General features: G+C 64.6%; 55 protein-coding genes and 1 pseudogene (2 of these 56 running past the window's edge). 30 read left to right on the plus strand and 26 right to left on the minus strand.

Features of this window, described 5'->3' with window-relative positions:
- From ABIB95_RS39640 to ABIB95_RS39665, 6 genes are all read left to right on the plus strand, one after another.
- Positions 1-227, plus strand: partial view of a DUF1285 domain-containing protein gene (locus ABIB95_RS39640; RefSeq protein ID WP_208085092.1) — the 3' portion only. 385 nt of this gene lie to the left of the window's left edge; 227 of the gene's 612 nt are visible here — the last part of the coding sequence; the start codon falls outside the window, past its left edge; its stop codon occupies positions 225-227.
- Positions 224-895 carry a CoA pyrophosphatase gene (locus ABIB95_RS39645; RefSeq protein ID WP_354248072.1) on the plus strand — a complete coding sequence of 224 codons (672 nt, stop codon included), beginning with the start codon at positions 224-226 and terminating at the stop codon, positions 893-895. Before ABIB95_RS39640 ends, ABIB95_RS39645 begins: the two co-directional genes overlap by 4 nt.
- The gene (locus ABIB95_RS39650) at positions 892-1,155 is read left to right on the plus strand and encodes a DUF6111 family protein (protein WP_028148642.1); all 264 of its coding nucleotides are present in this window, start codon (positions 892-894) and stop codon (positions 1,153-1,155) included. Before ABIB95_RS39645 ends, ABIB95_RS39650 begins: the two co-directional genes overlap by 4 nt.
- A gap of 10 nt (positions 1,156-1,165) precedes the next feature.
- Positions 1,166-2,422, plus strand: a complete 1,257-nt coding sequence (locus tag ABIB95_RS39655) for a CCA tRNA nucleotidyltransferase (RefSeq protein ID WP_085402508.1) — start codon at positions 1,166-1,168, stop codon at positions 2,420-2,422.
- Entirely contained in the window at positions 2,419-3,189 is a 771-nt protein-coding gene (locus ABIB95_RS39660) for a sulfite exporter TauE/SafE family protein (protein ID WP_135216919.1), read from the plus strand. Before ABIB95_RS39655 ends, ABIB95_RS39660 begins: the two co-directional genes overlap by 4 nt.
- A 307-nt stretch (positions 3,190-3,496) precedes the next feature.
- The gene (locus ABIB95_RS39665; protein WP_354248075.1) at positions 3,497-5,686 is read left to right on the plus strand and encodes a PQQ-dependent dehydrogenase, methanol/ethanol family; all 2,190 of its coding nucleotides are present in this window, start codon (positions 3,497-3,499) and stop codon (positions 5,684-5,686) included.
- Between the two features lie 52 nt (positions 5,687-5,738).
- Here the strand turns inward: ABIB95_RS39665 and ABIB95_RS39670 are convergent, their stop codons facing one another.
- Positions 5,739-6,746 (minus strand): class I SAM-dependent methyltransferase, encoded by a 1,008-nt coding sequence (locus ABIB95_RS39670; RefSeq protein WP_354248077.1) that lies wholly within the window; start codon positions 6,744-6,746, stop codon positions 5,739-5,741.
- Between the two features lie 231 nt (positions 6,747-6,977).
- On the opposite strand from ABIB95_RS39670, the gene ABIB95_RS39675 reads away from it, so the two are divergent.
- The 3 genes from ABIB95_RS39675 to ABIB95_RS39685 all read left to right on the plus strand — a co-directional run bounded on the left by ABIB95_RS39675 (position 6,978) and on the right by ABIB95_RS39685 (position 9,087).
- Positions 6,978-7,358: a nuclear transport factor 2 family protein gene (locus tag ABIB95_RS39675; RefSeq protein ID WP_085402511.1), complete on the plus strand. Its 381-nt coding sequence runs from the start codon at positions 6,978-6,980 to the stop codon at positions 7,356-7,358.
- Positions 7,359-7,371: 13 nt separating this feature from the next.
- A complete protein-coding gene (locus ABIB95_RS39680) occupies positions 7,372-8,301 on the plus strand; it encodes an NAD(P)-dependent alcohol dehydrogenase (RefSeq protein WP_354248079.1) in 930 nt (309 codons plus the stop codon).
- Positions 8,302-8,388: 87 nt separating this feature from the next.
- The gene (locus ABIB95_RS39685; protein ID WP_085402513.1) at positions 8,389-9,087 is read left to right on the plus strand and encodes a helix-turn-helix transcriptional regulator; all 699 of its coding nucleotides are present in this window, start codon (positions 8,389-8,391) and stop codon (positions 9,085-9,087) included.
- A 139-nt stretch (positions 9,088-9,226) separates the two neighbouring features.
- Here ABIB95_RS39685 and ABIB95_RS39690 read toward each other — a convergent pair whose 3' ends face one another.
- The gene (locus ABIB95_RS39690; RefSeq protein ID WP_135216923.1) at positions 9,227-9,553 is read right to left on the minus strand and encodes a hypothetical protein; all 327 of its coding nucleotides are present in this window, start codon (positions 9,551-9,553) and stop codon (positions 9,227-9,229) included.
- A gap of 98 nt (positions 9,554-9,651) precedes the next feature.
- Between ABIB95_RS39690 and ABIB95_RS39695 the strand changes: the two genes are divergently transcribed.
- The 4 genes from ABIB95_RS39695 to ABIB95_RS39710 all read left to right on the plus strand — a co-directional run bounded on the left by ABIB95_RS39695 (position 9,652) and on the right by ABIB95_RS39710 (position 14,127).
- Positions 9,652-10,587, plus strand: a complete 936-nt coding sequence (locus ABIB95_RS39695; RefSeq protein WP_135216926.1) for a LysR family transcriptional regulator — start codon at positions 9,652-9,654, stop codon at positions 10,585-10,587.
- Between the two features lie 299 nt (positions 10,588-10,886).
- Positions 10,887-12,353, plus strand: a complete 1,467-nt coding sequence (locus ABIB95_RS39700) for an amidase family protein (RefSeq protein WP_354248081.1) — start codon at positions 10,887-10,889, stop codon at positions 12,351-12,353.
- A gap of 146 nt (positions 12,354-12,499) precedes the next feature.
- Entirely contained in the window at positions 12,500-13,081 is a 582-nt protein-coding gene (locus ABIB95_RS39705; protein ID WP_135216709.1) for a TetR/AcrR family transcriptional regulator, read from the plus strand.
- A 218-nt stretch (positions 13,082-13,299) separates the two neighbouring features.
- Complete coding sequence (locus ABIB95_RS39710; protein WP_135216710.1) at positions 13,300-14,127, plus strand: outer membrane protein; 828 nt, start codon at positions 13,300-13,302, stop codon at positions 14,125-14,127.
- Between the two features lie 76 nt (positions 14,128-14,203).
- On the opposite strand, the gene ABIB95_RS39715 is transcribed toward ABIB95_RS39710, so the two are convergent.
- From ABIB95_RS39715 to ABIB95_RS39740, 6 genes are all read right to left on the minus strand, one after another.
- The gene (locus ABIB95_RS39715; RefSeq protein ID WP_028153663.1) at positions 14,204-14,410 is read right to left on the minus strand and encodes a YodC family protein; all 207 of its coding nucleotides are present in this window, start codon (positions 14,408-14,410) and stop codon (positions 14,204-14,206) included.
- A 329-nt stretch (positions 14,411-14,739) separates the two neighbouring features.
- Entirely contained in the window at positions 14,740-15,489 is a 750-nt protein-coding gene (locus ABIB95_RS39720) for an HAD family hydrolase (RefSeq protein WP_354248084.1), read from the minus strand.
- Positions 15,480-16,367: an oxygen-dependent coproporphyrinogen oxidase gene (gene hemF, locus ABIB95_RS39725; protein WP_354248086.1), complete on the minus strand. Its 888-nt coding sequence runs from the start codon at positions 16,365-16,367 to the stop codon at positions 15,480-15,482. Before hemF ends, ABIB95_RS39720 begins: the two co-directional genes overlap by 10 nt.
- Before the next feature lie 115 nt (positions 16,368-16,482).
- Positions 16,483-16,848, minus strand: a complete 366-nt coding sequence (locus tag ABIB95_RS39730; protein WP_028153666.1) for a 6-pyruvoyl trahydropterin synthase family protein — start codon at positions 16,846-16,848, stop codon at positions 16,483-16,485.
- 17 nt (positions 16,849-16,865) lie between these two features.
- Positions 16,866-17,501, minus strand: a complete 636-nt coding sequence (gene queE / locus ABIB95_RS39735; RefSeq protein ID WP_354248088.1) for a 7-carboxy-7-deazaguanine synthase — start codon at positions 17,499-17,501, stop codon at positions 16,866-16,868.
- 18 nt (positions 17,502-17,519) lie between these two features.
- Positions 17,520-17,978: a tRNA (cytidine(34)-2'-O)-methyltransferase gene (locus tag ABIB95_RS39740; protein WP_354248090.1), complete on the minus strand. Its 459-nt coding sequence runs from the start codon at positions 17,976-17,978 to the stop codon at positions 17,520-17,522.
- A gap of 278 nt (positions 17,979-18,256) precedes the next feature.
- Between ABIB95_RS39740 and petA the strand changes: the two genes are divergently transcribed.
- From petA to ABIB95_RS39765, 5 genes are all read left to right on the plus strand, one after another.
- Positions 18,257-18,787, plus strand: a complete 531-nt coding sequence (gene petA / locus ABIB95_RS39745) for a ubiquinol-cytochrome c reductase iron-sulfur subunit (protein WP_063985148.1) — start codon at positions 18,257-18,259, stop codon at positions 18,785-18,787.
- Positions 18,788-18,849: 62 nt separating this feature from the next.
- Complete coding sequence (gene fbcH / locus ABIB95_RS39750) at positions 18,850-20,913, plus strand: cytochrome b/c1 (RefSeq protein ID WP_354248092.1); 2,064 nt, start codon at positions 18,850-18,852, stop codon at positions 20,911-20,913.
- A 273-nt stretch (positions 20,914-21,186) separates the two neighbouring features.
- Complete coding sequence (locus ABIB95_RS39755) at positions 21,187-21,861, plus strand: dienelactone hydrolase family protein (protein WP_071916173.1); 675 nt, start codon at positions 21,187-21,189, stop codon at positions 21,859-21,861.
- Positions 21,862-22,089: 228 nt separating this feature from the next.
- The gene (locus tag ABIB95_RS39760) at positions 22,090-24,255 is read left to right on the plus strand and encodes an anthranilate synthase component I (RefSeq protein ID WP_354248094.1); all 2,166 of its coding nucleotides are present in this window, start codon (positions 22,090-22,092) and stop codon (positions 24,253-24,255) included.
- Positions 24,256-24,264: 9 nt separating this feature from the next.
- Entirely contained in the window at positions 24,265-24,804 is a 540-nt protein-coding gene (locus ABIB95_RS39765) for an adenine phosphoribosyltransferase (protein ID WP_038943444.1), read from the plus strand.
- A 24-nt stretch (positions 24,805-24,828) separates the two neighbouring features.
- Here ABIB95_RS39765 and ABIB95_RS39770 read toward each other — a convergent pair whose 3' ends face one another.
- The 9 genes from ABIB95_RS39770 to ABIB95_RS39810 all read right to left on the minus strand — a co-directional run bounded on the left by ABIB95_RS39770 (position 24,829) and on the right by ABIB95_RS39810 (position 34,966).
- Positions 24,829-25,161 (minus strand): GIY-YIG nuclease family protein, encoded by a 333-nt coding sequence (locus ABIB95_RS39770; RefSeq protein ID WP_354248096.1) that lies wholly within the window; start codon positions 25,159-25,161, stop codon positions 24,829-24,831.
- 92 nt (positions 25,162-25,253) lie between these two features.
- Positions 25,254-25,922, minus strand: a complete 669-nt coding sequence (locus ABIB95_RS39775) for a hypothetical protein (RefSeq protein WP_063985143.1) — start codon at positions 25,920-25,922, stop codon at positions 25,254-25,256.
- A 60-nt stretch (positions 25,923-25,982) separates the two neighbouring features.
- Positions 25,983-26,735, minus strand: a complete 753-nt coding sequence (locus ABIB95_RS39780) for a P-loop NTPase family protein (protein WP_085402523.1) — start codon at positions 26,733-26,735, stop codon at positions 25,983-25,985.
- Positions 26,736-26,929: 194 nt separating this feature from the next.
- Positions 26,930-28,132, minus strand: a complete 1,203-nt coding sequence (locus ABIB95_RS39785) for a M48 family metalloprotease (RefSeq protein WP_354248098.1) — start codon at positions 28,130-28,132, stop codon at positions 26,930-26,932.
- 32 nt (positions 28,133-28,164) lie between these two features.
- Positions 28,165-28,725 carry a LemA family protein gene (locus tag ABIB95_RS39790; RefSeq protein WP_354248100.1) on the minus strand — a complete coding sequence of 187 codons (561 nt, stop codon included), beginning with the start codon at positions 28,723-28,725 and terminating at the stop codon, positions 28,165-28,167.
- A gap of 137 nt (positions 28,726-28,862) precedes the next feature.
- Complete coding sequence (locus ABIB95_RS39795; RefSeq protein WP_354248102.1) at positions 28,863-29,840, minus strand: small ribosomal subunit Rsm22 family protein; 978 nt, start codon at positions 29,838-29,840, stop codon at positions 28,863-28,865.
- 154 nt (positions 29,841-29,994) lie between these two features.
- On the minus strand, positions 29,995-33,459 hold the full coding sequence (smc, locus tag ABIB95_RS39800) for a chromosome segregation protein SMC (protein WP_354248104.1): 3,465 nt from the start codon (positions 33,457-33,459) through the stop codon (positions 29,995-29,997).
- A 218-nt stretch (positions 33,460-33,677) separates the two neighbouring features.
- A complete protein-coding gene (locus tag ABIB95_RS39805) occupies positions 33,678-34,334 on the minus strand; it encodes a DsbA family protein (RefSeq protein WP_354248106.1) in 657 nt (218 codons plus the stop codon).
- Positions 34,335-34,474: 140 nt separating this feature from the next.
- A complete protein-coding gene (locus ABIB95_RS39810) occupies positions 34,475-34,966 on the minus strand; it encodes a DUF721 domain-containing protein (RefSeq protein WP_028150718.1) in 492 nt (163 codons plus the stop codon).
- A gap of 149 nt (positions 34,967-35,115) precedes the next feature.
- On the opposite strand from ABIB95_RS39810, the gene mutY reads away from it, so the two are divergent.
- Positions 35,116-36,234, plus strand: coding sequence for an A/G-specific adenine glycosylase (gene mutY / locus ABIB95_RS39815; RefSeq protein ID WP_354248154.1), 1,119 nt, complete (start codon positions 35,116-35,118; stop codon positions 36,232-36,234).
- 52 nt (positions 36,235-36,286) lie between these two features.
- Complete coding sequence (locus ABIB95_RS39820; protein WP_247314328.1) at positions 36,287-36,709, plus strand: PaaI family thioesterase; 423 nt, start codon at positions 36,287-36,289, stop codon at positions 36,707-36,709.
- Between the two features lie 270 nt (positions 36,710-36,979).
- Here the strand turns inward: ABIB95_RS39820 and ABIB95_RS39825 are convergent.
- Positions 36,980-38,252: pseudogene (locus ABIB95_RS39825) on the minus strand (flavin-dependent oxidoreductase).
- A gap of 141 nt (positions 38,253-38,393) precedes the next feature.
- On the opposite strand from ABIB95_RS39825, the gene ABIB95_RS39830 reads away from it, so the two are divergent.
- A complete protein-coding gene (locus ABIB95_RS39830; protein WP_071917660.1) occupies positions 38,394-39,014 on the plus strand; it encodes a glutathione S-transferase family protein in 621 nt (206 codons plus the stop codon).
- 93 nt (positions 39,015-39,107) lie between these two features.
- On the opposite strand, the gene ABIB95_RS39835 is transcribed toward ABIB95_RS39830, so the two are convergent.
- Entirely contained in the window at positions 39,108-40,031 is a 924-nt protein-coding gene (locus ABIB95_RS39835; RefSeq protein WP_247314324.1) for a LysR family transcriptional regulator, read from the minus strand.
- Between the two features lie 91 nt (positions 40,032-40,122).
- Here ABIB95_RS39835 and ABIB95_RS39840 point away from each other — a divergent pair, with 91 nt between their 5' ends.
- From ABIB95_RS39840 to ABIB95_RS39860, 5 genes are all read left to right on the plus strand, one after another.
- Complete coding sequence (locus tag ABIB95_RS39840; protein WP_247314322.1) at positions 40,123-40,566, plus strand: nuclear transport factor 2 family protein; 444 nt, start codon at positions 40,123-40,125, stop codon at positions 40,564-40,566.
- Between the two features lie 53 nt (positions 40,567-40,619).
- Positions 40,620-40,787 (plus strand): DUF1127 domain-containing protein, encoded by a 168-nt coding sequence (locus tag ABIB95_RS39845; RefSeq protein ID WP_247314320.1) that lies wholly within the window; start codon positions 40,620-40,622, stop codon positions 40,785-40,787.
- Positions 40,788-40,919: 132 nt separating this feature from the next.
- A complete protein-coding gene (locus ABIB95_RS39850; RefSeq protein ID WP_354121001.1) occupies positions 40,920-41,504 on the plus strand; it encodes a biliverdin-producing heme oxygenase in 585 nt (194 codons plus the stop codon).
- Positions 41,501-44,047, plus strand: a complete 2,547-nt coding sequence (locus tag ABIB95_RS39855; RefSeq protein WP_354248111.1) for an HWE histidine kinase domain-containing protein — start codon at positions 41,501-41,503, stop codon at positions 44,045-44,047. Before ABIB95_RS39850 ends, ABIB95_RS39855 begins: the two co-directional genes overlap by 4 nt.
- 270 nt (positions 44,048-44,317) lie before the next feature.
- Positions 44,318-46,327 carry a HAMP domain-containing methyl-accepting chemotaxis protein gene (locus tag ABIB95_RS39860; protein WP_354248113.1) on the plus strand — a complete coding sequence of 670 codons (2,010 nt, stop codon included), beginning with the start codon at positions 44,318-44,320 and terminating at the stop codon, positions 46,325-46,327.
- Positions 46,328-46,395: 68 nt separating this feature from the next.
- Here ABIB95_RS39860 and ABIB95_RS39865 read toward each other — a convergent pair whose 3' ends face one another.
- Entirely contained in the window at positions 46,396-47,082 is a 687-nt protein-coding gene (locus tag ABIB95_RS39865) for a glutathione S-transferase family protein (RefSeq protein ID WP_354248115.1), read from the minus strand.
- Positions 47,083-47,243: 161 nt separating this feature from the next.
- Complete coding sequence (locus ABIB95_RS39870; RefSeq protein WP_354248117.1) at positions 47,244-48,119, minus strand: LysR family transcriptional regulator; 876 nt, start codon at positions 48,117-48,119, stop codon at positions 47,244-47,246.
- Positions 48,120-48,222: 103 nt separating this feature from the next.
- Here ABIB95_RS39870 and ABIB95_RS39875 point away from each other — a divergent pair, with 103 nt between their 5' ends.
- Positions 48,223-49,113: an SDR family NAD(P)-dependent oxidoreductase gene (locus ABIB95_RS39875; protein WP_354248119.1), complete on the plus strand. Its 891-nt coding sequence runs from the start codon at positions 48,223-48,225 to the stop codon at positions 49,111-49,113.
- Positions 49,114-49,129: 16 nt separating this feature from the next.
- Here ABIB95_RS39875 and ABIB95_RS39880 read toward each other — a convergent pair whose 3' ends face one another.
- Together ABIB95_RS39880 and ABIB95_RS39885 are read right to left on the minus strand one after the other, a co-directional pair.
- Complete coding sequence (locus ABIB95_RS39880) at positions 49,130-49,456, minus strand: hypothetical protein (RefSeq protein WP_071916154.1); 327 nt, start codon at positions 49,454-49,456, stop codon at positions 49,130-49,132.
- 174 nt (positions 49,457-49,630) lie between these two features.
- Entirely contained in the window at positions 49,631-50,761 is a 1,131-nt protein-coding gene (locus ABIB95_RS39885) for a site-specific DNA-methyltransferase (RefSeq protein WP_354248122.1), read from the minus strand.
- 401 nt (positions 50,762-51,162) lie between these two features.
- On the opposite strand from ABIB95_RS39885, the gene ypfJ reads away from it, so the two are divergent.
- Positions 51,163-52,098, plus strand: coding sequence for a KPN_02809 family neutral zinc metallopeptidase (gene ypfJ / locus ABIB95_RS39890; protein ID WP_063985124.1), 936 nt, complete (start codon positions 51,163-51,165; stop codon positions 52,096-52,098).
- A 156-nt stretch (positions 52,099-52,254) separates the two neighbouring features.
- Positions 52,255-52,818, plus strand: coding sequence for a molybdenum cofactor biosynthesis protein B (moaB, locus tag ABIB95_RS39895; protein ID WP_354248124.1), 564 nt, complete (start codon positions 52,255-52,257; stop codon positions 52,816-52,818).
- A gap of 235 nt (positions 52,819-53,053) precedes the next feature.
- On the opposite strand, the gene ABIB95_RS39900 is transcribed toward moaB, so the two are convergent.
- From ABIB95_RS39900 to ABIB95_RS39910, 3 genes are all read right to left on the minus strand, one after another.
- A complete protein-coding gene (locus tag ABIB95_RS39900; RefSeq protein WP_354248126.1) occupies positions 53,054-53,179 on the minus strand; it encodes a hypothetical protein in 126 nt (41 codons plus the stop codon).
- Positions 53,179-54,156 (minus strand): bifunctional helix-turn-helix transcriptional regulator/GNAT family N-acetyltransferase, encoded by a 978-nt coding sequence (locus tag ABIB95_RS39905; protein ID WP_166350243.1) that lies wholly within the window; start codon positions 54,154-54,156, stop codon positions 53,179-53,181. The genes ABIB95_RS39900 and ABIB95_RS39905 overlap by 1 nt, the downstream gene beginning before the upstream one ends.
- 66 nt (positions 54,157-54,222) lie before the next feature.
- The gene (locus tag ABIB95_RS39910; RefSeq protein WP_354248128.1) at positions 54,223-54,798 is read right to left on the minus strand and encodes a glycosyltransferase family protein; all 576 of its coding nucleotides are present in this window, start codon (positions 54,796-54,798) and stop codon (positions 54,223-54,225) included.
- Positions 54,799-55,133: 335 nt separating this feature from the next.
- Between ABIB95_RS39910 and ABIB95_RS39915 the strand changes: the two genes are divergently transcribed.
- Positions 55,134-55,580, plus strand: the 5' portion of a protein-coding gene (locus ABIB95_RS39915; protein WP_085402542.1) for an RMD1 family protein. Its footprint extends 393 nt past the window's final position; 447 of the gene's 840 nt are visible here — the first part of the coding sequence; it begins with the start codon at positions 55,134-55,136; its stop codon lies beyond the right edge, outside the window.

The raw sequence follows: 55,580 nt of genomic DNA on the forward strand, positions 1-55,580 counted from the left end.
GCGATGCCGCGCACCGGCTGCGCTTCGAGCAGGCCAGGGAGGGCGGGCTGACGCCATACCTGCATGTCCGCGCCGATCTCTGGGCCAAGGTCACCCGCGCGCTCTACTACGATCTGGTTGACATGGGTGAGGAGCGGATGGTCGATGGCCAGCCGATGTTCGGCGTCGAGTCGGCCGGCGAATTCTTCGCCATGGCCGACGCGGAGCAGGTGAGGGCCGCACTTTGAACAAGCCTATCCTGAAGAGCGGTCCGGTCGTGATCGGCGCGGCCGATTTCTTCGCCCGATCCCGGGCGAGGCTCGGCTTTGACGTGCCGCCCGCCCTCTACGATCCGAACATCATCCCCGCCTCGGGCGATCCCGGCACCGACAAGATGCTCGAGATCGTCGCGCGCGAGCAGCCAGTGCGGCCGGCTGCGGTCCTGATCGCCGTGGTCGACCGTCCCGAGCCGACCATCCTGCTGACGCAGCGCTCGGCGCATCTCAACGACCATGCCGGCCAGATCGCCTTCCCCGGCGGCAAGATCGACGCGATCGACGCCTCGCCGCTCGATGCGGCTTTGCGCGAGGCCGAGGAGGAGGTCGGCCTGTCCAGAGACTTCGTCGAGCCGATCGGCTACCTCGATCTCTATGGCACCGCTTTCGGCTTCCGCATCCTGCCCACGGTCGCCAAGGTGCGGCCCGGCTTCGAGCTCGCCATCAACCATTCGGAGGTTGATGATGCCTTCGAGGTACCGCTATCCTTCCTGATGAACCCGGTGAACCACCAGGTGCACAGCAAGGAATTCCGCGGCATGGAGCGGTTTTACTACGCGATGCCGTTCGCGGAACGCTACATCTGGGGTGCGACGGCCGGAATGTTGCGTGTGCTGTATGAGCGGATCTACTCATCATGATCCGGCCGATTCTGACCGAGATCGGAATCTTCCTCATCCCCTTTGCCGTCTATGCGCTGTTCCTGGCCGCCACCCGCTCCGGCCTGTTCGCGCGATCGTCCTGGCCGGTCACCGTCGTCGCGCGACTGGTCCTGGCCGCGCTCGTGCTTGTCATCGCGGGGCTGATCGGCTTCGCGCATTTCTCCGGCGCCGCACCGGATTCGACCTACGTTCCCGCCCATATCGAGAACGGCAGGCTCGTGCCGGGCGTGGAAAAATAGGGGCTGGACCATGAGCGCAGAGCCGTTACTCGCCAATGCGCCCTGGCTGACCTCCGGCGGGACGGCGCGCGTCCTGACGCTGCTCAACGGCAACGGCGAGGAAGCGCGCGTGGTCGGCGGCGCCGTGCGCAATGCGTTGCTCGGTCTCGTGCCCGGCGACATCGACATCGCGACCACGGCGCGGCCCGACGAGGTGATGCGGCGCGCCAAGGCTGCCGGCATCAAGAGCGTGCCGACCGGCATCGACCACGGCACCATCACGCTGGTCATCGACGGCACGCCTTACGAAGTCACGACGCTGCGCGAGGACACCGAGACCTTCGGCCGCAAGGCCAAGGTCGCGTTCGGCCGCGACTGGGTGAAGGACGCCGAGCGCCGCGACTTCACCATGAATGGACTTTCGGCCGATGCGATGGGCGTCGTTTACGACTATGTCGGCGGGATCGCGGATGCGGCCGCGCGGCGCGTGCGCTTCATCGGCGACCCCGACCAGCGCATCGCCGAGGATTTCCTGCGCATCCTGCGCTTCTTCCGCATCCACGCCGCCTTCGGGGCCGGCGAGCCCGACCGCGACGGCTATCTCGCCTGCATCCGCGGCCGCGCGGGTCTTGCGAGCCTGTCGGCCGAGCGGGTGCGCATGGAGATGCTGAAGCTGTTGGTCGCTCACGGTGCCTCTGACGCTGCGGTCGCGATGGCGGATGGCGGGTTGCTGCAAGCGCTGAGCGGAGGCGTCGTCTATACCGGGCCGCTGTCGGCCATGATCGCGATCGAGGGCGAGCTTGGCTTGCCGGCAAGCAGCACGCGGCGGCTCGCCGCGCTGACGGTCGCCGTGACCGAAGATGCCAAGCGCGTCGCCACGCGCTTGCGGCTCTCCAATGTAGAAAGCAAGGCGCTGGATTCGATGGGGCATCGCTGGTGGCGCTTCGCCACCAAGGACGAGGCCAATGCGCGACGGTTGCTCTACCGGCTCGGCGCGGAGCGCTATCACGATCGCGTGTTGCTCGGCTGGGCGCGGGCCGGCGGCGACGTCGGATCGTCGCGCTGGCGCGCGCTCGCCGAGTTGCCGCAGCGCTGGATTGCGCCGAAATTTCCGCTTCGCGCCGCCGACTTCATCGCCCGCGGCATGGCCGAAGGACCCGCGCTCGGGCATGTGCTGACGCTTGCCGAGGACGCTTGGCTTGCGGCGGATTTTCCCCTAGAGGAAGCCGCGCTCGCTTCCATCGCCGATCAAGCAGCGGCACGCGTCAGCCGCGATGAGAGAACGTGACCATCGTCTCAGGCTTCGCCGACATCTCGATCCTTCAGCTCCTGCTGGTCGCGTTGATGGCGTTGTTTGCTTCGATCATCGGTGGTCTCGCCGGCTACGGCACCGGCGCCCTGATGCCGCTGGTGCTGGTGCCGCTGGTCGGCGCCGAGCCCGTGGTGCCGATCATCGCGATCTCCGCGATCTTCACCAATTCGAGCCGCGCGCTCGCCTATCTGCGCTATGCCGATCGCCGCCGCGCGCTGATCGTGCTCGCCTGCGCGGCGCTGACGACCGCGCTCGGGGCCTACGGCTACACGCGGCTGACCAATGCGGGCGCCGCGCTCGTGATCGGCTCCATGCTGATCCTGAGCGTGCCCCTGCGCCGCGTGCTCCGCCGCCGCCAGGTCAGGATCGGCGACACCGGCCTTGCGGCCGGCTCGGTCGGCTATGGCGTGCTGGTCGGCGGCACCTCCGGCTCCGGCGTGATCCTGCTCTCGCTGCTGATGGCCGCAGGTCTCGAAGGCGCCGCCGTGATCGCGACCGACGCGATGATCTCGCTCGGCACCGGCCTCATCAAGATCTCGGTGTTCGGGCTGGCCGGCGCCGTCACCGCACAGGTGCTCGCCTTCGCGCTGCTGATCGGCGCGATTGCGATCCCCGGCGCGTTTCTGGCAAAGGCCTTCGTCGAGCGGATGCCGGTGCATATCCACACCGCAATCCTGGATGTGGCGGTGATCGCCGGCGGGCTGGTGATGATCTCGGCGGCGGCAAGGTCGCTGATCGCATAGATGACTCCGGTCCGATTGGCGTTCGCGATGTCCTTTCAAGGACGGACATTCCGTCCCGATGCTCGCACGCCGCCAAATGCTAGTCGAAACGCCCGATCCCGACTGCCGAGGGTTGAAAGATTTCCGCCGATGACGGCCGTGGGCCGGTGGGCCAAGCAGGACGCTTTCTTACAACTGCAATCGGGCATGTCAGGACTGAAATGCTTCAGTAGCACCGTCGAGGCAGGTTTGAGACTTCATATCAACGGAAGCGGGCGCAGGCATGCGCGCGCATCGTGGTCTCGACATGCACGGAGGAAGGTGAGGCATGGGACGATCCAACACAGAGTGCCAATGGCCTGAAAAAAAGTCGCGCAATCGGTCCAGGATTCAGATTGCCTTCCGGGAGATCAGTGCCGTTCTTGTTCTTTTTCCTGCTCTCCTGGGTCTTTCCCTCCCTTCCAGTGCATGGGCGCAGACCGGGACCGACGCGAAGCCGGACCGCATCAAGGCGAATATCTCGAGAGTCGACAGCGCCTTCATTGAAGCCAATACGAAGAGATCCAGGGATTGGCCGACCGTCGGCCTCGACTACGCCGAAACGCGGTTCAGCAAGCTCAATCAGATCAACACTGACAACGTCAGGGATATCGGGCTCGTCTGGAGTTACAATCTGGAATCATCGCGCGGGATCGAGGCAACGCCTCTCGTCGTCGACGGCATCATGTATCAGTCGGCACCCTGGAACGTGGTCCATGCCATTGACGCGCGGACCGGGACAAAAATCTGGTCGTTCGATCCGGGTGTTGACCGGTCGAAGACCTATCGCGGGTGCTGCGACGCTGTCAGCCGTGGCCTCGCACTCTACAAGGGCAAGGTCTTCGAAGCCGCCTATGACGGGCGCCTGATCGCGCTCGATGCCGCGACCGGAGCCAAGCTCTGGGAAACGGACACGCTGATCGATCACGAGCATTCCTACACGATCACCGGCGCGCCGCGGGTCTTCAACGGCAAGGTCGTGATCGGCCAGAGCGGTGCCGAGTATGGTGTGCGCGGCTATGTCACGGCGTACGACAGCGAGACGGGCAAGCAACTCTGGCGCTGGTTCACCGTGCCCGGCGATCCATCGAAGCCATTTGAAGACGCTTCGATGGAAGCCGCGGCGAAGACCTGGGATCCAGCCGGGAAGTATTGGATCAACGGCGGCGGTGGCGCGCCATGGGACTCGATCACGTTCGATCCCGATCTGAACATGGTCTATGTCGGCACTGGCAACGGCGGTCCCTGGAATCGCAAGCTTCGCAGTCCGTCGGGTGGCGACAATCTCTATCTGGGCTCGATCGTCGCGCTCAACGCCGACACGGGCCGGTATATCTGGCACTATCAGGAGACGCCCGGCGACAATTGGGACTATACATCGACCCAGCCGATGATCCTGGCCGACATCAAGATCGACGATGTGCCGCGCAAGGTGATCCTGCACGCGCCGAAAAACGGCTTCTTCTTCGTCATCGATCGCACCAACGGCAAGTTCATCTCGGCGAAGAATTTTGTCGATGTGAATTGGGCGACGGGATACGACGCCAACGGACGGCCGATCGAGCTGCCGGCGGCGCGCGACGCAGATCAATACGAGTCGATTCCGGGACCGGACGGGGCTCACAATTGGCAGCCGATGTCGTTCAATCCGCTGACCGGCCTCGTCTACCTTCCGGCGCAGCACATCCCGGTCAATCTGTCGCCGGAAAAGTCGTTCGTGCAGAATGCTGCTGCGCCGGGCAAGCTCGGCGGCTTGCTGGGCGGGAATATCGGTTTCGTTTTCAACCCTCCGAAGTCGGCCCCATTCGGACGTCTGCTCGCCTGGGATCCGGTGCATCAAAAGGAGGTCTGGCGCGTCGAGCACGTGTCGCCGTGGAACGGCGGGACGCTGACCACCGCCGGCAACCTGGTTTTCCAGGGGACGGCGGATGGCCGCTTCGTCGCTTATGATGCGGCAAACGGAACCAAGCTGTGGGAAATGCCGACCGGCACCGGCGCGGTGGCGGCCGCCGCAACCTACACGGTCGACGACAGGCAATACATCTCGATTGCTGTCGGCTGGGGCGGCTCCTACGGCCTGACGCACCGCGCGACCGAGTACCAGAACCCGGGAACGATCTACACATACGCACTCGGCGGCACGGCGAAGCTGCCAGCGTTCGTCAAATATCAGACCGAAGGTCTGCTGCAGGGCGTGAAGTACGATCCGAAGGACATCAGGGAAGGTGGCGAGATCTATGTCGCGGCAGCCTGCGTCGCCTGCCACGGCGTGCCTGGCGTCGGCCGCGGCGGCAACATCATCAATCTCGGCTACGCCAGCGCCGAAGAGATCACCAATCTGAGGCATATCCTCTTCCACGGTCCATTCCGCGACCAGGGCATGCCGGATTTCAGCGGCAAGTTGACGGAAGGGGACGTCGGGAAACTCCAGGCCTTCATACAGGGAACTGTTGACGCCATCAGACCGAAGAGCAGGTGATGAGCCAGCAGACGCTGCGGCAGCGAGCGGCCCGTTCGACCGTGGCCGCCCGTCACGCGCCTTTGTCGATCTTCACCCAGAGCGCACTGCCGAGCGTCGATGAGTTCCTGGCCGCGTAGGCCCATGCCGGCAAGCGTAATGGTGCAAGCGCAAGTGCGATCACGGCCTGCCCAATCCGCTGCGCTTTGCTTCGCGGCAGGCCGCGCACGAACTCACTGACGCTGCCCGGTTTCTCTGCCCTGCGCAAAAAGCTGTCCACGATGTCTTCCCTGAGGAACTTCAGGAGGTTGAATGGCTCCCGCTCGCAAATGCTCAATTGCAGGCCGTGTCGTCGACATACCGCGTCAAACGCGTCCTTCGTCCAGCGGCCAATGTGGTTCGGCGGCATGTCGATGAGCGATCCGTGGCCCTCCATGTAGTGCGTTCGGATATCATTCGGCACGGCGATGAAGACAGAGCCTTGCGCCTTGAGAAGGTATTTCAATCGCGCGAAGACGTCATCCACCCGGTCCATGTGCTCGAACACCTGAAACATGAAGATGATGTCGAAGGCCTCCTTCATCGGAGTGAAGCCATCCTCCCGAAGGTCGAGCGAAAAGGTCTTGTAGCCTTTCGATCGCAAGGCCTGTTGCGCTGCTTCGTTGTAATCGACCGCGTAAATATCGGACGCGCGAAAGAGTTTGTCCTTGATGTGATCGAGAAAATAGCCAAACCCGGCCCCGACATCGATCGCCGTTTTTCCGGCAGTGCCGAGGCCGTTCAGCTCCTCGATCGTCCTCTCATACTCCCATTTCATGGTTGGATAGGAAGGGTGCGGCGCGGCCAGGTTATAAAACTCGGCGCCACCCGCGACGAACGGATCTGCAAACCCGAATCCGCAATCCGCGCATTTGCGGATATCGCAGGTGTCGCGGCCCCAGAGCAGCGACAGGTGGCTTATTAACTTTCGAGAGCGATCCGGATACTGGCGCGGACTGACGAAGGATCGAGAGGCCTGATCTGCGGTCACTTCAAACAGTTTGGCAGTTGATCCACTGCCGCATGCTGGACAGGTGCTCATCTCTCCTGACCTCATTCAGGTCTTTCGGTGGAAAGTGGTTGCGACCAATTGTCTCGTCATCATTCAAATGAAGGTTGGCGGAGCGCGAGGTCCGGGGCAGTGGACAGGATAGGGGAGGCAGGCCGCTCGCGGCGCGAAGGCGCCTTCGGCTGCGCCGATTTCCTACTGCCAGAATCTGTCACTGGCCTGCGCTAGGTCTTCTTTCAGGGCATTTTTACTGAAAGGAAGACGATGAAAACCCAGAGCAACGGCCAGGCGCTGCAGATCGCCAAGACCTACATCGAGGCCATCGCCAGCAGGAGCGTGGATACGATTACTTCCGTGTCGGCGGACGACGTTGTTTGCACGTCGCCACGCGGGCGGATCGCCGGCATGCAGAAGTTTCGCGAATTCCACGAGGGTTTCGCCCGCATGATCAAGAAGGTCACGGTTCTCGCCGTCTACGGCGACGATGATCAGGCTGTCGTCGTTTACAGCGCGGACACCCATCCGGTTGCCAACGCCGTCGTCGCGGAACTCCTCAAGGTGAAGAACGGCAAGATCGCGTCGACCGAAGTGATCTACGACGCGACTCCGTTCGCCGCCTACACGGCGACCGTCCAACCGCACTAAGGCACGATCGACCATGAAACGGATTCAATATTACAGCTACGGCGGCCCTGAAACGATGAAGCTCGAAGCCTTCGAGCTGAAGGCTCCGGGGACCGGCGAAGTCGCGGTCAAGGTCAAGTTCGCCGCCATCAATCCCATCGATTGGAAGGTGCGCAATGGCTATCTCAAAATGGTGACGGGGAAGAAATTTCCGCGCGCCATGGGCAGCGATTTTTCCGGCGTCGTGACCGCTGTCGGCGCTGGTGTCACGCGCTTCAAAATTGGCGATCCCGTATTCGGCATGTCGCAGATAAAGGATGGTGGCGCGCTTGGCGAAGCCGTCATCGCTCCCCAAACCTTCGTCGCCAGGAGGCCGGATTCAGTCTCGTTCGAGGACGCGGCTTGCCTGGCTACGCCGGGGGTCACCGCATGGAACGGCCTCGTGGACAAGGCTGCCCTGAAATCCGGCGGCCAGGTGTTCATCAACGGCTGCACCGGCGCTGTCGGCGAGGCCACGGTGCAGCTCGCAAAGATGTTCGGGGCGACCGTCGCGGGGACATGCAGTGCGCAGGCGATGCAGCGAGCCCGTGACTTGGACGTCCTGCCTCTCTTCGATTATCGGGCCACCGATCTGTCGAAGATCCGTGAACGCTTCGACGTAGTGTATGACTCGGCGGGAACGATGGCAGTTGCCGCCGGGGTTGGCCTGCTTCGCGAAGGGGGCGTGTATCTCGATATCAATCCAGCGCCAATCAAGTTCATCCGTGCGATCTTCAACCGGAAACTCAAGCCGATCGTCTGCACCGCGCGGGCTGATATCCTTGACGGCCTTGCCGTCGCTTCGGCGAATGGAAAGCTGCGCTTGCCAGTTGCTGAGACCGTGCGTCTGAACGATGCGATCCCGCTCATCGCTGCGCTTGAAGCCGGGCACAAGCTCGCCGGAAAGGCTCTGGTAGCGATGTAAATGCCGTCTGGGCCAGTAAAGCCCCGCCGCCCGTGGCCCGCGATGCCTACTGCCATTTTTTGGCAGGAGTCGTGCTAGACTTGGTCTATGTCGAAGAGCCAACGATTATTCGACCTCATGCAGATCTTGCGGCGGCACCGCACCCCGGTGTCGGGCAACGACCTTGCGGCTGAGGCGGGTGTGTCGTTGCGAACGATTTATCGCGACATCGCCGACTTGCAGGGCTTGGGCGCACAAATCGACGGTGAGCCTGGCTTTGGCTATGTCTTGCAACCCGGCTTCCTCCTTCCTCCCCTGATGTTCTCGGAACAGGAAATCCAAGCCTTGGCGCTGGGCGCCCAATGGGTATCTCGCCAGACCGATGACGAGTTCGCGCTGGCGGCGCGTGACGCGCTCGCTAAAATTGGCGCGGTCCTTCCCTCGGAGCTGCAACACAAGCTGGACGACAGTGCCTTTCACGTAGGGCGCAGGCCGAAGCAACCCGAAGCCGTCGACCTTCGCGTCGTGCGGCAAGCCATGCGCGACCAACACAAGCTTTCCATTGTGTATCGCGACCCGCAAGGCGCGAAGACCACGCGGATCATCTGGCCAATTGGCGTCGGCTTTTTCGATTCCCGGCGCATCATTGCCGGCTGGTGCGAAATGAGGAAAGACTTCCGCTCATTCCGGGCGGATCGGATAGAAAAGATCAAGCTCAGGACGGAACGCTATCCCGGTCGCCGGCGCGATCTCGTCAAGCAATGGCGGGCTCAAGTCGACGCGGAACGTCGCAAGACTCTCGGCTGATCTCACCACCGGGTCCGACGCCGATGCTGGCGAGCTATCACCTGCTGGTGCGCTTCACCATCGCCGGCGTAAGGGCCGCCTGACGCCTTCCGGGGTTAGAGCGGGCGCCGAAAATTACCGCGCCCGCTAGGCTCGAACCTTAGTTCGTGACGGGCGCCGCCTTGCGGACCAACACTTCGTTGCCCGCCCGGCTGATTTCAAGCGCACGTGGCTGCTGGGACGTTGAGAGAACAACGCTTTGGCCTGGCGCAAGAACAGAGACTACGCGGATTGGCGTTCCCGTCTCGCCCTGAGCAAGGGTCGTCACGACATGGAACCCATCGCGCTCAACGGTGTAGTAGGCGACGCCGGACACCCCGCCGAGATCGATGCTCTTTGCCTGAATTGGCCTGAGGCTATCTGCATGAGCGGTTCCAAAGGTGGCTAAGGCTAGTGTGGCGGCCAAAAGGCCACTGCGGATTGACATGTTGATCTCCTTTAGCTGGGCGGTGGGCCACGCCCTCCGTTCCCTTGCCACATAAGATGGACGGCCTATGCTCATTGATCAAACAGATTGGATCGATGATGGGTATCGATGCCGTCAATCTAAGCCATCTCGACCTAAACCTACTGGTTCACCTCGATGCCTTGCTTCGCGAACGTAGCGTCACGCGAGCTGCGGGCCGCGTGGGCATTGGTCAGTCGGCGATGAGCCACAATCTCGCCCGCCTGCGTGACCTGTTCGGCGACGAGCTTCTGACGCGCGGGCCCGACGGCTTGCGCCTCACTCCTCGTGCAGTGATGCTGGTAGAGCCGGTGCGGGCTACGCTGTCTCAAATCCAAACGATTGTCTCACGCGACGACGCATTCGATCCAGCGACGGCAGAGCGGACCTTCAGGTTCGGACTCCCAGACAGCATGGAAATCCTGGTCCTTCCCGCTCTCCTCGCACGCCTGCGCAAGGTTGCGCCTGGCGTCCATCTGCGCCTCTACAACATCGACTCGTCGAGACTTCTGGATGATCTCGATGCCGACGAACTGGACCTCGCTATTGGCTATGACGTCTTTCCTCAGGGCCAGATCCACCACAAGCGGCGTCTGCTGTTCAACGAGAGCTATCTGTGCATGTTCAACGCGGAGATAACGGGCATCACCGACGCCCAAATCTCGCTCGAAGATTATGTGCGGTTACCTCATGTTCTCACGAGCCTGCGGCCGGGCCGGACTGTGCGCGGCGTGGTAGACGACGCCCTTGAGAAACTGGGATTGCGGCGGACGGTTGTCCTGACCACGCCTCGCTTCCTCACTGTCCCTGCCTTGGTGGCACGCGCACCTGTCGTCGTGACAATGCACGCGCGGCTGGCTCGGTTGTTCGCCACAGAACTCAAGCTTAGCCTGAGCCAGCCTCCGGTGGATTTGCAGGACGTAGCTGTTTCACTGCTCTGGCACGCTTCCTACGATCACGATCCATCTCATGCGTGGCTGCGTCAGATCTTGGTGGAATTGGTCTCCGAGCTTTGAGCTGGCCGCTACCCGGCGTGGAGCGGTGCCGACTCCACAGGCCGCATGTCGCCGTTTAGCCCCTTAGCAGACGTTCCAGCGCTCTGGGTCGATGCCGGCTTGTGACCCAAAGCAGAAATCGCCGTTGAAACCAATCATTGCCCGCAATCCATCGGCACCTCACGCTCATGTGTCCCCGGCGAGGCCACCAATTCTATTGAATTACGATCGTAATTTAATATTGTGACCGTAATGGCATCGAGCTGAGCCGCTGTTGGGCGGCGGCCGGGTGCCGCCAAACAGCTCCTAGCGAGGATTTCATGGACGACACGACCACGGCCTCACGCCACGTCGCATCGCGACAAACCACAGATGTCGACTCGCTTGGGCTCGCAACCGCTGCAGCAGCGATTCGCAACGGCGACATCACCTCGGAGGCCTACACCGCGGCGCTCTTACAGCGCGCCCGAGCGCTTGCCGAGCTGAACGCCTTCATCACTATCGACGAGGCCGGGGTGCTCGCGGCCGCGAGGGCCGCAGACAAATCGCGTGCGGCCGGATCGGCGGCCCCGCTCCTTGGCGTGCCGCTTGGGGTGAAGGACAGTTATTTGACGAAAGGGCTACCTACCAGCCTGGGCGTCGAAGGCCTCGCTCACTTCGTGCCGCGCGAAGATGCCGACGCTGTCCGGGCCATTAAGGGGGCAGGCGCCTTGGTCTTCGGCAAGAACAACCTCGTCGAGATGTCATACGGCTTGACTGGTCACAACGCACGTTATGGCCAGGTGAAGAATCCGCACGCACGAGATCGCGTGTCGGGCGGCTCCTCGAGCGGCTCCGCCGCATCCGTGGCCGCCGGCATCGTTCCCGCGTCCTTGGGCGGTGACACCGTTGGGTCCATCCGGGTACCCGCATCGTTCTGTGGGGTCGTGGGCTTCAAGCCAACCACTGGACGTTGGCCACGCGACGGCGTTGCGCCGATCTCCCATACGCTCGATACGACGGGCGTGTTCGCCCGAAACGTCGAGGACTGCATTTTGGTGGATCAGGTCGTGACCGGTGAACAAGCTGCGGAGTTCTCCAACGGCGGCTACGACCTGAAGGGAGTCCGGCTGGCCTTCGCGCCGCGACAGTTCCTGGATCTGGTGGACTCAGAAGTCGAGACCCGCTTCCGCGAGGTGGTTCGGCGCTTGCAGGACGCCGGCGCCGAGATCGTTGAAGTAGATCTTGGCGACGATTTCAATTCCCTCGTCCAAACCGCAACATGGGGCATCTTCGCTCATGAGACGATGGGCGAAATTTCGGAATTTCTTCGCCGCCATGACATTCCGACCACGTTCGAGGCCATTTATGAGGGCCTTAAGCCCCAACTTCGGCAGGCGTGGGGGCACATCGTGCTGCCGGGTGGCGCAGGTGCTACCTCGGCAGAGGCCTATCAGACTGCGCTCGACGTGAGCCGGCCGGAAATCCAGCGCCGACTCAACACGGTGTTCGTCTCTCATGGGGCGCTGGTCATTCTGCAACCGACCACGCCCTGCACGGCGCCTTTGATCGAGGAGCAGGCGACCGTCCATATCGGGGGGCAGGAAGTTAGCTACCTCGCTTTGGCGAACCACACCGTGTCGGCAAGCAGCGTGGGGTTGCCCGGTGTCAGCCTTCCTGTTGGCTTGTCTCGCGCGGGGCTGCCGATTGGGCTTGAGCTGGATGCCCCCTTAGGGAGCGACCGAGGGCTTCTAAACCTTGCCCGCGGCATCGAGGGCATCTTGGGCGCAGAGTCGAGTGCGATCTAACGTCGTGATCGACCAGCATCCGTTTTCAGTCGGTTTGGCCGCGATGATGTCGATCCAGTGGCCTAGCAACTTGATCGCGACCTCCAAGCTTTGCTGGAAGCGGCCGCAGCGTAAGGGCCGCGGGATATTGGAGGAGAGGAGAGAAGATGCGCTTCGAGAAAGGTCATAAGGCGGCGACGCGACGGCACATCATCGATGTGGCGTCGAAGTGCATGCGCCGGAACGGCATCTCCGCCACCGGGATCGCCGGGATCATGGACGAGGCCGGCCTGACCAAAGGCGCATTCTCTCCGCACTTCGAATCCAAAGATGCGCTCGTTCGCGAGGCGCTGGCGAGCGCGCTCGACGACCAGCAACATCGCCTCGATGAGGATCAGCGGAGCGGCCCGGACCTTGAGGGCGCGATCCGGAGATACCTGAACCGTGCTCACCTCGAAGACCCGACGGGCGGATGCCCCTCGGCGGCGTTGCTCCCCGAAATCGCCCGACAGCCCCTGTCCACAAGGAAAGATTACGAGAAGGGGCTGCGAAGCTACGTTGCGACATTGGCCGCACTGCTTCCTGACGCAGATGCATCAGCGAGCCGCCGCCGCGCGACCGCCATCTTCGGCCTCATGGTGGGCACCCTTCAGTTCGCGCGGGCCGTGCCCAACGCTGCGCAGGCGGAGCAGATCCTGGAAGGCGGCGTTGAGGCCGCCTTGCACTTGGCACGAGCTCCCTCTCGCTAGATTAGGAAGCCGGGAGAGGCAGTCCCTCGAGGTCCGCTTCACCAAACAGAGCAGGCACCGCGTCGCATTGTCCGCCGCGAGCAGCGAAGGGCGTCGCCGGCTCCGAGCGCAACGATTGGGCGATCTGATTCGCGCATTCAATCGCGCTTTGATGCTGCTTTGGTTTTGCTTCATATGATTGGCAGGCCGCCAGGGCGGCTCAATAAGGGGGTTTTGAAATGAGGAAGTTTGCACTTGCATTGCTGTCGGCAGTCGCTCTCGGCCCGATCACGGCCCAGGCTGCGGATCTGGCGCCGGTCCGTATGTCGTCGAAGGCTCCCGCTCAGGTGGGCAACTGGACGGGATTCTATATCGGCGGCAACGTTGGTTATGGCTGGGGCAGCTACGGTGCGTCGAACGCCACCGGGACAATCGTGAACTCGAATGGCGGTTCGGGCATCTATGGCTTCAACCCCGTATCCGGCAACGGCAATGGGGTCACCGCCGGTATCCAGGCCGGCTACAACTGGCAGATCGAGCAGACTGTGCTCGGCATCGAGGCTGATTGGCAGTATCTCAATTCAAAGGCCAGCACCGGCAACTCGGCTATTGCTGTTCCCGTCTTCATCGGCGGCAATTTCAGCGGCAGCACGTCCGTCAGCACCGATTGGTATGCGACCTTCCGTGGCCGAGTGGGTTATGCGTTTGGGCCGGCGTTGCTCTACGCGACCGGCGGTATTGCGTTGGCCGATACCAAGGTCAGTGCGAACGCTACGGGCAGTATCGTCACTGCCCTCTTCCCGCCAACCCTGGGACCGCTGGGCTCCATGAGCGCTTCTGACAGCGCCGTCCTGATCGGCTACGCGGTTGGCGGCGGTTTCGAATATGCTCTGGGGGCAGGGTGGTCGGTCAAGGGCGAGTATCTGCACATGGGTTTCGGCACGAAAGGCTACAACTTGACCGGCTCGCTTCAATCGCCGGCCGGGTTGACGGGCGTCATCGCGACTCACGTCGATATCAAGCCGAGCTTCGACATCGCCCGCGTTGGTGTGAACTATCGCTTCTGATCAGCGGATCTGAAGACGTGAAGAAAGGGAGACTTCAGGTCTCCCTTTCTCGCAATCGCAGGCCGCTTAGGCGTGCCTACTCGTCATCCTCGTCTTCGTCCTCATCCTCGTCGTGATCTTCCACTTCCAGGCGGTCGAGCGCGGCCAGCGGCAGTGTCTCGCGGAACAGATCGCCTTCCGAGCCCATCCAGAGGCAGAGGATGTCGTCGCCTTTCACCTCTGCGACGGTCAGCGGCTGGCCGCCGGATTTCAGCATCACGACGTCGCCGGTTTTCAGTTCCATGGATGGTCCTTTCGGGGTTGATCGACGAGAGGGGAGGCTAGCAAGCCGTCATGACAGGCCGATCACGGGCTATGGGACCCGTGAATTTGCTGCGGCTTGCACAGACTGCCGAAACGTCGATGGCAGAGGTTCGAGTGGGGGATCGCTCGAGGTCACCAGGGGCTATTCCGTCCCAGGCGCGGCGATGATGGCATCATGCGCCTGTTTTGCCCGACGCGTCAAATGATTTCGTAAAATCAGCAATGCATTGCGTTTGCGGCAAGCTGTTGAAATTGCAGCAGTCGGCTACTGTGCATGGGGTTGTTTTCGATGTTTTGTTTTCGCCTGGGTTACGGCTGGTCCGGCACGAGATCGGTCAGCGAGCGGATGATGCGGTCGGGCTTGACGGGCGAGCCTTCGGGCAGGCCGTCGCCATGCACGTCGATCCAGATCGAGTAGATGCCGAGGCGCTGCGGCGTCACGACTTCCCATTCCAGATTGTCGCCGATCATCCAGGTGTCTTTCGCGGTGACGCCGAGCGCCTCCATCGCGTGCAGATAGGCGCGCTCCTCGGGCTTGCCGAAACCGTGCTCGCCCTCGATCTGGATGTGATCGAAGCGATGCGTGAGCTCGAAGCGCTCGACCTTGGCGCGCTGCATGTCGGCGGCGCCGTTGGTGACCAGCGCGAGTTTGACGCCGCGTGCCTTGAACGCGTCGATCGCATCATGCGCACCGGGGAACACGAAGATCGCTTCTTCGCGATAGGTCGTGAAGCGGTTGGCGAGGCGATCGGCGAGATCGTCGGAGAGGGCGCGGTGGCCGTCGGCGGCGAGCGCGGCGAAGCCGCCCCGCACCGTGAGCCGCCGTGCCTCGCCAAGCTTCATCCGCCAAGCGGCTTCCGCATTCGCCCAGAAGTTTCGTGCGAAGGCCAAAACTGCGGTCGCGACCTGCTGCGGCGGCAGCGGCGTGAGCTCGTCGGCAAATTCTTCTGCGATCGTATTCCAGGCGATCTCGGGCCGGCCGTAGGCCGACAGGATGGTGTCGTCCATGTCGATCAGCATGGCGCGCGGCAGCGGAGGCATCGCGGTGCTCATGGCCATTTCACCTCCGGCGGCAGCGACGACAGGATGGAGTCCACGTTGCCGCCGGTCTTGAGCCCGAAGATGGTGCCGCGGTCGTAGAGCAGGTTGAATTCGACATAGCGTCCGCGCCGGATCAATTGCTCCTCGCGATCCTCCGCGGTCCAGGCGCTCGCGAAATTGCGCCTGACGATGTCGGGGTAGACTTTCTGGAAGGCGCGGCCGACATCCTGCGTGAAAGCGAGGTCGGCGTCCCAGTCGCCGCTGTCGTGCCAGTCGTAGAAGATGCCGCCGATGCCGCGCGCCTCTTTGCGGTGCGGCAGGTAGAAATACTCGTCGCACCACTTCTTGTACTTGTCGTAGTCGGCAACGCCGTTCGGGCCCGTGCAGGCCTCTTTCATCGCGGCGTGGAAGGCGAGCGTGTCGGGATCGTCCTGGGTGCGCCGGCGGTCGAGCACCGGCGTGAGATCGGCCCCGCCGCCGAACCAGGCTTTTGTGGTGACGACGAAGCGGGTGTTCATGTGCACGGCGGGCACGTGCGGATTGCGCAGATGCGCGATCAGCGAGATGCCGGAGGCCCAGAACTTGGGGTCGTCTGCCGCGCCCGGGATCTGGGCGCGAAACTCGGGCGCGAATTCGCCGTGCACCGTCGAGCAGTGCACGCCGACCTTCTCGAACAGGCGGCCGGACATCATCGACATCACGCCGCCGCCGCCGGGCGCGCCGGTATGATCGGTGCGCTGCCAGGGCGTGCGTTTGAAGCGGCCGGCCGCGCCCGGATAAAGGCTTTCCGGCGCGTCATCCTCCAGCCGCTCGAAGCTCGTGCAGATGTCGTCGCGCAAAGCTTCGAACCAGGCGCGAGCGCGCGTCTTGCGGTCTTCGATTGTCGAGATGTCCATGTCCAATTCCAAAACCGGTCTCGTAGGGTTGGCAAAGGCGCTCTTGCGCCGTGCCCACCATCTTCATTGTCGTCCTGAATGGTGGGCACGCTGCGCTTTGCCCACCCTACGAATTTCACCCCTGCGGACCGTAATAGGTGCAGCTCTCGTTGCAACTGTCGCGGTGGATGCTGACGCGGGTGAGCTTGCCGATATGCTGGAGCCGCTCCCAGACGAAGCGCGAGAGGTTTTCCAGCGTCGGTGTGCCCAGCGCCTCGATCTTGTTGAGGTATTTGTGGTCCAGCGTGAGCCGCACGTCCTCGATGGCGCGCTGGACGAGGCCGAGATCGACCACCATGCCGGTCGCAGGGTCCGGCGTGCCGCGCAACGTCACCTCGGCGCGGAAGGAGTGGCCGTGGATCTCCTCGCTCGCGGCGCCAAATGTCGTTCCCGACAATGAGTGCGCCGCCTCGAAGCGGAACGATTTCGTCAATTCCCACATCTGTTCGAAAACCAATCCTATCTGATGCCGAGCGATTTATGCGTCTGCACGCTCAGCCGCCATTGCGGATGGCGCAGGCAATAGTCGATCGCACGCACGGTGTTTTGGGCAACCTCGGGTCCGTCCATCGGCTGCAGCGAGAAGCGCTCGAAGGCGAGGCCCTCGAAGGTCTCGGGCGCGGCGAGGACCTGCGGATAGACCAGCTTCAGCTCGTGGCCGCGGCGCTGGACGAGCTCGCTGCCGCCCTTGGGGCTGACGCAGATCCAGTCGAGCCCCTCAGGCGCTGCAATCGTGCCGTTGGTCTCGACACCGATCTCGAAGCCGCGGGCGTGGAGGGCGTCGATCAGGGCGGCATCGACCTGGAGCAGCGGCTCGCCGCCGGTGAGCACCACGTAACGGTTGCTGTCGGCGGCAGCCGTCCATTGCGCGGCGATGGTGTCGGCGAGTTCCGCGGCCGAGGCATAGCGGCCGCCGAGCGTGCCGTCGGTGCCGACGAAATCGGTGTCGCAGAATTTGCAGGTCGCGGCCTCGCGGTCGGCCTCGCGGCCGCTCCAGAGGTTGCAGCCGGCAAAACGGCAGAACACGGACGCGCGCCCGGCATGGGCGCCTTCGCCTTGCAGGGTCAGGAAGATTTCCTTGACCGCGTAACTCAATGGTCTCTCCTCAACATCTCAAACTTGCGGGTTCCGGAGCTGCCGCAGCGCCTCGCCTGCGGCCATCGCCGCGGTCATGGCGACATTGAGCGACCGCAGCCCCGCCGTGATCGGGATCACCAGCCGCGCATCCGCAGCCTCGACCACCGCGTCGGTGACGCCGGCGCTCTCGCGCCCGAATAGCAGGATGTCCGCCATCTGGTAATGAAAATCGCGGTAATCGGTGGCGGCCTTGGTGGTGAACAGCAGCAGGCGGTAGCCCTGTGTCGCACGCCAGTCCTCGAATTTCGACCAGGAGTCGTGGCGGGTCACGCTGACATGATCGAGGTAGTCCATTCCCGCCCGGCGGAACAAGCGGTCAGAGAACGGGAAGCCCGCCGGCTCGATGATGTGGGCGGCCATGCCCAGGCAGGCACAGAGCCTGAGAATCGTGCCGGTGTTCTGGGCGATGTCGGGTTGAAAAAGCGCGATCTGCATGGGCTGTATCGGGGTCGGTGCGGGCCGGAAATGTCTCAATAAAACATCGCTGGCTGCGGAATTCGTGCATTGCACGCCCCCACGCCGTTAGCGGGCTTGCGCTCGCCCGGCAAGGGTGCCAATAGAACGATTCTGGACTGCTGTTTTCGCCTTGTTTCGGCGGGGACAAGTGAAGTTCTGCCGCCGCGGGGGGCCGCGGGCGCCGGCACACTGTTTTGGGGACCTTGGGGGCTCCCGGAACGGTTCCGTCGGCAGCATAAGAAGAAAGGGTTGGAATCGTGACGACAGCGTCTTCGGCGGACCATCCGACACGCCGTGATTTCTTATTCGTTGCAACGGGGGCAGCTGCAGCAGTAGGGGGCGCAGCTGCGCTCTGGCCCTTCATCTCTCAAATGAATCCTGACGCGTCGACCATCGCCGCTGGTGCGCCGATCGAGGTCGATCTCAGCCCGGTCGCCGAGGGGCAGGACATCAAGGTGTTCTGGCGCGGCAAGCCGATCTACGTCAGCCACCGCACCAAGAAGCAGATCGACGAGGCGCGCGCCGTCAACGTGGCGAGCCTGCCCGATCCGCAGTCCGACGAGGCCCGGGTCAAGCCGGGCCACGAGCAGTGGCTGGTCGTGATCGGCATCTGCACCCATCTCGGCTGCATCCCGATCGCTCATGAGGGCAATTACGACGGGTTCTTCTGCCCCTGCCATGGTTCGCAGTACGATTCGTCCGGCCGCATCCGCCAGGGGCCCGCGCCCGCGAACCTGCCGGTGCCGCCGTACCAGTTCGTTTCCGACACCAAAATCCAGATCGGCTGAGCTTCGGGCCTTCGCCCGAAGCTTCGCGCCGTCTCGTCGTTATATTTCCTCAGGATCGCATCATGAGCGGACCATCCGACTACCAGCCGAGCAATCCGGCCCTGCAATGGATCGAGCGACGTCTGCCGATCATCGGTCTCGTCCATTCCTCCTTCGTCGTCTATCCCACCCCGCGCAACCTGAACTACTGGTGGACCTTCGGCGCCATCCTCTCCTTCATGCTGGGGATGCAGATCCTGACCGGCGTGGTCCTGGCGATGCATTACACGCCGCACGCCGATCTCGCCTTCAAGTCGGTCGAGCTGATCGTCCGTGACGTCAATTACGGCTGGCTGCTGCGCAACATGCATGCCTGCGGCGCGTCGATGTTCTTCTTCGCGGTCTACGTCCACATGCTGCGCGGCCTCTATTACGGCTCCTACAAGGAGCCGCGCGAGGTGCTGTGGATCCTCGGCGTCATCATCTACCTCCTGATGATGGCGACCGGCTTCATGGGCTACGTGCTGCCGTGGGGCCAGATGAGCTTCTGGGGCGCCACCGTCATCACCAATCTGTTCTCCGCCATTCCCTATGTCGGCGAGAGCATCGTGACGCTGTTGTGGGGCGGCTATTCGGTCGGCAATCCGACGCTGAACCGCTTCTTCTCGCTGCACTATCTGCTGCCGTTCCTTATCGCTGGCGTCGTCGTGCTCCACGTCTGGGCGCTGCATGTCGCCGGCCAGAACAATCCTGACGGCGTCGAGCCGAAGACGGAAAAGGACACGGTGCCGTTCACGCCGCATGCGACCATCAAGGACGGGTTCGGTGTCGCCTGCTTCCTGCTGCTCTACGCCTGGTTCATCTTCTACATGCCGAACTATCTCGGCGACGCCGACAACTACATCCCGGCGAACCCGGGCGTGACGCCGCCGCACATCGTGCCGGAATGGTATTACCTGCCGTTCTACGCGATCCTGCGTTCGATCCCGAACAAGCTCGCGGGCGTGATCGGGATGTTCTCGGCGATCATCATCCTGTGCTTCCTGCCCTGGCTCGATGCCGCCAAGACCAGGTCGTCGAAGTACCGCCCGCTGGCCAAGCAGTTCTTCTGGATCTTCGTCGCGGTCTGCATCCTGCTCGGCTATCTCGGCGCGCAGCCGCCGGAAGGCATCTACGTGATCGCCGGCCGGGTCCTGACGGTCTGCTACTTCGCCTATTTCCTGATCGTGCTGCCGCTGCTCTCGCGCATCGAGACGCCGCGGCCGGTGCCGAACTCGATCTCGGAGGCGATCCTGGCCAAGGGCGGCAAGGCGGTGGCCTCGGTCGCCATCGCGCTCGTTGCCGCCGGCGCGCTGTTCCTCGGCAGCCTTCAGGACGCTCGCGCCTCCGAAGGCAGCGACAGACCGCCGGGCAACAAATGGTCGTTCGCCGGCCCTTTCGGTAAGTACGACCGCGGCGCGCTCCAGCGCGGCCTGCAGGTCTACAAGGAGGTCTGCTCGAGCTGCCATGGCCTGTCCTACATCGCCTTCCGCAACCTCGCGGAAGCCGGCGGCCCCGGCTATTCGGTGGCGCAGGCAGCGGCGTTTGCGTCCGACTACAAGGTCAAGGACGGCCCGAACGATGCGGGTGACATGTTCGAGCGCCCGGGCCGGCCGGCGGACTATTTCCCCTCGCCATTCCCGAACGAGCAGGCGGCCCGCGCGGCGAACGGCGGTGCGGCACCGCCCGATTTGTCGCTGATCACCAAGGCGCGCTCCTACGGCCGCGGCTTCCCCTGGTTCATCTTCGACTTCTTCACCCAGTACCAGGAGCAGGGCCCGGACTATGTCGCGGCGGTGCTCCAGGGCTTTGAGGACAAGGTGCCGGAGGGCGTCACCATCCCGGAGGGCTCCTACTACAACAAGTACTTCCCGGGCCACGCGATCAAGATGCCGAAGCCGCTGAGCGACGGCCAGGTAACCTATGGCGACGGCTCGCCGACCACGGTCGCGCAATATTCCAAGGACGTCACCACGTTCCTGATGTGGACCGCCGAACCTCACATGGAAGCGCGCAAGCGTCTGGGCTTCCAGGTGTTCGTGTTCCTGATCATCTTCGCGGGCCTGATGTACTTCACGAAGAAAAAGGTCTGGGCCGACTCCCACTGAGCGGCGCGCGATCGGAAATGAAGAAGCCCCCGCGAGGGGGCTTTTTTGTTGCCCGTGTCCCGGACGCGCTGCAGCGTGCAACGCTGCTGCGCAGAGCCTGGACCCAGCATGCTTGTGGCTGGGCCCCCGGATCAGCAACGCACCACGCCGCGAAGGGCGGCGCGCTGCATTGCATCCGGGGCACGAGAGTGTGTTGTTTGGCGCGATTGCCTATCGCCCTCACACCCGCCAAAATACTTTCAACCGCTCCCCAGAAACTCATCGGAGGACACCATGGGAACCACCATCACCTTCAAGCGCCCGGACGGCAAGGACGCCTCAGGCTATCTCGCCAACGCCGCGCGCGGCAACGCGCCGGGCGTGGTCGTGATCCAGGAGTGGTGGGGCCTGTCGGACCAGATCAAGGGCCTGTGCGACCGCTTTGCGCTCGCCGGCTTCGATGCGCTGGCGCCTGATCTCTACAAGGGCAAGGTGGTGCCGTATCACGACACGGACGCCGCCGGTAAAGAGATGAACTCGCTCGATTTCATGGACGCCACCACGCAGACCGTGCGCGGCGCCACGCAATATTTGTCGCGCAACGGCGCCAAGGTCGGGCTAACAGGCTTCTGCCTCGGCGGCGCCGTCACCATCATCGGCGCGACGAAAATCCCGGAGCTTGCGGCCGGCGTCGTGTTCTACGGCATCCCGCCGGAGCAGGCGGCCAAGCCCGCCGACGTCAAGATCCCGCTCCAGGCCCATTTCGCCAACAAGGACGACTGGTGCACGCCGCAACTGGTCGATGCCTTTGAAAACGGCATGAAGGCCGCCGGCAAGTCGCTTGAGCTGTTCCGCTATGATGCCGAGCACGCTTTCGTCAACGAGCAGCGCCAGGCCGTGCATGACCGCGAAGCCGCCGAGCTCGCCTGGGGCAGGGCGACGGAGTTTTTCAGGAAGCATCTGGGCTGATCGCCTCTAGGACGGCGCCCGCCCACCCTTGACGCCGTCCCCTTGCCATGGTGAGTATCCGCCCCATGAGCACCGCCGTCCGCCCAGCCCGTCTTTGGTGGCGCACCTCCTAAAGAGGTGGCCGGTGCGATTTCATTTCTCAAAATCGTCGAAGGTCGCCACGCAGTGCGGCGGCCTGATCGTTTGTCCTGTGTGGCGTTTCCTCGGCAAGTTTCGTAAGAGGACGACATGAACAGGACAGTCTTTGCCCTCCCGGCCCGAAGCGACTACGTGACCCGCGGCGGTCTCGCGATCACGCGTGTGGCGGAGCAGTTCACCGGCGGCGCCAACAGGCTCGACGATCTCATCAACCTGCTCGACCGCCGCCGCGGCGTGGTGCTGTCCTCGGGCACGACCGTGCCCGGCCGCTACGAGAGCTTTGACCTCGGCTTCTCCGACCCGCCGCTCAAGCTCGAGACCACTGGTGTCAAGTTCAAGCTGGAAGCGCTCAATGAACGCGGCCAGGTGCTGATCGCCTTCCTCGCGGACGTGCTGCGCGAGCCGTGCGTCGTGATCTCCGAGAAGAGCGCCACGCGGCTTGCCGGCCACATCATCCGCGGCGATGCGCCGGTCGAGGAAGACCAGCGCACGCGGCGCGCCAGCGTGATGTCGCTGGTGCGCGATCTCGTCGCCGCCTTCTCCGCCAACGATGACGGGCTGCTCGGCCTGTTCGGCGCCTTCGCCTACGACCTCGTCTTCCAGATCGAAGACCTCGTGCAGAAGCGCGCACGCGAGCAGGACCAGCGCGACATCGTGCTCTACGTCCCCGATCGCCTGCTCGCCTACGACCGCGCCACCGGCCGCGGCGTTGTGCTGAGTTACGATTTTGCGTGGAAGGGCAAGTCTACCGAAGGCCTGCCGCGCGAGACCGTCGAGAGCCCGTATCTGAAGACGCCGCGCCAGGGCTTTGCCGATCACGCGCCCGGCGAATATCAGGCCACCGTCGAAACCGCACGCGCGGCGTTTGCGCGAGGTGATCTGTTCGAGGCCGTGCCCGGACAGCTGTTCGCCGAGCCCTGCGATCGCTCGCCGGCGGAAGTGTTCCAGCGCCTCTGCGTCATCAACCCGTCGCCCTACGGCGCGCTGATGAATCTCGGCGAGGGCGAGTTCCTCGTCTCCGCCTCGCCGGAAATGTTCGTGCGCTCCGACGGGCGCCGCGTCGAGACCTGCCCGATATCAGGGACGATCGCGCGCGGCACCGATGCGATCGGCGATGCCGAGCAGATCCGCCAGCTCCTGAACTCGGAGAAGGACGAGTTCGAGCTCAACATGTGCACCGACGTCGACCGCAACGACAAGGCGCGCGTCTGCGTGCCCGGCACGATCAAGGTGCTGGCGCGCCGCCAGATCGAGACCTACTCAAAACTGTTCCACACCGTCGATCACGTCGAGGGCATGCTGCGTCCCGGCTTCGACGCGCTCGATGCCTTCCTTACCCATGCCTGGGCGGTGACGGTGACCGGCGCGCCCAAACTCTGGGCGATGCAGTTCGTCGAGGATCACGAGCGTTCGCCGCGGCGCTGGTATGCCGGTGCGATCGGCGCGGTGAATTTCGACGGCAGCATCAACACCGGCCTCACCATCCGCACCATCCGCATGAAAGATGGTCTCGCCGAGGTGCGCGTCGGCGCCACCTGCCTGTTCGATTCCGATCCCGCGGCCGAAGACCGCGAGTGCCAGGTCAAGGCTGCAGCCCTGTTCCAGGCGCTGCGCGGCGATCCGCCAAAGCCGCTCTCGGCCTTCGCGCCCGATGCGACCGGCTCGGGCAAGCAGGTGCTGCTGATCGATCACGACGACAGCTTCGTGCACATGCTGGCCGATTATTTCCGCCAGGTCGGCGCCGACGTCACCGTGGTCCGCCATGTGCATGCGCTCGACATGCTCAAGCGGAAGAAATGGGATTTGCTGGTGCTGTCGCCCGGCCCCGGCAGGCCCGAAGATTTCGGGATCAAGAAGACCATCGATGCGGCGCTGGAGAAAAAGCTGCCGGTGTTCGGCGTTTGTCTCGGCGTGCAGGCGATCGGCGAATATTTCGGCGGCGAACTCGGCCAGCTCACGCATCCCGCGCACGGCCGGCCCTCGCGGGTGCAGGTGCGCGGCGGGCGCCTGATGCGCAATTTGCCGAACGAGATCGTCATCGGCCGCTATCACTCGCTCTATGTCGAGCGCGACAGCATGCCCGAGGTGCTTGATGTCACCGCCAGCACCGAGGACGGCGTCGCGATGGCGCTCGAGCACAAGACGCTGCCCATTGCCGGCGTGCAGTTCCACCCGGAATCGCTGATGTCGCTCAGCGGTGAGGTGGGCCTGAGGATTGTCGAGAATGCGTTCCGGCTGGATGCGCGCGTTGATTGAGAGGCACCAATGACCTTTGACCACGATCTGAAGGCGAGCGTCCGCACCATCGTCGACTATCCCAAGCCGGGGATCATGTTCCGCGACATCACTACGCTGCTCGCCGATGCGCGCGCCTTCCGCCGCGCGGTCGACGAGCTCGTCAATCCCTGGGCCGGCAACAAGATCGACAAGGTCGCCGGCATGGAGGCGCGCGGCTTCATCATCGGCGGCGCGGTGGCGCATCAGCTCTCGGCCGGCTTCGTGCCGATCCGGAAAAAAGGCAAGCTGCCGCACACCACCGTGCGCATTGCCTACTCGCTCGAATACGGCATCGACGAGATGGAGATGCATGTCGACGCGATCCAGCCCGGCGAGCGCGTCATCCTGGTCGACGATCTCATCGCCACCGGCGGCACCGCGGAAGGCGCGGTGAAGCTCCTCCGCCAAATCGGCGCCAATGTCGTCGCCGCCTGCTTCATTGTCGACCTCCCGGATCTCGGCGGTGCCGCCAAGCTGCGCGCGATGGACGTGCCGGTGCGCACGCTGATGACGTTCGAAGGGCATTGAGCCGCGTCGGCGCCCCGGCGGTCGTCAGATCGCCTCGGCCTTCAATGCCGACCGCCAATGCAGCATGCGCTCCTTCAGGAGCGCGTTCCTGACGTAGTCCGTCTCCTCATCTTCCAGCCGCTCGCATTTGCCGAACGTCAGGCCCGCCTCGCCATGCGCGTTCCAGGCGGCCTGGAGGGTACGGCAGGTGTGGCTGCCTTGGCGGAGCGAGAACCAGATGCGGTTCTGGATGGTCTGCAGGTTCGGCGCCTGGCCGACCCAGGCCTCGCCCGATGCCGCGCAGCGGACGACGTAGATGCCCGCAATGGTCTTGCGCTCCTTGTAGGCGGCGATGGCTGCCTTCCGGTCGATGCTCACGGGGGTGGGACCTTGCTGAGAGGGATACCGATCTCCGCCTCAATAGGCGCGGTCAGCCCCGCAGTCAATATTATCCGGGTAAAATTATCGCCTCAGGAGCTTTGCAGGATCAGGCTGAGCTCGAGCTCGCGGAAGGCGAGGTAGTTCCGCCGGGTCCACTGGTGCAGCTCGGTGGAGGCGTCCTTCTCCTGGCGCAGATAGCCGGTGAAGGAGAAGTTGAGCCGGTCGATATAGGTCTTGAGGAAGCCGGGTAGCGCGGGCAGGCGGAACAGCCGCCCGGTTGCCATCGCGGCCGGCAGCTCGCCGCGCACGATGTGCTCATTGTCCACCGTGATCAGGTTTATCCGGGGGATTTGTCCGCGCAGCATCTCGTGGGCGCGGGCCGAGACGCGGTCGGTGTCGGCGACGAACAGGATCATCGGCGCGACGTGGCGGCGCGCGGCCTCCTTCAACAGGCCGATCTCGTCGCTCATCTTGAAGAACTCGTCGAAGGCGTGGAAGCCGAGGTCGATCACCTTGGCCATGCCGTCATCGACGATGACGCGGTCCATCAGCTGCATCTTGCCGTAGGTGTCGATCACATCAGCCGTTTCGGTGACCTTCGGCAGATAGTCGAGTAGCGACGGTTCCTTCAGGTTGACGTCGAAGGCCGCGACGTCGCCGTTCTTGAGCAGCAAAAATTCGCTCAAAAGCCGCGCCAGCAGCGTCTTGCCGACCTGCGGGCGGGGCGAGCAGATGATGTAAAGGGGCGTCGCGGGCATCGACAGCTATATCAGGCGAACTCACCGCCCAATCCAGCCGTATCCGCCCGGGCTCTGCAACTATTTTTCGCTGTTGCGGGTGGCGGGCTTCGAACCGACGATGTCGGTCAGCCGGATCCGGTCGAATTCGCTCCAGACATTCGCCAGCCAGTGGCGGACATAGCCGCGCAGCACGAAGGAATAGTTCGCGGCTTCGTCGTTGATGCCCTTGTTGGCGACGAATTTCAGGAACGGGACGGAGGACACCTCGACCTGCTCATAGGCCATTTCGTTGAGCTTGGGGATGGTCAGCTCGGTCGCGTCCTTGATGCGGTGGAAGTAGGAATTGTAGGTCGCCTGGTCCCACTGGAAGAACTGGGTGTCGTTGATGAAGTTCTTCACCAGGAAATATTTTGCGCCCCCCATGAAGCCCGCGGTCTCGGCGATTTCGTCGAGCGACGCGATCGAGGGGCCCAGGATGTGGAACACCGCGAAGGTGATCTGGCCGGCCTTGGCGGCGTCGAGGAAGCCGATGTCGCGCAGCGAGGCCAGCGCCGGCGAGAGCAGGCCGGCGCGGACGTCGATCACGGTCACCGACGGGCTCGCCGCGTTGAGCGTGTCGAAGATCTTCATCTGGTCCGAGGTCGTCATCATGTCGACGATCTCGGTGATCTCGGGGTGAAAGCGCTTCAGGGTTCCGCGCGGCGACTCCGTGTCGAAAGCGCGCGTCGGTACGTTGTTGGCGGAAAAATAATCGAGCAAGGTGCGCGACACCGTGGTCTTGCCCACCCCGCCCTTGTCCGCGCCCACCACAACCACTGCCGGCTTTGCCATTGCTGTCCCCTAACGCGCCCTCCGATTGCGCCTTGCAATCGGTCGGGCCCCAAATCGATGTCCCAAGTCTGCTGTTGGGCGCGAACATGGCAGAAACAAGGGAGAATTCAAATCCTCGGCCTCTGGTTGTGGCAATTTCCGAGGTTTTTCCCAATCGCTACGCAACCCTTCGCAAGTCGCTTAAAATCCCGCCATTAACGATGGCCCCATGGACCCATCGGATTGCCGGCTGCAGTTCCGGAGGGGGTGGGCACGGGCGGTGGACCGGCCGAGCCGCCTGCATCGTCCCAAGGCCCCTGGCGCAACGGCGGCGGGCCGTCCTGCCGCTCTACCTGTGCCTCAGGCTCGTCCGCCTCGTCGGGCGGTGGCAGCGGGCCGGGATCATGGCCGCCGGCGAACTTGACCAGCGCGTCGACCCGGGACTGCACCGAGGGATGGGTCGCGAACAAATCGGCAAAGCCCTCGCGCGGATTGTCGACGCAGAGCTCCATCACCGCCGAGGTCGCGCCCGGCAGCTCGCCGCGGTTCTCGATCTTGCGCAGCGCCGAGATCATGGCGTCCGGATCTTTCGTCAGCTCGACGGAGCCTGCGTCGGCGAGATATTCGCGCGAACGCGACAGCGCGAGCTTCACCACCTGCGACAACAGCCACGCCACCACGATCAGCACGACCGCGATGATGATCACGATCACCGCGCCGCCGCCGGAGCTCTTGCTGTCGCTCGACGACGAGGACGATCGCGACGATGAGGACGAGCCCGACGACCACGAGCCGCCGGAGCCGGAGCTCCAGTTGAAGCTCGTGAACAGGCGGAAGAACAACTCGCCGAAGAAGCCGACCACGCCGGCGATGATGACGGCGACGACCATCAGCTGGACGTCGCCGTTCTTGATGTGGGTCAGCTCGTGGCCCAGCACCGCCTCGATCTCCTTGTCATCAAGCGCATTGAGGAGACCCGTGGTCACGGTGATCGAATATTGCCGCGGATTGAGGCCGGTCGCGAACGCGTTCAGCGCCGGGCTCTCCATGATCTTCAGCTTCGGCATCGTGATGCCGCGCGAGATGCAGAGGTTTTCGAGCAGATTGTAGAGCCGCGGCTCTTCCTGCCGGGTGACGTCGTGGCCGCCGGTCACGGCATCGATCATTGACTGGTGGAAGAAATAGGCGATGACGATCCAGACCGCCGCCGCGATCGTCGCGAACGGCGCGGCGACGATGAGGTCGTGGAAAGCGCGGCTCAGATAGTAGGCGACAGTGCCATTGCTGTTGATGACGACTTCCGCGACCAGCGCGCCGGCATAGACCAGCACGTAGACCAGCATGAACAGGCCGGCGAGCAGCAGCATCGAACGAAACTTGTTCGAGGCGATGTGCGTGTAGAGACCATACGCGGCCATGACGCGATGCCCTGCCGGCCTATCGGCTCAACTCAGAACTTCACCTGCGGAGTGGCCTCGACTTCGGTGCGGCTGGCGCCGAGATCGAAGAAGTCCTTCTTGGTGAAGCCGAACATGCCGGCGAACAGGGCGGCGGGCATCTGCTGGATGCCGGTGTTGTATTCCTGGACCGCGTTGTTGAAGAAGCGGCGGCTCGCCGCGATCTTGTTCTCGAGGTCGGAGAGCTCGCTGGCGAGCTGCTGGAAGTTGGCGTTGGCCTTTAGGTCCGGATAGGCCTCCGACAGCGCGATCAGCCGGCCGAGCGCGCCGGAGAGCTGGTTCTCGGCGGCGGATACCTGTGCCGGTCCCTGCGCGGACATCGCCGAGTTGCGCGCCTTGATGACGTCGTCGAGCGTGCCGCGCTCATGCGAGGCATAGCCCTTCACCGTCTCGACTAGGTTCGGGATCAGATCGTGGCGCTGCTTGAGCTGCACATCGATGTCGGCAAAGGCCTGGCTGACGCGCTGGCCCAGCGCCACCAGCCGGTTGTAGGCGCTGAACGCCAGGAACACGAGGACGACGATGACGCCGAGAACGATCCAGCCGGTCGACATGGAGAACTCCTGAAGGGGGAAGAAGGCGGGGCGCAGCCTAGACCAAATTGGCGCAGGACGAGAGCCCGGCGCAGAGGAAGGTAAGACTTGGTCGAATGGGGAACCATCCGAGTTCAAGGCAAAAGCGTCGGACGAAGTTAACTTTCGGCAATGACCGCGTCGCCCCAGCGCCAGCGCCGGGCGTTTGCATAGGCGGCCTTGTCGCGCCGCGGGACCTTGGTGATGGCGAGGCTGCCCTCCGTGCAGAGCTTTGCGGTGATCTCGGCCTTGCCGACATCCGGCGGCGCCAGCACGCGCGCGGCGCGTGTTGCGGGCGCTGTCCGGGTCAGGGCGATGTAGATGAAGCGCTCGTCCTCGAACGGCACGTCGGCGCCCTTGATCTGCCGGTGCGCCTGCGAGCGCGGCAGACGCTGGCTGAAATGGCACCAGTCGGGTGCCGTGAGCGGGCAGGGCTTTTCGTGCGGGCAGGGCGCGGCGACGTAGGCACCTAGCGCGATCAGCTGCTGGCGCAGCGCGAGGATGCGCGCGTAGCCGGCCGATGTGCCGGGCTCGATCACGACCAGCGCGTGGCGCGCTTTCGCCCACATCGTTTCCGCCAGCTTGCGCTGATCTGTCTCGCTGAGCTCGCCGATGACGTAGCTCGCGACGACGAGATCGGCTTGCGAGGCTTCGGCGAGGTTGGTGCCGGCGTCGCCCGGCAGATAGCGGCAATCGGCGAGACGCGTGCTGTCGCGCGCCAGTTCGAGCGCGAGACGGCTGAGGGTGGCGTTGGCGTCGAGCAGGGTAAAATCCTGCAGCGACGGAAAGGCCTCAGCAGCGGCCCAGCTCGCGGTGCCCGGGCCCGCGCCGACGTCGAGCAGCGTTTCAGGCGCGAAGTCCGGCGCCATCTCGGTCAAAGCGTTTAGGCTGGCGGCCACCGCCGCGTAGGTCGCCGGCATGCGCGCCAGCGCATAGGCGAGCGCGTCGGCCTCCGACTTGATGGTGCCGGAGGTGCCGCCTGCGCGATAGGTGGTCGAGATTTTTTGCGAGCGCTGTGCGGCGTCGGTGCGGGAGAAGCCTTGGAGCTTGCCGTCGAGGGCGGCTTTCAGTTCGGCGGGGAGGGTGGGTGAGATCATTTTCTCATCGTCATGCCCCGCGTAGGCGGGGCATCCAGTATTCCGAGACGGCGCCGTGAACCGAGAGGCCGCGGCGTACTGGATCATCCGCTCCAGTGCGCAATTTGCGCACAAGGCGGATGATGACGTCAATGGGTGTGGAACGACCGGAGGCTCACGCCACGTTCTGGTCGAGAATGTCCACCGCCTCTGACAGGCTCACCGACACCAGCTGCGAGACGCCGCGCTCGGCCATGGTGACGCCGAACAGCCGGTTCATCCGCGCCATCGTGATCGGGTTGTGCGTGATGATAATGAAGCGGGTGTCGGTCGAGCTGGTCATCTCGTGCAGCAGGTTGCAGTAGCGCTCGACGTTGTGGTCGTCGAGCGGTGCGTCGACTTCGTCCAGCACGCAGATCGGCGAGGGGTTGGTGAGGAACACCGCGAAGATCAGCGCCATCGCGGTCAGCGCCTGCTCGCCGCCCGAAAGCAGCGACAGCGTCTGCGGCTTCTTGCCCGGCGGCTTTGCGATGATCTCGAGACCGGCTTCGAGCGGGTCGTCGCTCTCGATCAGGTGCAGCGCGGCCTCGCCGCCGCCGAACAGCTCGACGAACAGGCGCTTGAAGTGGTTGTTGACGACCTCGAACGAGGTCAAGAGGCGCTCGCGCGCTTCCTTGTTGAGGCTCTGGATGCCCTGGCGCAGCCGCTTGATGGCTTCGACGAGGTCATCGCGCTCGGTGACCAGACCCGTATGCTGGGTCTCGACCTCGCGCAGCTCTTCCTCGGCGCGCAGGTTGACGGCGCCGAGGCGCTCGCGGTCACGGCGCATCTTTTCGAGGTCTTCCTCGATGTCGTGCAACGGCGGCAGCCCGGCGCCGGGCTCGATCTCGGCGAGGCCGGCAACGGCCTGCGGCTCGACCTCGAGCATGTCGCGGATCTCGCGCTCGATGTCCTCGAGCCGGCGCCGTGCGCCTTCCATGCGCTCCTCGGCGCGGGCGGTTGCTTCGCGGGAGCTCGACAGCGCTTCGAGTGTCAGCTTGGCGACGCGGTCGGTTTCGGCCATCGCGGTCTCAGCCGAGGCGAGCGCGTCGGCGGCCATGCGGCGGTCGTTTTCCGCGTATTCGATCTCGGTGATCAGCGCGCTGCGCTTCTCGGCGAACACGGCGGGCGCGTTTTCGAGATCGCTGCGCTCGATCGAGACCTCGGTGATGCGGGTCTGGATGGTGTCGATGTGAGAGGCCGCGCTCTCCTTGCGGTTCTGCCACTCGGTGCGCTCGGCGAGGATCGCCTGCACGCGCCGGTCGGCGAGCTCCGCCTCGCGCGCCAGCGCCTGCGCCTCGGCGCGGACCTGGGCGGCCATGCGGCGATGGCCTTCGATGTCGCTGCGGACGGCGGCGAGACGGGTCTCCGTGTCCTCGCTCGACGGCAGCTCGGTGATGCCGGCCTCGGCATATTCGTACGCGGCCTCGGCCTCGGCGCGGTCGGCGGCGAGGCGGCTATGGGCTTCCGACAGCGTCGCCTTGCGCGCGGCGCGGCGGCTGATCTCGCGTTCGGCCGTGGCATGGCGCTCACGCGCGACGTTGAGCTCGCGCTGGGCGGCGCGCCAGGCCTCGCGGCTCGCACCTTCGGTGCTGGCGGCCATCTGCAGCTCGGACTCGGCGTTCTCCAGCGCCTGACGCTTGATCTGCGCGTCGATGCGGGCCTGCTCCAGCTCGTTCTCGATGTCGACGAGGCGGGCGCGCTCGGCGAGGCGCCGTGCCGCACCGGTCGGGGCGTGGGCCGCGGCGACAAAGCCGTCCCAGCGCCAGACGTCGCCTTCGGGCGAGACCAGCCGCTGGCCGGTCTTGAGCTGCGAGACCAGCTCGGCGCCGCGCTCGCGCGGCACCACGCCGATCTGCGCCAAGCGGCGCGCCAGCTCGGCGGGCGCCTGAACGTGGCTCGCGAGCGGCACGACGCCCTCGGGCAGCTCCGGATCGCCGTCGGTGACGCCGGCATTGGTCCAGCGCATCGGCGCGGACGGATCGACCGGCGCATCGAGGTCGTCGCCGAGCGCGGCACCGATCGCCTTCTCAAAGCCCTTGTCGACGGTGATGCCGTCGATGATCGGCGGCCACAGATTCTTGGTCTCGCCGTTGACGATCTTGGAGATCGTGCGCGCTTCGGTATCGAGCCGCTGCACGCGCTTGTCGGCTTCGACGAGCGGTGAGCGTGAGGATTCCAGCGTCTGGCGCGCGGCAACATGCGCAGCTTCGCTGGCCTGGGCCGCGGCTTCCGAAGCGGCAAGGGTCTGCTCCGCGTTCTCGACCGTTGCGGTCAGCTCGTCGAGATCGCCGAAGCCGCCGGTCTCGTCGGCAAGCTTCTGCTCCTCGGCCGCGACGTTCGAAATCTCCTGGTCGAGGCGGGCGAGCTTGTCGCGATGGGTGCGGACATTGGCCTCGAGCTGGTTGCGCTTGGCGGTGAGGTCGGCGAGCGCCGTGGTGAGCTCGGCGAACTGGTGCTCGGTTTCGGTCAGCACCGCCTCGGCTTCGCCGACGCGCTCGTCGACGCCGGAGCGCTTCTCGACCCGCGACTTGATCTCTTCCTTCAGCTCGGCGTCTTCGGTGTCGAGCCGCTGGAGCGCGACGTCGGCGTCCATGGTCTGCTGCTGGGCGCGGGAGATGTCGCCCTCGAACTGGGCGAGGCGCCGCTCGAGCTCGGCGACACGCTCCTTGGCGCGCTCTTCCTCGCGGTCGAGCAGCTCGCGGGCATTGGTCAGGCGCTGCAGCCCGGCTGCGGCGCGCGCTTCGGCATCGCGCAGCGCCGGCATTTCGGTGGCGCGGATGGCCTGGATGCGGGCGGCTTCGGCCTGGTGCTGGGTGCGTTCGGCCATCTCGCGAACCGCGAGATCATGGGTTTGGCCGGATTCGTTGACGTCGGCATGCGCGCCGATCCAGCGCAGGTGGAACAGTGTCGCTTCGGCCTTGCGAACCTTGGCCGCGACCTCGCGATAGCGCACGGCCTGACGGGCTTGCTTCTTCAGGCCTTCCATCTGGCCTGCGAGCTGGCCGATCACGTCCTCGACGCGGGTGAGGTTGGTTTCGGCGGCCTTCAGCCGCAATTCGGCCTCGTGGCGGCGGGCGTGCAGGCCGGCGACGCCGGCAGCATCTTCCAGCACGCGGCGGCGCTGCTCGGGCTTGGCCTGGATGATCTCGCCGATCTTGCCCTGGTGGACGAGGGCCGGCGAACGCGCACCGGTGGCGGCGTCGGCGAACAGGATCTGCACGTCGCGCGCACGCACGTCGCGGCCGTTGATACGATAGACCGAGCCGGCCTCGCGCTCGATGCGGCGGGAGATTTCGAGAAGCTGGCTGTCGTTCATCGCCGCCGGCGCAGTGCGATCGGTGTTGTCGATCGTCATCGTCACTTCGGCGTGGTTGCGCGCAGGACGGTTGCCGGAGCCGGCGAAGATCACCGCGTCCATGTCGGCCGCGCGCAGCGACTTGTACGAGGTTTCGCCCATCGCCCAGCGCAGCGCCTCGACGAGATTCGACTTGCCGCAGCCGTTGGGTCCTACCACGCCGGTCAGGCCGGGCTCGATGACGAAGTCGGTGGCCTCAACGAAGGACTTGAAGCCGTGAAGGCGCAGGCGGGTGATTTTCATAAGCACGCATCTCTGTTGGCAGGCGCGAATCCCCCTGCCGGGACAATACCATGGAAGGCAATGTCACTCTCTGGGTGAGTCGCGCGAGGCGCCTCATGCGGTCGGACAATGGCCGCGGTGCGCCGCGAGGGCAACCGGCGAAAACCGCTTTTCCCAAGGGATTTATGCCGGGAAAGATACGGCTTTCGAGATGCGAATCAGGCGTTGAGCGGGGAAAATCAGCTCTTCAGCAGCGGATTGATCTTCTTGGCGAATTCATCGAACGACGCTTCGCCCTTGATCTTCTCGCCGTTGATGAAGAACGTCGGCGTCGAATCCACCTTCAGAACGTCGCTGGCGTATTTCTGGTCGGCGGCGATCTTGTCGAGCAGCGCCTGGTCCTTCAGGCAGGCTTCGACCTGCTGCTGGGTGAGGCCGGCCTGCTTGCCGATCCGCGTCAGCGTCTCCGTGGTGTTCTTCAGCACCCAGTCGTTCTGCTGGCGGAACAGCATGTCGGCGACCGCGAAATATTTCGACGCGTCGTCCTTGGCGATGCAGCGCGACAGCATCGAGCCGGCGGCGGCTTTGATGTCGAGCGGGAACTCGCGGAAGATGTAACGCACCTTGCCGGTGTCGATGTATTCCGACTTGATCTTGGGGAACACCTGCTCGTTGAACGCCGCACAATGCGGGCAGGTCATCGAGGCATATTCGGTGATGGTGACGGGGGCGTCCTTGGGGCCGAGTGCCATGTCGGGCAGCGACACGGGCTTGGCCACATCGGCGGCCGACTGCGCCATCGCCTCGGAGATGAACCGCAGCGGCGACAGCCCGGCGAGCGCGGCAAGACCGGTCAGCGACAGCATCGTGTTGAAGGCGCGGCGGGTGATGATCAAGGTCGGCTCCCGGATTGGTGTGGTCTCGCCCCAAGGTTCTTATCAAAGTTCCCGTTCAGGCGGCCTGTCGCTAGCTTGAAACGTAGTTCGAGGCAATGGCGAGCGACAGGGACGGGTTCAGATTACCGGCGGAATGAGGCTCAATTTCGCTTGATGGCGGCCCCGAGCCGCGCCAGCGCTGTCTTCAATTCTTCATCTTCGATGTCCCCCAGGCTCTCCGCCACCTTGGCCACCGATTTGGGATCCGGCGGACCGGGCCGGACCGGCGGCCGGGCGCGCGACAGGGGGGCCTGGCGGAAGGCGAGCTTGCCGACCGCGCTCCAGCCGAAGAAGCGATTGACCCGCTCCAGGATCACGTCGGCGGAGTGCTGGATCTCCAGCGCCATCGGCCCCTCGACCCGCAGCACCAGGGTCGCCGGCTCCTGCGGCTGGCCCTCGACCGGCCGCGGCCATTGCATCTTCAAAGGCTCGGCATGGGCCGCAATCTCCGGCCCGGCAATCTGTGCCCACCGCGTCACCAGCTCGCGCGCGGCAAAACCCTGCTTGGCATAGGCCTCGGCAAAGACGTCGTTGAGCAGCAGCGAAAGCGGCTTGGCGCTGATGGGACCGGGTCTGGGAGGGAATTTGGACATGGACCCTTATAGCACCTTGGAGCGCAGGCCTCACCATTGGGGAGCGCTCCGCGAAGAAAGACGTGGATGCCCGCGACGAGCGCGGGCATGACGTGGAGAGGCCGGCGCGTTGCCGCTACAGTGAGAGCATGAGCCCCAAATCGGCACTAATGGCGAAATCGGAACCGGCTCAGGCGGGGACCTCGTCGCACCCGCTCGCGCTCCTCGCCTGGTACGACCGCCATCGCCGCCGTCTGCCATGGCGCGCGATGCCCGGCGAGACCTCGGACCCTTACCGCGTCTGGCTATCGGAGATCATGCTCCAGCAGACCACCGTGAAAGCCGTCGGCCCTTATTTCGAAAAGTTCGTCGCGCGCTGGCCGGATGTCACGGCGCTGGGGCGGGCGTCGCAGGATGACGTGCTGCGGATGTGGGCTGGCCTCGGCTATTACTCCCGCGCGCGCAATCTCCATGCCTGCGCGGTGGCCGTGACGCGCGAGCACGGCGGTGTGTTCCCCGACACGGAAGAGGGGCTGCGCGCGCTGCCGGGCATCGGGCCCTATACGGCAGCCGCGATCGCTGCGATCGCGTTCGACCGCCGCACCATGCCGGTCGACGGCAACATCGAGCGCGTGGTGTCGCGCCTGTTCGCCGTCGAGGAGGAGCTGCCGCAGGCCAAGCCGCTGATCCAGCAACTGGCGGCGACGCTGCTTGCGGACGCTCGCGCCGGCGACGAGACGTCTCGCGCTGGCGACAGCGCGCAGGCGCTGATGGATCTGGGCGCCTCGATCTGCACGCCGAAGAAGCCGGCCTGCTCGCTCTGTCCGCTCAATGAGGATTGCACCGCGCGTGCGCTAGCGACGCAGGAAACGTTTCCGCGCAAGGCGCCGAAGAAGAGCGGAACGTTGCGGCGCGGGGCTGCCTTCGTCGTGACGCGCGGCGGCGAGCTGCTGGTCCGCTCGAGGCCCGAAAAAGGCCTCCTCGGCGGCATGACCGAGGTGCCGGGCTCGGACTGGCTGGCCGGCCAGGAAGACGCGACGGCGAAGCAGCAGGCGCCCGAGCTGAAGGGGCTGTCGCGCTGGCAGCGCAAGGTGGGCGTCGTCACCCATGTCTTCACGCATTTTCCGCTGGAGCTGGTGGTCTACACGGCGAAGGCCGAAGCGCGCACGCGGGCGCCCGAGGGCATGCGCTGGGTGCCGATCGCGACCCTCGCCGGTGAAGCGCTGCCCAACGTCATGCGCAAGGTGATCGCGCACGCGCTGGACCCTTCACCGGCCCCACCTTCCTGACAGCACGCTGGCAGCAGCGCTAAGCTATCAGCGCCCGATACGGAGGCTGCCAATGGTCAAGACCGCACTCGATAACTTTCCAAGGCCGCCCTGCGCCGAGCTGCTCGGATGGCGCCTGCTCGATGCCCGTCCGGAGGAGGGCTGGATCAGGCTCGCTTTCGAGGGCAAGCCCGAGTTCTGCAATCCGGCGGGCTTCATCCAGGGCGGCATGCTCTCTGCCATGCTCGACGACACGATGGGGCCGGCCGTGCTGGTGATGAGCGAGGGCCGGCTCTACACCACCACGATCAGCATGACCGTGAATTTCCTCAGCCCCGCAAGGCCCGGTCCGATCATCGGCGAGGCCAAGGTGACGCAGCTCGGCAAGACGATTGCGTTCGTCGAGGCGAAGCTGATGGCGGAAGACGGCACGGTGCTGGCGACGGCGAGCGCCAGCGAACGGCTGCTGGAAGCGGCGAGGGTGGTGGGGAAATAGTCGAGCCGCGCATTCCTCTTCCCTTCTCCCCTTGCGGGAGAAGGTGGCATAGGCGGCCTTCGGGCCGCCGTTCTTAAGAGAACGCCGAAGCGAAGCTTCGGCTATGGCGCCGGATGAGGGGTATGTCTCCGCGAACTCAAATGCGAGTTGGACTCGTGGAGACAGACCCCTCACCCAAGTGAGCCCGCATCTGCCAGCGTCGCCGCCCTCTCCCACAAGGGGCGAGGGCGCATTTATGAGCATCTCGCTTTGAGCGAGAGCATCACACCCTCACGCGCGCGCACCAGCACTCACGATCGGCGGCTTCGCATTCAGCGCCTCGACCTGGAAGCCTGCGACGCGCTTGTAGTTGGCGGCGATGTCTTCCAGCTCCTGCTGCGACAGCACGTCGGTGACGACGTCGTAGCCGTCAGGCGCGCGCGTCCTCGACGAGCTGCATCACCTGCTCGGGGCCGTTCTTGCGGTTGAGCAGGACGAGGTCGGTGGTCGCGGGCCTGCGCTCGGCCTCATAGGCGAGCAGCGCCGCAGTCGTCGGGCCATGCGCCAGGATCTCGCGCGTGATGGTGCGGGCATCGAGGATCGCCTGTGAGGCGCCGTTCGAGCCGATCGGGTACATCGGATGCGCGGCGTCGCCCATCAGCGTGACGCGGCCGAAGGTCCATTGCGACACCGGATCGCGGTCGACCAGCGGATATTCGTAGGCGTGCGGGCAGTTCTTGATCAGGCCGGGGACGTCGAGCCAGTCGAACTGCCAGCTCTCGAACCAGGGCAGAAACTCCTCGAGCCGCGCGGTGCGGTTATAGTCCTCGCGCCGCCACTGATAGGTCGGCGGCATGTGGCGCTCGGCAACCCAGTTGATCAGGTGGTTGCCCGCTGCGTCCGGCGCCTTCGAAATCGGATAGCAGACGAATTTCAGGATCTCGTGCCCGGCCATGATCATGGTGCGGCCGGTGAGGAACGCCTTTGACGGCGTGACGCCGCGCCAGAGGATGCGGCCGTTCCAGATCGGCGGTCCCTCCTGCGGATAGAGCTTTTCTCGCACGGCGGAATGGATGCCGTCGGCGGCGATCAGGATCGCACCCTCGTAAGTGCCGGCGGCCTTGCCGCTCGTCTTGTCGATGAAGTCGGCGCGGACGCCGCCCGCCGTCTCGGTCCAGCCGGTCAGATGATGGCTGGTCAAAATGTTGTCGCGGCCGAGCCGCTCGACCGCAGTGTCGAGCAGGAGCTGCTGGAGGGTGCCGCGATGGATCGAGAACTGCGGCCATTTGTAGCCGGCTTCCAGGCCGCGCGGCTCGCTCCAGATCGGCTTGCCGTGCTTGGAGAAATAGGCGAGCTCGCGGGTCCGCACGCCGCTTTCGTCCAGCCGGTCCATCAGCCCGAGCTCGATCAGCTCGCGCACCGCATGCGGCAGCACGTTGATGCCGACCCCGAGCGGCTTCAGTTCCGCGACGCTCTCGAACACTTTTACGGGAACGCCGATTCCGTGCAGGCTGAGCGCAAGCGTCAGCCCGCCGATGCCGCCACCGGCGATGAGTACGGTCATGACAAAACCCCTCCGATTGCGGGCGTCTTGGCACAGGCGGGCGGCGGTGGGCAACTGCGAAGAGCAAAAGCACGGAGAACGCCGTGCTATGGACCTGGCGGCCCGCAGCCGTTAGTTTCCAATTTTCCCATGAGGTCCGACATGCTCAAGCTCTACTACGCGACCGGCACCTGCGCGCTCGCCACCTACATGACCCTGGAGGAGGCCGGCGCCGACTACACGGCTGAACGGCTGAGCTTCAAGGATAACCAGCAGAACAGCCCGGACTATCTCGCGATCAATCCGAAGGGCCGCGTGCCGGCGCTGGTGACGGATCGCGGCGTGCTGACCGAGACGCCTGCGATGCTGGCCTACATCGCGCAGACCTTCCCCAAGGCGAAGCTCGCGCCGCTCGACGATCCCTTCGACTTCGCCCAGGTGCAGTCGTTCAATTCCTATCTCTGCTCGACCGCGCACATCAACCATGCCCACAAGATGCGCGGCGCGCGCTGGGCGACGCAGGAGAGCTCGTTCGCCGACATGAAGGCGATGGTGCCGAAGAGCATGGGCGCCTGCTTCTCCTTGATCGAGCAGAAGATGTTCAAAGGTCCCTGGGTGATGGGCGACCAGTTCACGATCTGCGATCCCTACCTCCACACGCTCTCGCTCTGGCTCGAGGGTGACAGCGTCGACATCAATGCCACGCCGAAGATCGCCGATCACTTCAAGCGCATGTCAGACCGCCCCGCCGTGCGCAAGGTGATGGACGCGCAGAAGGCGTAAGGTTCTTGTAGGGTGGGCAAAGGCGCGAAGCGCCGTGCCCACCATCTATCCGCGCTATGAAAGAAGTGGTGGGCACGCTTTGCTTTGCCCACCCTACGATAGCTTGCGCTTGGCTTGGTCCAATTCCCGTCCCGTCGCCAGCATCAGCCGCCGCAGCCAGATCGAGCCCGGGTCCATCTGTGCGCGGGTCGGATGGAACATGAACTGTTCGTCGATCCCGGGATCGAGCGGCGGCGTCACCGTGACGAGGCCGAACTGCTTCGACAGCGCCGCGATCAGCCGGCGCGGCACGAAGGCGACGAGGTCGGTGCGGGCGGCGACGTGCAGCGCTTCGAGATAGCCTGACACCACCAGCGAAATGTGCCGCTCGATGCCCTTGGTCCGCAGCCAGGTGTCGATGAGATCCTCCGGTTGGCCGCGGATGATCACGCCGACATGGCGTGCCGCCAGGAACGTCTCGCGCCGCTTCAGCTTCGCAGCCATGGGATGGCCGCGCCGCACCGCCAGCGCGTCGCTGTCGGTGTAGAGCAACTGGCGGTGAAAGCCCTTGAAGGCGTTGCCGATCGAGATCACGAGGTCGATGGTGCGGGCGAACTCGGCGTGGAAGATCGCAGGGCCCCGCCACGGTACGACGTCGATACGGACGTTGGGCGCGGCCCGCGTCACTTTTTCCATCAAGGGCGGCATCAGCAGCTCGACCGCGAGATCCGGCATCATCAGGCGGAATTGCCGCTCGCTGCGCGCGGCGTCGAAGTCGTCGGGTATGAACAGCCCGCGCACCTGGTCGAGCGCCTGGGCCAGCGGTGCGCGGAGGGCTTGCGCCCGCGGCGTCAGCTCCATGCGCGCGCCGGTGCGCACCAGCAGCGGATCGCCGAAGATGTCGCGCAGGCGTTGCAACGCATGGCTCGCGGCCGGCTGCGACAGCCCGATCCGAAGCGCGGCCCGGCTGACATTGGCCTCGCGCAGCAGCGCGTCGAGCGCGGTCAGGAGATTGAGGTCAAGCGAATTCAAATTCATAAGGCGAATAGATATCATATCCACTATCGATTTGAAGAATTCTTATCCGGCAGGGATGATCTCCGTGTTGCCACCAAACGGAGATGCCGCCATGAGCGCGAGCGCCAACAAGAAACTGATGCAGGATATCTTTGCCGCCGCCGCCAGCCCCGATCCGGCCGCGCGCGATCGGGCTCTGTTCGCCGCAAGCCTTGCCGACGATGCCAGATGGGTCGTCACCGGCCAGTATTCCTGGTCGCGCACCTTCACCGGCAAGGAGGCGATCCTCAACGATCTGCACGGTTATGTGCGCACCCGCTTGCGCGACCGGACCCGCACCGTAGCTCACCGTTTCATCGCCGATGGCGACGTCGTCGCGGTGGAAGCCAAGGGCGACAACGTCACGCCCGAGGGCGTGCGCTACGACAACGACTACTGCCTGGTGTTTCGTCTCGAGGACGGGAAGATCAAGGAGATCCGGGAATATTGCGACTCGACCCTGACCGAGAAGGCGCTCGGTCCGTTTCCGCAGACGCCCGTGAGGGCCGCGAGCTGACCGGATTGAGGACCATCTCGTCCGCCGACCGGTGCCGTCGGCCGCGTTCGGCGATGGTCGTGTCGATCTGGCGCAGGCTGATAGCGATTGTCCATGTCAGGCGCGAACGGTCGCGGGCCCGGTACCAGCTCGCCGCCATGAGCGACCGGGAGCTTCAGGACTGCGGCATGACCCGGGCGGAGATCGCGTACGAACTGAGGAGACCGGTGCGACGGAGTTAGACAAACGGACGAGATCCAGGTGCCGCCTGCCTCCCATTTTATCGTAGCCGGCGGAACCTTCGGGTTCCGCCGGACGTTTGCTCGGTTCGGAGGCAATCGCGCCCCCGGCATCGCACGCGTTTGGGACATTTCATGCTGGCTGGGGTTTCGGACGTTTCAACACAGGTGGGCCGCAGCTTTTCCGGACTCCGCGAACGATTGAGAGATGCGACTGCGAATGCGCACCGGGAGCTCGATGCGCAGCTTTCGTCGTTCGACCTCACAGTCCTGTCCGGTTACCGCCGCTTCCTGCAAGCCAGCGCCGGCGCACTTCTTCCGCTCGAAGCTGCGCTTGTGCAGGCCGGCGTCGCCAAGATGTTTCCGGATTGGCGGGAGCGAGCGCGTAGCGCCGCGATCGCGGCCGATCTCGCGCAGCTCGGCAGCGCCGCACAATCCACCGTGTCCGTGCCGCCGCTGACGCGCAGTGGCATGCTCGGCACGTTATACGTTCTGGAGGGCTCCCGGCTCGGCGCAAAGTTTCTACTGAAGGCGGTCGCGGATGCGGGCGATCCGCGCATCGGCGAGGCCACCGCCTATCTCAGCCATGGCGCGGGCAAACGGCTCTGGCAGAGCTTTCTGGCGAAACTTCAAAACGAAGAGGATTGCGACGCGGACGAGACGATCGAATCGGCACGTCTCGCCTTCGCGGCCTTCGAGCAGGCGGCGGACCGCGCATGAACGAGGCGGTCAATCTCACCAATTGCGATCGCGAGCCGATCCACATCCCCGGCAGCGTCCAGCCGTTCGGCTTCCTGCTCACGGTGCTGTCGGATTTCACGATTTGCATGGCCTCCGACAATGTCGACAGCTTTCTCGGGACTGACGTCGCCGACCTGCTCCAGCAGCCGCTGTCGCGCGTCATCTCGGAAGCCGCCGTCGAGACCATTCGCAGCCGCGTCGATCATCTCAGCGGCCCCGATACGACCGAGCGCATGTTCGGTGTCGAGCTCCAGGCCGGCAAACCGCCTTACGATCTCTCCATCCACTTCTCCGGAGCCTATCTGGTCATCGAGGCGGAGCCCAGCGTCAACGAGCCCGGCGTCAATTCCGGCGAGCTCGTCCGCCTGATGCTGGAGCGAATCCGCAAGACGCGCGGCATGACCGAGCTCGCCCGCGAGGCGGCGCGCCAGCTCAAGGTCCTGACCGGGTTCGACCGCGTCATGGTCTATCAGTTTCATCCGGACGGATCGGGCGAGGTGATCGCTGAAGCTGCGGAAGCCGGCCTCGAACGGTTCCTCGGCCTGCACTATCCGGCCTCCGACATCCCCAAGCAGGCCCGCATCCTTTATCAGCGCAACTGGCTGCGCATCATCGCCGATATCAATTCGAAACCAGCCGCATTGTTTTCGACGGCCACGCACAATGCTGGGCTGCTCGATCTCTCCATGAGCGTGCTGCGCTCGGTCTCGCCGATTCACATCGAATATCTGCGCAACATGGGCGTCGGGGCTTCGATGTCGGTGTCGATCCTGCGCGACGGCAAGCTGTGGGGCCTGTTCGCCTGCCACCATTATTCGCCGCGCTACATCTCGTTCGAGAAGCGCACCGCGTCCGAGCTGTTCGGGCAGATGTTCTCCTGGATCGTGGAGGGGCGCGAGCGCGAGGGCAATGTCGCCTACGAGATGCGCGCTCACCAGGTGCAGGAGCGGTTGATCGAGACCGCGGCCTCGCACGAGCACAGTCGGCGCGCGATTGTCGACTTCCTCGGCGACTATCGCGGGATGATCGATTGCGACGGCGTGGCGGTGTGGTCCGACAACAAGATCACGCTTCAGGGCCAGACGCCGACCGAGGACGAGGTGAAGGAGCTGGTTGCCTTCATCAACCGGACCTCGCCGGGACGGATTTTCGCCAGTGCCGAGATTGCCAAGGTCTATGCCGCCGGCCAGTCCTTTCGCGACCGCGCGGCGGGATTCCTCGCCATTCCGATCTCGCGGACTCCGCGCGATTGCCTGATCTTCTTCCGGCGCGAGGTCGTGCGCTCGGTGAACTGGGCCGGCGCGCCCGACAAGGTCTATGACGAGGGACCGAACGGACCGCGACTGACGCCGCGCAAGAGCTTTGAGCTCTGGCAGGAAACGGTGGCGGGCCAGTCGAAACCGTGGTCCACGGCCGACATCCGCATCGCCGAGAGCCTGCGCGTCACGCTGCTTGAAGTGATCCTGCAACTGTCCGACCTTGCCGCCCGCGAGCGTCGCGGCGCGCAGGAGCGGCAGGAGCTGATGATCGCCGAGCTCAATCACCGCGTCCGCAACATTTTGAGCCTCGTCCGCGCGCTGGTGGCGCAGAGCAAGGACACCGCCACGTCGGTCGAGGAGTTCGCCGGCGTGCTCGGCGGCCGCATCCAGGCCTTGGCCCGCGCCCACGACCAGATCACCAATTTGAACTGGGCGCCGGTCGCGCTGCGCTCGCTGGTCGAGTCCGAGGCCGGCGCCTATCTCGGCGCGCGCGCCGGCCGCGTGAAGATGGGCGGGCCCGATGTCGCGCTCGATCCCAAGGCGTTCGCGACGCTGGCGCTGGTCGTGCACGAGATGATGACCAATTCCGCCAAATACGGCGCGCTCGCGGATTCCACCGGCCAGGTCGAGGTGGTCTGGCGGCTCGATCCGAATTCGAGCCTCGAGATCGAGTGGAAGGAGAGCGGCGGGCCGCCGGTGCAGCCGCCGTCGCGCCGCGGCTTCGGCACCACCATCATCGAGCGCTCGGTGCCGTTCGACCTCAAGGGCGAAGCCGAGATCCGCTTCGACCTGCTGGGCGTCCAGGCCAAATTCGTCATCCCGCCCAATTTCGTCGAATTGGTCCCATCAATCGCAGGAGCCGCCATGCGCGTCGAAGAGCAGCAACCCGCCCGTCCACGAATTTCCGAGACGGCACTGATCGTCGAGGACAATCTGATCATCGCCATGGCGGCGGAAGTCATCCTGCTCGATCTCGGTGCCCGCCATGTCGATACTGCGGCGAGCGTCGACCAGGCGTTGCGCGCGATCGAGCGCACGCGTCCGGGTTTTGCGCTGCTCGATCTCAACCTCGGCAACGAGAGCAGCATCAAGGTGGCCGAGAAGCTGAAGGAGATCGGCGTGCCCTTCATGTTCGCGACCGGCTATGGCGAGCGCGCGCCGATCCCGGAAGAGCTGGCGTCCGCGCCGGTGGTCCAGAAGCCCTACACGCTGGAAGTCGTCGAGAACGCGCTCGGCAAATTGGAGGGGACGGTCGCTCAATAGACATCCATCCCGGCGACGCGTGCAGCGCTCTGCAAGCGGCTGCGGGCTTTGCGCCGAAACCTGCGCAACTGCCGATAAAATCAGCAGGTCCTGTGCGGGCCGGCGCACACATGCGCGAAAAATCGGAAGGTTCAATTAACGAGTGTCCCTCATTGTACCGCGGTGCAGCGTGGGTGCCGAAAAGCGACTCGCGGCTGCCGGGGGTGGCCGTGACGATTGCCGGGGTCGTTCGTCCGCCCGAATTCACATGCACCTGGGTGGACAGTGGGAATGCCGAACTTTCGTTTGCGGATCAGGGGGCGCCTGTACGCAGGCTTCATGGCCTTGGTGGCGGTTGGTCTCGTGATGGCGGTGGTCGCCATCTGGAATTTGCGGTCCGTGCAGGACCAGGTCGCAAAGGCTTCGGCGTTTTCGGACAGCACGGCGCGGGTCCTGGAGGTCTCGACCCATCTTCAGGCGATCCAGCGCGCCAATCTGCGCTACATCTACGACGCCAGCGAGCCCGCAATGAAGGAGGCCGCAGAGCGGGAGACCGCGGCGACCGAGCTGTTGAAGGCCGGGGCGCAGGGGACGCTCTCCGAGGAGCGGCGGAAGCTCTACAACGATCTGATCGCCGACATCGCGAAAATGCGAAGCCTGCGTGACAATCTCGGCGACGCCGTCAATGAGGCGCGGACGGGCAAGGCGACGCTGCTGCCGAGCGGTGACGAGCTGACTGTCAAGATGGGCAAGCTGGTCGATGTGGCGCGCGCAGCCGTCGACGAAGACACCGGGGCCCTCGTTGCGGATCTCGAATCCAGGCTCCTTCTCGTCCAGATCGCGAACTGGCGTTTCCTGGCCCTGCGCGACAGTAAGGGGCCCGCCAACTTCAGAACCAATGTGGACAGGGCGTCGCAGCGCCTCTCGGCGCTCGAAAAGAGCCCGCAGGCGACCGAACTGCGCACGACGCTCGCGCCGGTGAAGACCTCGCTCGGAATCTACAAATCCGCGTTCGAGACGACGTCGGCCGCGATGCTCCAGGCCGACGAGATCTACCACAAGAGCCTCGCGCCCCTCATCGTCGACAGCATCGCCAAGCTCAAGGTCGCGGAAGCCGCCTTGAAGAAGGACTACAAGGAGTCGCGCAGCCAGGCCGAAGCCGTGATTGACGGCACGACCACCGTGCAGGCGATCGCGGGCAGCCTTGCCACCCTGTTCGGATTGATCGTCGCCTTCCTGATCGCCCGCAGCATCGTCGGCCCCCTGACCTTGATGACGCGCGCGATGGGGCTGCTGGCCGGCGGCAATCTCGAGGTCGAGATTCCCGGGCGCGGCAAGGCCGACGAGATCGGCGACATGGCCAAGGCGATCGAGGTGTTCAAGACCAACATGATCGACACCGAACGGCTGCGCACGGAGCAGACCGAGACCGAGGCGCGGCAGGCGGAGAGCCGCAAGGCCGACATGGTCCGGCTCGCCGACCAGTTCGAGCAGGCGGTCGGCGAGATCGTCGACACCGTGTCGTCGGCATCGAACGAGCTGGAGGCTTCGGCCGGCACGCTGACGGCGACCGCGACGCGCGCGCAGAATCTGTCGACCGAGGTGGCCTCGGCGTCACAGGAGGCCACGGCCAATGTGCAGGCGGTGGCGTCCGCGACCGAGCAGCTGTCCTCCTCGGTCACCGAGATCGCCCGCCAGGTGCAGGAATCCGCTCGGATCGCCAACGAGGCCGTCGGGCAGGCGAGCAGGACCAATGAGCGCGTCGGCGAGCTGTCCAAGGCGGCCGCCCGCATCGGCGACGTGGTCGAGCTGATCAGCACGATTGCCGGCCAGACCAACCTCCTGGCGCTGAACGCCACCATCGAGGCCGCGCGCGCCGGCGAGGCCGGCCGCGGCTTTGCGGTGGTCGCCTCCGAGGTCAAGGCGCTGGCCGAGCAGACCGCGAAGGCGACTGGCGAGATCGGCCAGCAGATTTCGAGCATCCAGGCCGCGACCGAGCAGTCGGTCGGCTCGATCCGTGAGATCAGCGGTACGATCGAGCGGCTGTCGGAAATCTCGTCGGCGGTTGCCGCCGCCGTGGAAGAGCAGGGCGCGGCGACGCAGGACATCTCCCGCAACGTTCAGCAGGCCGCCCACGGCACGCAGCGCGTCTCGATCAATATCGGCGACGTCCAGCGCGGCGCCTCCGAGACCGGCTCGGCCTCCTCGCAGGTGCTCTCGGCGGCGCGCTCGCTGTCTTCAGACAGCAACCGGCTGAAGCAGGAAGTCGCGAAGTTCCTGGACTCGGTCCACGCCGCCTGACCGGCGCGGACCCGCAGAAGCAAAGGTCCACGCGCATGCGCGTGGCCTCCAAGAGCTGCGTCGCGCGATCAGGCGACTTTCGTCGTCATGTGCTTGAACATGTTGGCGCGCGCCTCGTCGTCCATCTCGGCCTTGAAGGTGAACTTGTCCTTCAGGGCAATCGCACGCGCCGCTGCCGGCCGCGCCGAGATCTCGTCCACCAGCCGCTTCACGTTCGGGTAGCGCGCAAAGGCATCGTCGCCGAGCTTGAACGGCACCATCCGCGCCCAGCCCCACAGCGCCATGTCGACGATCGAATAGCCGTCGCCGACCATGTAGCTGCGGCCTTCAAGGTGACCGTCGAGAATCTTGTAGTGGCGATCGGTCTCGTACTGGTAGCGGTTATGCGCGTAGTCGTGGTTCTGGTCCTTCGGCGCAAAATGCTTGAAGTGCACGGCCTGGCCCGAATACGGCCCGACGCCGGTGGCAATGAACATCAGCCATGACAGCGTCTCGCCGCGGACGTTGGCGGCGGGAAGGAACTTGCCGGTCTTCTCGGCGAGGTAGAGCAGGATGGCGTTCGAGTCGAACACGATGGTGCCGTTGTCGTCGATCGCCGGCACCTTGCCGTTCGGATTGATCTTCAGATAGTCCGGCGCGAACTGTTCGCCCGTGCGGGTGTCGATCTTGACCGGCTCGAAGGCCAGGCCGGCCTCTTCAAGATAAAGCGCGACCTTGGTCGGGTTCGGCGATCCGTTGAAATAGAATTTGAGCATGTTTGTCTCCCCGATTCCCTTTTTAGAGAATGAATGCAGCGTCGTGGCTTTCTCTGCCTGAACATGGCCTGGGAGAGCAACCGGCGAGTTTGCCGGGCGGTGTCTGCGCGGTACGCAGATCAGCCGGCGTAACAAGGGCCGATCGCCGCCGTAATGGCGGTTCAAGTCCGGCTGAGCCGTTCCCGCAGGAATTCAATGAAGCGCTGCGTCTTGGCTGGCAGCAGGCGCGTCTCGGTGACTGCGTAGACGGTGACGGGCGAGCCCTGCCATTGCGGCATGATGCGACGCAGCCGGCCATCCGCCACTTCGTCGGCCACGATCTCTTGCGGCAGAAAGGCGATGCCCATGTCGAGCGTTGCGAGGCGGCGGATCAGTCCCACGTTGTTGAGCCGAAAACGGCCGCCGACGTCGGTCTGCTCCATCTGCGTGCCCCTGTGTAACGTCCACGCACTCACCTTCGTCATGCACAGGCATTGATGACGGGTGAGGTCCGCCGGTTCATGCGGCTCGCCGTTGATGTCGAGATAGCGCGGCGAGGCGTAGAGATATCCCGGCATGCGGGCGAGCGGCCGCGCGATCATGTGGGACGGCTCTGATTCTCCGACGCGGATCGCCAGATCGAACGGCTCCGATACGAGATCGACACGTCGCGGCGTCAGGTCGAATTCGAAATCGATGTCGGGATATTGCTGCGCGAATTCGGCGATCAACGGTGCGAGGTAGGTGTTCGCGAAATCCACCGGCAGCGAGACGCGGAGCATGCCGCTCGGCTGCGCCAGCATCCCGTCCAGTTGCTCATGCGCCAGGCGCGCCTCGTCCACGATGCGCTTGCAGCGCTCGAAGTAGATCTGGCCGGCTTCGGTCAATTCGATCTTGCGCGTCGTCCGGTTCAACAGGCGAAGCCCGATCTCCTTCTCCAAGAGATCGATCCTGCGCGACAGCGTCGAATTGGGCATGTCGAGGGTCTTGGCGGCGCGACGGAAGCTGCGGGCCTTCGCGACCTCCACGAACAGTGCCATGTCGTTCAACAACGCCATTTCATTATTCCAATAATGGATCAATCAGTTCCATTTTACGGTATTTATTCCACTGAATGGAAGGTCCATCTGCCCTTTGCTGACATTGCAGGGCAAGCCATCCATGAAACGCGTAGAACTCGACAAGAACCTGAAGGTGAATCCGCCGGCGCTCGAAGGCCTCAGGCTCGCTGGATTGAATGTGGCGGTGATCGGCGGCACCGGCGGCATCGGCCGGGCGTTCAGCCGCCAATTGGCGGCCAAGGGGGCGCGTGTCCTCGTCGTCGGCCAGACGTTCCGCGATCAGAACGTGCCGGGCATCGCATTCATGCAGGCCGATCTGAGCCTGATGCGGGAAGCCAGGCGGATCGGCCGTGAGCTTCCCGCCGAGACGCTCGACATCGTCGTCTTCACGACCGGCATCATGGCGGGGCCCAGGCGTGAGGTGACGGCGGAAGGCATCGAACGCGATCTTGCCGTCAGCTATCTGAGCCGCTTCGTCATCCTGAACGCGATCGCCTCTCGTCTTGGAAGGGACAGGGCCACGGCCACATTCAAGCCTCGGATATTCGTCATGGGATTCCCCGGGACGGAGCAGAGGGCCGATGTCGGCGATCTGAATTCGGAACGGAGCTACAAGCGGTTCGCAGCCCACTCGAACACCGTGGCGGGCAACGAAGTGCTCGTCCTCGAGGCCGCCAGGCGCTTTGCCGATGTCGATGTGTTCGGCCTGAATCCCGGCTTCGTGAAGACCGATATTCGCGCCAATCTGCTCGGGTCGCGCGCGCTCGTCTCGCTGATCAACTGGCTGACCAGCTTCATGATGGTCGAGCCGGACGCCTATGCCGAGCGACTGGTGCCGCTCCTGGTGTCGCCTGATCTCAACGGCCGCAGCGGTGTCATGTTCAACAACAAGGCTGAGGCGATCCTGCCGAGCCCTTCGTCTACGGAGCGATCCTACGCGACGGCGCTCATGGATGCCTCCGATCGATTGATCGCACGTCTGGCGCCGTGAGGCCGCGCCTCGACGCTCAACTGGAATAGAGCAGGCCGACGACGGCGATGACGATCATCCCGGCGCCGACAGCGTCCAGCCGCATCGCGAGCCGCGTGGCGGCGTGCATGCTGGAGGCCCGCGTCTTGCGCTCCGATCCGCGCGCGTAGCCGTGTACGATGACGTCGTGATTGAAATTGTCATGCGCCTCGTTGCTGCTGGCGAGCCCGACGCAGACCATCAGCACGCCGAAGATCGCGAGGCCGAAAAAGCCGAGCAGGGCGATCAGGAACATCGGAAACATGCCGAGCAGGAAGATCGGCAGCAGCGGCACCAGCAGCAAAGTCTCGGACTGTCGTCGCATGGGAGCCGGACCGGTCAGGACGGGGCTGATCGGGCAAATGTAGTCCTGGCCGGTGCGTCATTCAAGGAGCCGTAGGGTGGGGAAAGGCGCGAAGCGCCGTGCCCGCCGCGTCTCACGCGGCACTCAAGATGGTGGGCACGCTTCGCTTTGCCCACCCTACGAGATCGCGGGAAACTACTCGACCGCCATGCCGGCGCGGATCTCGGCGCGGAGCTCGTCGATCAGCTTGAGACCTTTCTTGGTCTCGACATGCCAGAAGGTCCAGCCGTTGCAGGCTTGCGCCCCTTGCGCCACCGCGCCGATGCGATGGATCGAGCCGACCTTGTCGCCCAGCATGATGGCGCCGTCGGCACGCACCAGCGCACCGAGCTTCTTCTTGGCGTCGAACAGCTTTGTGCCGGGCATGATCATGCCGCGCTCGATCAGCTCGGAGAACGCGACCCGCGGCGCTTCGCGCGCGGTCATGAACGGGGCGAGGCTTTCTTCCGGCAGCGGCTCGACCGCAGCGATGCGGGCTTCCGCCGCCTTGGCATAGGTCTTGTCGCGCTCGAAGCCGATATAGGAGCGGCCGAGACGCTTGGCGACAGCACCCGTGGTGCCGGTGCCGTTGAAGGGATCGATCACGAGATCGCCGGGCTTCGACGACGACAGCAGCACGCGCGCGAGCAGGCCTTCCGGCTTCTGCGTCGGATGCACTTTCTTGCCGTCGGCGCCCTTGAGGCGCTCCTCGCCGGTGCAGAGCGGGATCAGCCAGTCGGACCGTGCCTGCACGTCCTCGTTCGCCGCCTTCAGCGCCTCGTAGTTGAACGTGTAGCCCTTGGCTTTTTCGTCACGCGCGGCCCAGATCATCGTTTCGTGCGCGTTGGTGAAGCGGCGGCCGCGGAAGTTCGGCATCGGGTTCGACTTGCGCCAGACGATGTCGTTCAGGAGCCAGAAGCCGAGGTCCTGCATGATCGCGCCGACGCGGAAAATGTTGTGATAGGAGCCGATCACCCAGATCGTCGCCGACGGCTTCATCGCGCGGCGGGCGGCAAGCAGCCAGGCGCGGGTGAAATCGTCATAGGCGGAGAACGAATCGAACTTGTCCCAGTCGTCGTTGACGGCATCGACATGGGATTCGTCGGGGCGCTTCAGATCGCCCTTGAGCTGGAGATTGTAGGGCGGATCGGCGAACACGAGGTCGACCGAACCGGCCTGAAGCTTCGACATCTCGGCGACGCAATCACCGAGGATGATGCTGTGCGAAGCGGACTCAAAATTTGTGCGGGGCGCCCTTGCAGACGCCCCGCGACGCGACACTACCATGACTCAAGAACTCTGACTCAGGCGACGCTGTCGGCGACGCGGGACCAAACAACCGACTGACCGTTACAATGGAGCGGCAAAGTAAAAATCGACTTAACCCGCCGCTTTCGTGAGCATCCCTCGCATCGCGCATGGCGCGCGTTTCGCTCTGCGCATTCGTCGTGTTTTCCAGTGTATTTCGTATTTCTTCGCGTTGCGGGAGCAGTCAGGTCGCCAAATTTCTCTCGGAAAAAATTGCACGACCCCGGAAAAAATTGCTGGCATCGGCATGCTGTCGCACTAGGCAATAATTGCCGAGCGGGATATTGATTAACGCATTGGAAATTTTACGTGTGTGGCGCGTTGAGCTTTCGCGCTTCTGCGCCCAAATGACGCCAATTGAGGACTGAGGGAAACCCGCCATGCGTTATGATGATTTCCGCCGCAGCGACGACATTGAGGATCGCCGCGACGGCGGTGGCGGCATGGGCGGCGGCGGAGGCGGGTTCGGCCTGCCGATGGGCGGCGGCGGTCTGGGCATCGGCACCATCATCGTGCTCGGCCTGGTCGGTTATGCCTTCGGCATCGATCCGCGCATCCTGATCGGCGGCGCCGAGATCCTCACCGGCGGCGGCCAGGCGCCTTCCTACCAGACCGATCGTCAGTCGACCTCCGCCAAGCGCGGCGCGCCGACCGACGAGATGGGCAGCATGATCTCCGGCATCCTCGGCGAGATCGACGACCGCTGGAGCGAGATCTTCCAGGCCAGCGGCCAGTCCTACACCGGTCCGAAGGTGGTGCTGTTCCGCAACGTCACCAATGGCGGCCGCTGCGGCCGGGCAGAGTCGGCGATGGGGCCGTTCTACTGTCCGCCGGATCGTACCATCTTCCTCGACACCAGTTTCTTCCGCGAGGTCGAGACGCGCTTCCGCGGCTGCTCCGGCAAGTCCGCCTGCAACTTCACCACCGCCTACATCATCGCGCATGAGGCCGGCCATCACATCCAGAACCTGCTCGGCATCATTCCGCGCGTGACGCGGCTGCAGCAGCAGGCCGGCAGCAAGGCCGAGGCCAATGCGCTCCAGGTGAAGGTCGAATTGCAAGCCGACTGCCTGTCCGGCGTCTGGGTCAATCGCGAGTCGAAGAAGCGTCCGAACTTCCTCGAGCCCGGCGACATCGACGCCGCGTTGACCACGGCGAGCGCGATCGGTGACGACACGCTGCAACGCCAGGCCACGGGACGCGTCGTGCCCGATTCCTTCACGCACGGCTCGGCGGCGCAACGCAAGCAGTGGTTCATGACCGGCTACCAGCAAGGCACCGTCCAGGCCTGCAACACGTTCGGCAGCGGGTCGTAGTCGCCAGGACTTCCTGCCCCGGACGCAGCGCAGCGCTTCTTCAGCGGTGCGCTGCAGAGCCGGGGCCCACAATGCCGGTCTCTCAGCTCTGGGGCCCGGCTCTGCGACGCACCGCTGACGCGCTGCATCGCGTCCGGGACACGAGAGGAAGGACCAATGGCCTCGATCGACGAGTCAAAACAATTCATCCCGCTCAACATCGCGGTGCTCACCGTCTCTGACACGCGCGCGCTCGCCGACGACAAGTCCGGCCAGACGCTGGCCGACCGCCTCACCGCGGCGGGCCATCATCTCGCCGCGCGCGAGATCGTCACCGACGACGTCGAGGCGATCCGCGCCGTCGTCCGCCGCTGGATTGCGGATACCGGCGTCGACGTCGTCATCACCACCGGCGGCACCGGTTTTACGGGGCGCGACGTCACGCCGGAGGCGATCGAGCCGCTGTTCGAGAAACGCATGGACGGCTTCTCGATCGCCTTCCACATGCTGAGCCACGCCAAGATCGGCACGTCGACGATCCAGAGCCGCGCCACCGCCGGCGTCGCCGGCGCCACCTACATCTTCTGCCTGCCGGGCTCGCCCGGCGCCTGTCGCGACGGCTGGGACGGCATCCTCGCGGCCCAGCTCGACTACCGCACGCGTCCCTGCAATTTCGTCGAGATCATGCCGCGCCTCGACGAGCATCTGCGAAGGGCAAAGGCGCAGGGCGCGACGGTGTGAGTGCGCTTTCTTCCCTTCTCCCCTCATGTCCGCCGAAGCCTTGGCGAAGGCGGATGTGGGGGAAGGTGGCGCGAAGCGCCGGATGAGGGGTATCTATCGGCGAGTGCGATGCGAGAGAGTTGCGTCCGTAGAGACATACCCCTCACCCAAGTGAGTTCGCATCTCCCAGCGTCGCTGCCCTCTCCCGCAAGGGGAGAGGGCACAATCATGCGCATCGCGCCCGCTGCGCCAGCGACTAGCTCTTCCGTCGCAGCGAGCCCCACACCACGCGCCACATAGTCCGGCACGCTTCCGCGTGCAGCCGTCGTGCACGGCGCTTGTAGAGATCGACGAGCTCTCCCGTGATGAGCGCGTGCCGCATCAGAGATCGCGCTCCCAGGTTTCGCCGGTGAGGTTCTGGCCAAAGCTGCGATGCGGCTCGGTGGCGGTCAGCTTGAAGCCGGCATCCTGATAGATTTTTCGCGCGGCGACCAAATTGCTCTGCGTCCACAGCGTCATCCGCCGATAGCCGCAAGCGCGCGCGAAAGAGACGCATTCGGCGACCAGCCGTTGGCCTAGCCCCTGGCCTCGCGCGGCCGGATCGAGCAGCAACAGGCGCAGCTTGGCGACGTCGTCGCTGGCCTTGACCAGAAATACCGAGCCGACCGGCCGGCCCTCGATGTCGGCGATCCAGCAGCGCTCGCGCGAGGCATCGTAGGAGGTCATGTATTTGGCAACGATCTCGGCCACCAGCGCCTCGAAGCCGGAGTCGAAACCGTATTCGCTGGCGTAGAGTGCGCCGTGGCTCTGCACCACCCAGCCCATGTCGCCCGGACGGGGCTCGCGCAGGGTCGCGCGCGGGGATGGCGTGCGCGGCATGGCGAGCAGCCGCTCGATCGTCTCCATCGCACCGGTGAGCTTGCTGCGCTCCTCATCCGGCAGCGGCCGCAGCATCGCGGCGACGTCGTCCTGGGACGAGCGTTCGAGCTTGGCGAACGCCTGGCGGCCCTTCGCGGTCAGGCTCAACTGAACCTGCCGGCGGTCGCTCGGAAGCGGCTTGCGCGCGATCAGGCCGCTCTCGTCGAAATTCTGCACGATGCGGCTGAGATAGCCGGCGTCGAGCCCGAGCGCGATGCCGATCTCCTTCGCCGACTGCTCGCCACCATGGGCCAGCTCGTAGAGCACGCGCGCCTCGCTCAGCGAGAACGGGCTCTTCAGGAGCTGCTGGTCGAGCACGCCGAGCTTCTGGGTGTAGAAGCGGTTGAAGGCGCGAACCGCCTGGACCTGGTCGTCAGCGACCTGTTCGGTCGAAGCGGGGCCGGATGGCGAAGGGCTGGATGACGAAAGGGCTGATGGCATGGGTCACCTCGATACTTGCCATTGTCAAACAATTATTTGACATTGGCAAGTATAAGATCGGTGACCTTAGCCGACCATGACGATCCGGCTGCGCAGCATGGTCCGGGACGAGCGGCCGAGCCGCCGGAGCAGCCGCGCCTCGGAACGGCGGGCCTGGGGCGGGTAGCCGCCGATCCGGTCGTAATGATCGCGCGCGATCAAAAGTCCCTGATCGCCCAGCGGGCCAATCAGTTTGCGCACCACGGCCCAGAGGACGTCGCGAAACCCGGTATCGGCATAAGGCGAGCGTGTGTAGCGGAACACCGCCGCGCGATCCCTGCCGCTGGTCGAGACAGCCTGGATGAACTGTGTGGTTTCCTCGATCCAGCCGGTCTCCAGCACGGCGCCGGCCGGGAGGAACATCAGCCAGGGCGAACGGGCCTGGAGCGCGCCGGCGGCGAGCGCCGCGCCCTGCGAAGAACCCTCGAAGCCGATGAAACGGCAGCCTGCGACGTCGGCGACGCGCTCGATGACACCGTTGCGGGTGCCATCGACCAGCAGGACTTCCTTGATGATTCCCGCAGCGGCACCGGGTACCAGCGCGGCCAGAGTTGCGACCGCCGTCTGCTCGACGCCTTCGGTCGGTATGATGACGCTCAGCATGATTGAGGCTTCGATGTCTGCACTTCGGGAGAAGCGTAGCTTGTTATGAATGTGTCATAAACACGCGGCATCGCCGAGTGCAACTTTTCGCCGGTGTTCCGGCATGCGATGGTAAATCGCCGCCGGTCCATCGCATCCGAATATGTCGTGCGCGGGGTGGCCCTGTTGCCGAATGTTTCCGCGAATGTCGTTTCCGTGAGCTTCAAACGGGGGCTTTCTCTGCCGATATGATCGGGGCGAGGACGGCACGTTCCGCAAGGCTGCACCGGCAGTCTGACACAAACCTTGCGACGGGAAAAACGTGCAACGCTCGCCGCGCAAAGTGAGATAGTCCAGTGAACGCCGATCAACTTCCCGTTGGCACCACGCCAACATCGCCGAAGCCGGAGGCCGCGCCGACCCTGCGGATCCGCGCCGTGATGCTGGGCGAACGCATCAATCCGTCCGGGCTCGAGCTTGGCGCACCTGTCTCCTCGACGCCTGCTGCCTTCCGCGTCCATGCCGGGCTCGTCGTGATCTTCCGCTACGGCGTCGTGGTGCTGATCGGCCTCCTCCCTTCGGAGGAGAAGGTGCTGATCGACAGCCTGAAACCGCGGGTGACCGGCGAGCTCAGCCCTTTTGAAGAGGAGATCGCACAGGCGCAGCTCTGCAAGGATGAGAACGCCGAGGCGATCCAGCCCGGCGGGCCGATCTGCCTCGCCAAATTCTCCGACGATCGGCTGCTGATCGTTGCGGACGCGCTCGCCAAGAGCACCTCGCTCGCCCGCGACGAGCGCCGCGTC

Origin of the sequence: Bradyrhizobium sp. LA2.1 (assembly GCF_040547725.1) — a bacterium.
Classification (GTDB): domain Bacteria; phylum Pseudomonadota; class Alphaproteobacteria; order Rhizobiales; family Xanthobacteraceae; genus Bradyrhizobium; species Bradyrhizobium barranii.

Excerpts from the sequence above, each read along its gene's own strand:
- ABIB95_RS39830 (WP_071917660.1), top strand. The coding sequence starts at position 38,394 with ATGCTCAAGCTCTACTACGCGACCGGCACCTGCGCGCTCGCCACCTAC.
- ABIB95_RS39905 (WP_166350243.1), bottom strand. The coding sequence starts at position 54,156 with ATGCCATCAGCCCTTTCGTCATCCAGCCCTTCGCCATCCGGCCCCGCT.
- ABIB95_RS39760 (WP_354248094.1), top strand. The coding sequence starts at position 22,090 with ATGAACAGGACAGTCTTTGCCCTCCCGGCCCGAAGCGACTACGTGACC.
- smc (WP_354248104.1), bottom strand. The coding sequence starts at position 33,459 with ATGAAAATCACCCGCCTGCGCCTTCACGGCTTCAAGTCCTTCGTTGAG.
- ABIB95_RS39720 (WP_354248084.1), bottom strand. The coding sequence starts at position 15,489 with ATGGCCATGAGCACCGCGATGCCTCCGCTGCCGCGCGCCATGCTGATC.
- ABIB95_RS39775 (WP_063985143.1), bottom strand. The coding sequence starts at position 25,922 with ATGCCCGCGACGCCCCTTTACATCATCTGCTCGCCCCGCCCGCAGGTC.
- ABIB95_RS39740 (WP_354248090.1), bottom strand. The coding sequence starts at position 17,978 with ATGCAGATCGCGCTTTTTCAACCCGACATCGCCCAGAACACCGGCACG.
- ABIB95_RS39870 (WP_354248117.1), bottom strand. The coding sequence starts at position 48,119 with ATGGCGTTGTTGAACGACATGGCACTGTTCGTGGAGGTCGCGAAGGCC.
- ABIB95_RS39650 (WP_028148642.1), top strand. The coding sequence starts at position 892 with ATGATCCGGCCGATTCTGACCGAGATCGGAATCTTCCTCATCCCCTTT.
- ABIB95_RS39765 (WP_038943444.1), top strand. The coding sequence starts at position 24,265 with ATGACCTTTGACCACGATCTGAAGGCGAGCGTCCGCACCATCGTCGAC.
- ABIB95_RS39865 (WP_354248115.1), bottom strand. The coding sequence starts at position 47,082 with ATGCTCAAATTCTATTTCAACGGATCGCCGAACCCGACCAAGGTCGCG.
- ABIB95_RS39755 (WP_071916173.1), top strand. The coding sequence starts at position 21,187 with ATGGGAACCACCATCACCTTCAAGCGCCCGGACGGCAAGGACGCCTCA.
- ABIB95_RS39885 (WP_354248122.1), bottom strand. The coding sequence starts at position 50,761 with ATGGTAGTGTCGCGTCGCGGGGCGTCTGCAAGGGCGCCCCGCACAAAT.
- ABIB95_RS39845 (WP_247314320.1), top strand. The coding sequence starts at position 40,620 with ATGGTCGTGTCGATCTGGCGCAGGCTGATAGCGATTGTCCATGTCAGG.
- ABIB95_RS39690 (WP_135216923.1), bottom strand. The coding sequence starts at position 9,553 with ATGTCAATCCGCAGTGGCCTTTTGGCCGCCACACTAGCCTTAGCCACC.
- ABIB95_RS39705 (WP_135216709.1), top strand. The coding sequence starts at position 12,500 with ATGCGCTTCGAGAAAGGTCATAAGGCGGCGACGCGACGGCACATCATC.
- ABIB95_RS39850 (WP_354121001.1), top strand. The coding sequence starts at position 40,920 with ATGCTGGCTGGGGTTTCGGACGTTTCAACACAGGTGGGCCGCAGCTTT.
- ABIB95_RS39665 (WP_354248075.1), top strand. The coding sequence starts at position 3,497 with ATGGGACGATCCAACACAGAGTGCCAATGGCCTGAAAAAAAGTCGCGC.
- hemF (WP_354248086.1), bottom strand. The coding sequence starts at position 16,367 with ATGGACATCTCGACAATCGAAGACCGCAAGACGCGCGCTCGCGCCTGG.
- ABIB95_RS39700 (WP_354248081.1), top strand. The coding sequence starts at position 10,887 with ATGGACGACACGACCACGGCCTCACGCCACGTCGCATCGCGACAAACC.
- ABIB95_RS39820 (WP_247314328.1), top strand. The coding sequence starts at position 36,287 with ATGGTCAAGACCGCACTCGATAACTTTCCAAGGCCGCCCTGCGCCGAG.
- ypfJ (WP_063985124.1), top strand. The coding sequence starts at position 51,163 with ATGCGTTATGATGATTTCCGCCGCAGCGACGACATTGAGGATCGCCGC.
- ABIB95_RS39785 (WP_354248098.1), bottom strand. The coding sequence starts at position 28,132 with ATGGCCGCGTATGGTCTCTACACGCACATCGCCTCGAACAAGTTTCGT.
- ABIB95_RS39680 (WP_354248079.1), top strand. The coding sequence starts at position 7,372 with ATGAAACGGATTCAATATTACAGCTACGGCGGCCCTGAAACGATGAAG.
- ABIB95_RS39780 (WP_085402523.1), bottom strand. The coding sequence starts at position 26,735 with ATGGCAAAGCCGGCAGTGGTTGTGGTGGGCGCGGACAAGGGCGGGGTG.
- ABIB95_RS39730 (WP_028153666.1), bottom strand. The coding sequence starts at position 16,848 with ATGTGGGAATTGACGAAATCGTTCCGCTTCGAGGCGGCGCACTCATTG.
- moaB (WP_354248124.1), top strand. The coding sequence starts at position 52,255 with ATGGCCTCGATCGACGAGTCAAAACAATTCATCCCGCTCAACATCGCG.
- ABIB95_RS39810 (WP_028150718.1), bottom strand. The coding sequence starts at position 34,966 with ATGTCCAAATTCCCTCCCAGACCCGGTCCCATCAGCGCCAAGCCGCTT.
- ABIB95_RS39715 (WP_028153663.1), bottom strand. The coding sequence starts at position 14,410 with ATGGAACTGAAAACCGGCGACGTCGTGATGCTGAAATCCGGCGGCCAG.
- ABIB95_RS39880 (WP_071916154.1), bottom strand. The coding sequence starts at position 49,456 with ATGCGACGACAGTCCGAGACTTTGCTGCTGGTGCCGCTGCTGCCGATC.
- ABIB95_RS39670 (WP_354248077.1), bottom strand. The coding sequence starts at position 6,746 with ATGAGCACCTGTCCAGCATGCGGCAGTGGATCAACTGCCAAACTGTTT.
- ABIB95_RS39710 (WP_135216710.1), top strand. The coding sequence starts at position 13,300 with ATGAGGAAGTTTGCACTTGCATTGCTGTCGGCAGTCGCTCTCGGCCCG.
- ABIB95_RS39685 (WP_085402513.1), top strand. The coding sequence starts at position 8,389 with ATGTCGAAGAGCCAACGATTATTCGACCTCATGCAGATCTTGCGGCGG.
- fbcH (WP_354248092.1), top strand. The coding sequence starts at position 18,850 with ATGAGCGGACCATCCGACTACCAGCCGAGCAATCCGGCCCTGCAATGG.
- mutY (WP_354248154.1), top strand. The coding sequence starts at position 35,116 with ATGGCGAAATCGGAACCGGCTCAGGCGGGGACCTCGTCGCACCCGCTC.
- ABIB95_RS39910 (WP_354248128.1), bottom strand. The coding sequence starts at position 54,798 with ATGCTGAGCGTCATCATACCGACCGAAGGCGTCGAGCAGACGGCGGTC.
- ABIB95_RS39860 (WP_354248113.1), top strand. The coding sequence starts at position 44,318 with ATGCCGAACTTTCGTTTGCGGATCAGGGGGCGCCTGTACGCAGGCTTC.
- ABIB95_RS39695 (WP_135216926.1), top strand. The coding sequence starts at position 9,652 with ATGGGTATCGATGCCGTCAATCTAAGCCATCTCGACCTAAACCTACTG.
- ABIB95_RS39790 (WP_354248100.1), bottom strand. The coding sequence starts at position 28,725 with ATGTCGACCGGCTGGATCGTTCTCGGCGTCATCGTCGTCCTCGTGTTC.
- ABIB95_RS39675 (WP_085402511.1), top strand. The coding sequence starts at position 6,978 with ATGAAAACCCAGAGCAACGGCCAGGCGCTGCAGATCGCCAAGACCTAC.
- ABIB95_RS39855 (WP_354248111.1), top strand. The coding sequence starts at position 41,501 with ATGAACGAGGCGGTCAATCTCACCAATTGCGATCGCGAGCCGATCCAC.
- ABIB95_RS39655 (WP_085402508.1), top strand. The coding sequence starts at position 1,166 with ATGAGCGCAGAGCCGTTACTCGCCAATGCGCCCTGGCTGACCTCCGGC.
- ABIB95_RS39875 (WP_354248119.1), top strand. The coding sequence starts at position 48,223 with ATGAAACGCGTAGAACTCGACAAGAACCTGAAGGTGAATCCGCCGGCG.
- ABIB95_RS39795 (WP_354248102.1), bottom strand. The coding sequence starts at position 29,840 with ATGATCTCACCCACCCTCCCCGCCGAACTGAAAGCCGCCCTCGACGGC.
- ABIB95_RS39900 (WP_354248126.1), bottom strand. The coding sequence starts at position 53,179 with ATGCGGCACGCGCTCATCACGGGAGAGCTCGTCGATCTCTACAAGCGC.
- ABIB95_RS39840 (WP_247314322.1), top strand. The coding sequence starts at position 40,123 with ATGAGCGCGAGCGCCAACAAGAAACTGATGCAGGATATCTTTGCCGCC.
- ABIB95_RS39835 (WP_247314324.1), bottom strand. The coding sequence starts at position 40,031 with ATGAATTTGAATTCGCTTGACCTCAATCTCCTGACCGCGCTCGACGCG.